Source organism: Wolbachia endosymbiont of Laodelphax striatellus (assembly GCF_007115015.1).
GTDB lineage: Bacteria > Pseudomonadota > Alphaproteobacteria > Rickettsiales > Anaplasmataceae > Wolbachia.
Genome location: NZ_MUIX01000001.1, coordinates 212,247 through 269,917, shown reverse-complemented (window position 1 = coordinate 269,917; position 57,671 = coordinate 212,247). Strand labels below are relative to the sequence as shown.

The following is a 57,671-nucleotide window of genomic DNA, read 5'->3' as shown; positions in this document are numbered from 1 at the left end:
CATTCATCTACGCAAATATTCACAAAGTTTGATAACGATTCAAAAAAGAGAAACATAGAAGGGCTAGAAAAGACTTACTTGGGAGTCTTGCTGTCAATTGAATTAAATAGCAAAACCTCTCAAGTTGCAAAGGACATTAAAGAAAAAATAGAAAGTTTGTTGAGTAGCAATAAAGATGAAATAAATGATAAAGTAACAATAGGTGAAAGAGAAATTGGTGTAACTTTAACGAAGAAGGAAGAAGGTACATACAGTGTCAAATTTGATGAAAGTGATCCTTCTTCGGTAGATATTAAAGATACGAAAGATTACACTGCCGAGGATCTACTTACTTTGTGCACACAGCATGAGTTGACAATCAGCAGAGATAAGAAAGGTAATCACCATTATAGTGTAACAATCAAAGGTAAAGAAAAAAGTGCAACAGTAGGTGGGCCTGGTAAAATTGTAATATTTCCACAACATTTATCTTACATCAAAGAAACAATAGAACACTTAAAAGAAGGTAAGAGTCCAACTAAAGAGTTTGCACTTGCAACAGGAACGGGAAAAACATTCATAGAATTACTTGTTGAATATTTGCCTGCTAGGCTAATCGGTGTACCTTATATATCCCTAGCACCTAATGAAGATCTTGTAACACAGAAACGTGATGATTGGAAAAAAGTATTATCTGACTCCGATATTGAAGATATTGAGTTGAAAGAGATAAGCGGTGATAAAGGGTGCTCTATATTGAGCAGCGAAAGCTTGATGAAAAATTGGAATCAATTTTTAAAGGCAATAGGTCTTGAACAGCTTCCTGATATTATAACAGCTCTCAACATTGGAGACAAAGAATTTAAAATAAAGAATGGGAAAATAAATATAGATGGCAAAGATTTTTTAATTCTTACAGATAGAATTCAATTTGGAGATAAGGAATATAAAATTCAAGATGGTAAAGTTACAATTAATAATCAAGAGTTTGAACTAAATATTGAAAAATCTATATCTCTGTCCTTTGATGAGGAGCACCGAGTGGTAGAACAGGAGTTGTATAAACATCGTATGGTGCTCTTATCTGCACTTGTACCTACGCTGTTTTTAAGTGCAACGCCTTCAATAAGCACTCATAGATATATTAAAGAAAATGATGGTTTACTTAAAACTCTTTCTTTGACAGATAAAATGAAGTCAGGTGTGTATGGAGCTTTGAATCTACAAGTTCATACAAAGGTAAAAAGTAAGGATCTAGCAAAAGAATACTCTAATGGCGTTGAAGAATATGTAGATTTTAAGCCAGAAGAAAACGATAAATATAACAATGCAAATTTAACAGACGATGAGTTAAAAAAAGAAGTAGAGAATTATCTGTATAGAAATGCTCAAAGCGTCATTGGTGAACCAGCATTGATTTTAGCTGAGTCAAATAAGCAGATAGATAATCTGAAAGAAATATTGAAATATGGTAGAAACGAAACCTTACCAAAGTTTAGTGGATCGAAGATTCTTGATTTCTTAGAGCGAATATTTGAACCTAAACCGGGCTATAAGTTAGTAACCCAGTCAAAAAAGTTTGCTCTTATAACGGAACAAGTTGCTAAGCGGTTCAATATTATAAAAGAAAAAGCATCTAAAATCGTAAAAGAATGTTATGACTTCAGTGGCATTGCTGATTATTCTGCATTCCGTGTAATGCATGGAATAATTGAGAATACACTTTCAGGCTTAACAGGTCTAAATAGACACGAGCTTGATGAAAAAAGGTGTGCAGATTTGAAAGGTTTAGCAGCAAAAGTTAAAGCAGCATTAGACAACAATTATGATTTAGAAACATATGTTGAAGATCAAGGAGTTAAAAGTCACAAATTAAAGAAAGAGCTTGTTCAGCATATGCAATCTGTTATTGATGTTCTAAAAGAAAATAAAGACCCTGATTTACTCATAAGATTAATAAGAAATTGGAACCAAGATAAGAAACTTCACCTCTTGATGTCATCTAAAGGATTAGAACAAATTCCTGAAAAGCTAGTAGATTTACTCAGTAACGGCAACGATGCTGTAGTAAGAGACTATCTTGAATATCATGGAGTAGAAGAAAGTAAAATAGATGATTTATGTGGAATGGGAAAAAAAGTAGCTGATGAAAGAACAGGGTTTATCAATTCTTTAAGAGGGTTGAGTAATCAAGAACAAAGTGAGCGCAAAGAATCTACATCCCTAGGAGAAAATGAGAAAAAGCTACTTGAAGATCTTGGGGCAGTGCTTGGAATGAAATTAGAAAATGGTAGTAAGCTGAATTATTTAGACTATCCTCATCCTTCGTATTCTTATAATGAAAAATCATATCCATTAAGAGCACTAAAAGATTTTTGTTACAAAAATAAGCACAAAGTAAAATTAGAAAATTTAAATCGCTCAGCCAATTTATCTTCAGAAGATCTTAAGAGTAAGCTTTCAGATTATATAAGTGGCCAACCATTGGAGGAATTAGAGCTTGTAAAAAAGAAATTGTCCTCGAGTAATAATCAAGGCATATATGAAGATCTAATTAACCTAGATACACATTATGCTAAGAAACTCAAAGAGGCAGTTAGTAAAAATAATAGCTCGGACATCAAGTATTATCAAGAAAAAACTTTAGGAGAGTTAAATCAGGGACAGTTAGCTAAGTTAGCAGTCGAACATTTATCAGAAGCTGAGCTAAAAGATTGGTATGAAGTTCTATTGGAAGAAGAAAATGATTATCATGCTTTGTGCCGTATGGGATTAGTTGGTAATGATGTAAATCCTAGCAAGGTACAGGGATACAATGACATTAATTTGCAACATGTTGGAATGCTAATAGATCCAACATCTACTGATCTCAACAAGCCTGCACAACTTATTCAAGCTCCAGGTAGACTTAGATGCCTAAATTCTAATAGGCACTCTACATTCTTTTGCTATTCGAGTGGTGAATTGAGCTTTGACATAAACCTACTCAAAGAAGGAGATTATATTGATGCCTACAATAAATCAGTAGTAAGATTATCAAATCAACAAGCTTATGGAAATAAACTTGCAACGGAGATAATAGATTATATTAATCAGGAAATAAAGAGCCTGAAAAGAATTGACGATTTGGCTGACCAAAGTATTGAAGTTGCCTTAAATTCGTTTATAGAAGTTTACAATACCAATGAGCATGATTTCAATGAAAGTAAGAAGGAATTTATTGGTGTATTAAAACATGCACGAAGAAAGCTTAATAATTATGAAAAAGAGTTAAGGGATAATGAAGGAGATGCCACTCAAAATTTTGCTGAACATGCACTACTGTGCTTTCCGTACAAAAGAAGTGATACTTTGGGCGTGAGAATACTTAAAATACTATATAAAGCTCTTATAACAGTTCATTATCTTCTTATCCGTTTCGGGTATTACTTGGAAACAAGGAGTACTTATAGTAGTTTTTTCAAGAAAGTTAGTAAGTTAAAAAGTGATCCTCATGTGGATACTTATGCTCATATTATAGCAGAATATAGCGTTAAAAATGTTGAAGAGATTACTTTGTTAAGTGAGAAATTTAATGAAGTTTATCAACAGATAGAAGAACCAGAGGATAAAACTGACACTAAGAGCTTCAATAATTACTTAGAGCATATGAGTGCATGTTTGAAACATCCAGTACATCTTAAATGGTTTGATAAAATAACATTACCATTGATGAAAGGTGATTATTTGCTCAAGTTACTTGATCAGATTTATCCAGAACAAAACAATCAAGATAAAGTGGAGAATTTGAGAAAATTCAGGAAAAATTTAGAAGACAAATCTTTTCAATTCACAAAAGATGATTTAAAAGATATAGAGAAGGTGCAATCTTATTTGCAGGATATAATTGCAAGAATTAATATCTATAATAATTATTATTATAGAATAGGAGAGTGTGATATTTCTATTATTCCTACTGAGTTATTGAAGTGTAGGGTTAATAGTAGCTTTAACGTTAAAGAGAGCGAGAAATTACAAGGTCATAGAAACCTATACTTAAGTTGGCAAAAAGCTAGGGCTAAAAGTGTGTGTAAAAATGACTTAAATGAGCTAAAGGTTTTGTCACAAAGAGAAAATATAAAATTGGCAAAAGAAACTGCAGATTATGTTATTTCTCCACTTCTTGGTGACTCTTCTCGTGCAGCAAAAAATAAGCAAAGCTCAGAGGAAGATAAAGCATTTATCAATGGTGTTGTTGCTAAAGCAGATAAAGTTAAAAATGATCTTGAGAAAAACGTCAAGCCTTTTACTACTGAAGAGATTGTTTTGCCAAGCACTGAGTTTATTAATCCTATAGCAAAATTGAAAGACACTTCGAGAGGTTTATAGGAGATAAGAAAAAGGGAGGAAAGCTACAAAGGAGTAGTTAAAAAATAAATATTTTAGAGAGCACAAAATATAAAAGTTACTGATCACAAAGAATGCAGATACTGTCCTGTCTTTAACTCTATTGAGAGTGGAAGCGAAATCTGCAGAAGGTTGGCCTTGTTGGCATTAGCATGTGCTCAGCTTCACCACTCTCTGCAAGACATTTTAGCTATAATGCCTTACCATTTGAAGATAGGAGGGTGTGCCAAGAGCAGTTGTGTTAAAAGTCAATAAAAAAATGAAAAATATCGAAAAACTTTCAATTTAGTAGATTTATAAAAAATTAATATATTATAACTCTTAATTTAAATATTTTTAATCTAGTGTAGCTGTGGATAAGTACTTCCAGTGGTTCTGTCGCATCTATAAATTGTAGTACAAGAAGATTGTAAAAACTGGAATTATGAGAGTTATAGAGCCATTAACATAGCAAAATTTTCAAAAGTAGAACCATTATCATTAGCTTTAATAATTTGTCTTTTTTGAATCATACGAATATTTTCTATGCCTGTGATGGTAATCTTTGCAGAATGGAAGCTTTTAAACCCAAGCATTGGTTTTATTAATTTTTTGATAAATCTATCAACAATATTATTTAGATATCTTACTTGAAAAACCGTGATTCTATAAGGTTCAGGAATTTCCGTATTCAAGTCATCAAGAGCAGCAATATTACTGCCGCTTTTATCAATTACTACTTTCTCAGGAAGATTATTCCTTCTAAAGGCTTTACGAAAGAATGCAAGTGCTGCAGACTTGTCTCTACGAGTACACAGCAGAAAGTCTACAGTATTGCCGAGACTATCTAGTGCTCTGTATAGATAAACCCATTTACCGTTTAATTTTATGTAGGTCTCGTCCATTCTCCAGCTACTGCCAACCTGCTTCTTCCTTTTCCTCACCTCTTCATCTATCAGTGGCACAAATCTGATAATCCACCTTTGTAGCGTAGCATGATCAATTTTCGCTCCTCTTATACTCATCATTTCTTCCAAATCTCGATAGCTCAAAGAAAATCGACACTTCATGTATACTGATAACATTATTATCTCTGCTGAAAAGCTAAATCCTTTGAAATAGGGCAATAATTTTGGACTAATACGCAACATCTTTGCTTTTTTAAAGATGATTATATTACTTCTTTTCTATTTTCCTACAAATGAAACTGACTTCGCTTTATAGATGCGACAGAACCATCAGTCTTCTTATAAAAATTGGTACACCTATAATATCTAGATTTGAGCTAGAAACAGCAAGATGTAAAGGAGTCTTTCCTTCATTATCTTGTGCATTAACATTTGCTCCCTTCTCTATAAGAAGTTTTGCTAACTCTATATAGCCACTTCCAGATACTAAACATAGTAAGTTACTTCCATCAAACGAATTAGCGTTTATATCGAACCCATTGTCTTTCCATTCATTATACATATCAACATTATGTTGCTGCAGCTCACTTTTTATTTTTTCGATTATGTTAGATGAGTCTACCTTGTCATCATCATTAATCCTTTGTAGTATTCCTTGTAACACTTCACTCATAGTACTCTCCTTTTTAGATTAGATATTAATTTTTTAAGATTAAAAACTAGTTTTAGCACAAAAATAAGATATTAAAAGTAAGAATATTAAGTATACTAACCAATATGCTATAGACACTAATCTGGAAGGTTTTGTTGTATAGATAGAGTATTTTAACGCAGTAATAAAGATAGAAAAGCTTTTCCAATGATCAAGTTTGAACTATTACATAATGTAGATAATCCAAACTTAGCTATACTGGTATTAGTAAAATCATTCAAAAAATAGTATTTAATTAACAACCCTTTTGAACTATTTACCTCTAATTTATTTTTAGACAAATATTTGCTTTAATCTATAAAAATGGGTAGGCTCATTCTAATACTATTTTCAAGTAAAGAAAGCTTCAGAAAAAGTTTATGACATAACATAATTTTGGCATTTTTACTCTGGAATTTCCATAGTCACACCCCAGCAGAGTGTTGCTGAGGTGTGACTATGAATTATTAACTAACAGCCTGATTTAGTGTCCTATCTGAAGCAGCAGATGGATCATCAATTTTTGTAGTTGGGCTATTTTCACAAATTTTGTCAATACCAATAGCCATTAATGTAAATGCTGCTGAAGCTACTAAAACTAATGCAACTATAGGTAAATCGAACATAAATGCTGTAACAGCACCAGCTGCAAATAGTGTAACAATGCTAAGAGCTATCTTTCCTTTGTGTTTACTCCAGAAGGTTGCATCGCTCTTTTCTGAAGTGTCTATACTGACAGAAGATTTAACCTCTTCTGTTGTTTTTGAAAGAGTGGTTAGATGATTTATTATCTTCTCCATGTCTTCTTTATTAGTATATTTCTCATGATGTTTAGCCCAATCTAATAGAGACATTCCACACGCTTGTATGTTAAAGTTAGCTCCTGCATCTTTCAGAGCGTTGAATACCTTTAAATTGCCACGCTCAACAGCTTTTATTATTGTAAGATTTACAATTTCTTTTTTTTCGTCAACAAGAGGTTTTAATTTTTGTAATAGTAAATCCAATATCTGGTTTGCCTTTTCATCATCCTGTGACCTTTCAATAAGAATAGCGAAAGGATTATCTTTTCCAGCTATTACATTAACACTAGCCCCTGTATCTAGTAAAAACTTTACCACTTCTACATCGGAGTTTTGACAAGCACGTATTAATAATGCATTTTGTCTTTCATCAATATTAAACACGTGATCTAAACTAAAATCACTTTTTTTCCATGCTTCAAATTCAGGTGTGTTTTTTATATCTTGCCCAAGTTTTTGTTCGATACTTTTATTTATCTGCTCCGCACCTTTGATGCCTTGAGTCGATATTTCCTTTAATTTCTTGTATATTTCTGAAAACTGTGAATAGTTCATATCTTACTCCTATAAAAATTAAATTATTACATATATTTATAAATAAGTCAATTTTTATAAAAGACAAATACAATGTTAAATAGCTTTTTCTATTCCGATGCCAATACCATCATTATACAGAGAGCAACTTTACTTTGCTATTCTACTTGCTTTAGTATGTTCGTTATTGTTCTATCTAATGAGAATTGGTAGTTAACTTATATAATATTTATGGCAAATATCTCAATAAGGTACCAGATAGCACAAAAAGTAAGGAGCTGGAGGTTAAAGCGAGGTTATACTCAAAAAGATTTAGCGGGAAAAATTGGTGTAACATATCAAATAGTACTACAATATGAAAAAGGAACACGCAGAATTTCAATTAAGAAGTTATATGAATTAGCAGAAGCATTATCAACAACTGCTAGAGATCTAGCTTGCGGACAAGAAGTATCAAATGAGGAAAGGTATGAGGAAGAAGAGATATTAAATCTAGTAAGAGAATATAAAAAGATTAACGATCAGGAGTTACGTAGAATGTTTTGTTTACTAACCAAAATTGCCCGAGTTGGTGAAGAAAATAGTAAAAAAACAGAAAGAATAAAAATTGCAAAAGGTCTGGTTAAAGCAGGAATTTCTATCGATATTGTCTCGAAAACAATAGGTCTCTCTGCTAATGAGTGTGTTGAAGAAAAAACGGGTTCTATCTACTACCAAATAGGAAAAAAGATAAAAGAATGGACGGGAATATACTCAGAAGGATTTAGCAGAGAAAATGGTTACAACACGTGATGAAATAAGCAATTATGAACAAGGAAGGGTTGCTGTTCCACTTGATAAATTATATGGAATGGCAGAAGCATTATCGATTAATATTACAGATCTGCTAATAGAAGAAGATGAGATAGTAGAAAATGAATTACCGAATTTAATTGAAGAATACAAAAAGATTGAAAGCCAAGAACTACGTAATGCACTAATAAAATCTCTGCTTGAAGGCATACAAATTTGCGAAGAGAAAGTGAAAAGAGCAGAAAAGATGAAAACAGCAAAAGACTTAGTAAAAGCAGGAATTTCTATTGATATTATTTTGCAAGCGGTAGGCATCTCTTTAGACGAAATTCAACAATAAAAAAATCATCATATATGAATATATTCACCTTTTGATGAAAAAATAAGCAAAAAAGATTTAAAAATTGATTTGACTTCACTCAAAAGCTATGGCCTTATGCCAATGCTGATAAAAAAACAGCAGTAAATATTTAAAAAAAGTTTGTTGTTAGTGAAGATATGAATAAAAGTAAAGAAGAAATCGAATTCAGAATATTAGAAAGCAAAGGCAAGGCATTACTTGATCGTGAAATAATGGAAACGTTTCTAAGTGCAGTACATGAAAGGCCGCAGGCTCAAGAAATTGCTAAAAATCTGGTGAATACTTATACGGGAGTAGGAAGGATTTTAGGCCGAGAAATGGATGACCTGAAAGTTATAGAAGGAGTGACTGATTCTGCAGTAGCAATGATTATGTGTGTTAAGGAAACACTAGAAAGGGTGCTCAGAGAAAAGCTCAAGAGTGAGCCAGTAATGGACTTACAAGGTCTAGTAGAGTACTTGAACGTAAGCATAGGTCACTCAGAAAGGGAATGTGTAAAAATACTGTACTTGAATAACAGGCGCCAATTAATCGGAGAAGAACTCTATATTGGTGAAATGGAAAAAGCACCGGTGTACATAAAGGAAATTATAAGAAAAGCATTAATAAAGAATGCAACATTCATAATAATGTCACATAACCACCCTGGGGGAAGTTTAGAACCATCAGAAGAAGATCAAGAAGTAACGAAGAGCTTAGCAGCAGCATGTAGTACTGTAAGCGTAAAATTGTTTGACCATATTATCATCACAAGTGGAGGCTATTTCAGCTTTCGAGAGAACGGATTGTTATAGTAGAAAGTATTTGCAAATCTACTCATTATAATTTATACTGAGTAATATAATGTATAAATAAGATTTATATACTTAAAAAGTATTTTTAATATGGGGGTTATATGACTAGTAAAGACAAGTTATTGAAGAAAATATTTGGTGCTCTTGAAGGCGTTGATATAAAGCAGTCTAAGTTTGTGAGCAAAATTGATAATCAGAAGGAGATAAAACCGGAAGATACAATGCCTTTCCCTAGCAGAAACGTTCACGAAAACAAAATCAACTATGGAAAAGGACTTGACTACATATATGGCACAAAACCTTTGAGTAATCAAGCAGATTATCCAGAAGGGTTGAATCCATTTGCTTCAGCTTTGCAAAAAATAAAGCCAAGTGCAGAAAAGTTGAGCTGGCTTAAAAGTGCTGTGGTAAGAGCAAAAAGTCCAAATGAACTGCACAAGGCTGTAGACGAAGCGCTAGCTGCTGGAGCAAGGCTAAATGCATGTAATGATGGGGAATGGAGTTTTGCAGAATATGTAGTATTAGGTACACATTTTCACAGATTAGAAAAAAGTGATCGAAAAAAGCTAATACGTAAATTAATGCTAAGCGGTGCAGAGTTTCATGATACTTTACTGCAGAATAAACTGATAGGTGAAATCTATAATGAGCTACAGCCAGAAGCTCAGCCACAGATAGATGAGAGACTAGAAGAACTAGAGAAAGCTGGCGAAAGTGCTGTTCAGGAAGGAGAATTAATAGATATCGAGATAGATAATAAAATGCTTTTTATGGAATTCTCTGAAGATAGCAAGGTAGAGGTAGCCAAAATACTGAGAGAGTTAGGGAGTAATATTTTAAAAATGGGTAATAATGCAGTTGAGGTTAAAAGCGAGAAAGGAGATATAAGAAACTATACTGATATGTCAAATGGCAGCTCTGTCATGTTAGAGTTTCCTACGAGCATTGGTAAGCTAAATATTGTATTGTACCAAGAGGCAGATCAGGTGCAAGTGAGAGTAGAAAACAAGGAAATGTGGGCTGAGTTACAAAAAAGGGGCGAAGAAATAGGAAAAAATTGCCTCTTTGGGGGAGTAAAACTTAAAGAAACAGTAGAGAGAGGTAGTTTCACTAGATGTGGCATATGGAGTGAAAAGCAGAAGGAAGTAAGTGAAAAATTGTTTTCATGGGCAGACAAAGTACGTGAAAATAGTAAAGAAACTTGTAGGGCACTTTAATTCATCAATTTAAAGGTTCCAGAGTCTAGTGTGCCGTAGAGACACAAGGAATGTTCAAGTAAGAGCAAACTAAGTGCAAAAGCTACGCAATAGATGGGGGTGGGCCCCTCGGAGCCGGCTTACAAGAGCAGGCTTCAAACAACCATAAGCTGCTTTGGTAAAAAGCTAAGGTAGTGAGCGTTATGGAAAAGGCGCAAATATGCGTCATGTGTAAAATAGAGAGATGAATGAAAATGAACCACTGATAAAGTGTCGAAAGGAATTGGATGATGTCAAAACCAGGGGTTAGACTTAACCTGGGATAAATCTATCGGGAGCTTGTTTACTGGATAGATGGCGTCCGGCATAGAGGTGGCATGAATCTATTTTGGGCTATTGCGTGGAACTGCGGGAACCTGTCGTTTCGATGATAAGGGAGAAATCCAAGGAGCTGATCTCTGAGGATGAGAGTACCGATGCGGAAAACAGGGGCGGATCAGCTCGTAGTAGTGAAGAAGTTTCTGTAATGGAAATGGAGCGAAGGAGCTGAGTTATTTAGTTTTAGTTATTTATCAACCGAAAGGGAGGAGTTAATGAATAAAACAAAGTCTTGTGATATACCAAAGAAACTTATTTGGAGAGCTTATAAACAAGTATCGAAAAATAGAGGTGCTGCTGGTGTAGATGGGGTTTCGATAACAAAGTTTGAGGAAAATCTAAAAGATAATCTATACAAACTATGGAATCGTATGTCATCCGGAAGTTATTTTCCAGAGCCTGTAAAAGCTGTAGCAATACCGAAAGATATGGGAGGAGGACAAAGAATTTTATGTGTTCCTTCAGTATCAGATAGGATAGCGCAAACAGCAGCAACAATGTATCTCGAACCGTTAGTGGAGCCAAAATTCCATGAGGATTCATATGGTTATAGATCGAATAAATCAGCATTGGATGCGGTAGATACAGCGCGTAAGAGATGCTGGAAGTACGATTGGGTGGTAGACCTTGATATATCAGGGTTCTTCGACAATCTGGATCACGAATTAGTTTTGCAAGCTATCAAGAAACACACAGACTGCAAATGGGTCATACTATATGTTGAAAGGTGGATGAAATCCCCTATACAACTTGCAGATGGCAGTAAAGTAGTTAGGGATAAAGGAGTTCCGCAAGGAGGTTCAGTTAGCCCAATCATCTCTAATATATTCATGCATCATGTGTTTGATATATGGATGAAAAAGAACTATCCGACGGTACCATTTGAGAGATATGTGGACGATGCGATAGTGCACTGCAGAACAGAGAAACAGACAGGATTTGTGAAAGTAATGATCGAAGAGAGATTGGCTGAGTATAGGTTGAAATTACATCCTAAAAAGACACAGATAGTGTACTGTAAGGATGACAATAGGAGAGATGAATTTCCTAAACAAAGTTTTGATTTTCTGGGTTACACATTCAGACCCAGGTTAGCAAGAAATAAAATAGGGAAGCATTTTGTTTCATTTCTCCCAGCAATTAGCAACAAGGCCAAGAAAAAGATTACTACAACCATAAGATCATGGAAAATGCTACGAAATACGCATATAACATTAGAGGAGATATCAGGAAAAGTAAATCCAATAGTCAGAGGCTGGTATCAGTACTATGGCAAATTTTACAGAACTGAGGTCTACAAATCTCTAAAGAATGTAGAGCGGCATCTAGAAAAGTGGGTCAAAAGGAAATATAAGAGACTCAGGAGTCACGGAAGACTAGCAAGACAATTTCTAGGAAAGGTGAGAGATAGGTCTCCAAATATTTTCTATCATTGGACACTAGGTTTAGGGTCAAAAAGGCTAAATAATGGGAGCTGTATAAGCTGAGAGGTTTATGTACAGTTCTGCGAGAGACTGGTAGGGGAAGTTCCACTGGTCTACTCTCCGCTATTATATCTGGAGCCTTTGAGCTATAGTAGAAAATATTATATGTATGGTTCTTTGTATGAAAAAAAGTCTAGACTGTGAGGTAGGGCAAAAAGTAAAAAATTGGAGGTTAGAGCGAGGGTACACTCAGAAAGATTTAGCAGAGAAACTTGGTGTAAAGTACTGGGTAATACTGCAATATGAAAAAGGGAACCGTAGAATTTCAATCGAAAGGCTGTACGCTATAGCAGATGCATTGTCAGTAAGTATTACCGATCTCATTCCTGCATCAAAGGAGAAAATCGGCTTTAAAAATGAGGAAGGAGAAATATTAAATCTAGTAAGAGAATATAAAAAGATCAATGATCAGGAGTTACGTAGGATGTTTTGTTTACTAACCAAATTTGTCAAAGTTAGTGAGAAAAGTAGTAAAAAATCGGAAAAAATAAAAATTGCAAAGGGTTTGGTTAAAGCAGGAGTTTCTGTTGATATTGTTGCAAAAACAATTGGCCTTTCTGCTAATGAATGTGTTGAAGAAAAAGTTGGTTCTATCTACTACAAAATAGGAAAGAAGATAAAAGAATGGAGGCTAATGAGAGAGTATACCCAAAAAGATTTAGGAGAGAAAATGAGTACAACCCGTGACGAAGTAAGCAACTATGAACAAGGAAGGACCGCTGTTCCACTTGATAAATTATATGAAATGGCAGAAGCGTTATCGATTAATATTACAGATCTACTAATAGAGAAAGATGAAGGTAGTAAAGTGGAAAATGAGCTACAGGATTTGATTAAAGAATACAAAGAAATTGAAAGCCAAGAACTACGTAATGCATTAATAAAATCTTTGTTTGAGGGGATACGGATTTGTGAGGAGAAAGTGAGAGAGGCAGAAAGGATCAAAGTTGCAAAGAATTTAGTAAAAGGGGGAATTTCTATTGATATTATTTTGCAAATAGTTGGTTTATCTGCTGATCAAATTGGATGAAAATTTATTTCTAAATAAGGTATATATGTTTGTTTCTGTAAGAGATGTTAGTCCTATAAGTTACAAAATAGGGCAAAAAATGGAAAATAGCAGGTTAATGCGAGGGCATACTCAAATAGAATTAGCAAGTAAAATAGTGACCTTACCCAGAAAAAGTAGACAGAAAGTTAAGACGTTTTTGCTATGAGAATGATGAATCAAAAAGCTCAGGAATGCAATAGTTAATAGTAGAATGTCTACGCTGTTTATTATAAAAAATTTCTATATATTCAAATATTGCGGTTTTAGCTTGTTGTACAGAGTGTTGTGAAGTATCAATGAGTAACTCTCTCTTAAGTGAACTAAAAAAGCTCTCTGAAACAGCATTATCATAACAACAACCTTTGTGACTCATACTAGAAGTAATATTTTTTGTACTTAGTAAAAATTGATAATTTTTAGAGGTGTATTGCGATCCTTGATCGCTATGAAATAGTAGATTTTTAGGAGATTTGCGCCTACCAATAGCCATGAATAACGCATCTATAACTAATTGCCTATTTACTGCATTACTCATTGACCACCCAATCACCATGCGTGAATATAAATCTATTATTGCTGCCAAATATAACCATCCTTCATTAGTTTTTATGTACGTAATATCAGTTACCCATATCTTGTTAGGTTGATCAGCGATGAAATTCTGATTTAATATGTTAGGAGTTATAACTCTATTGTCTATTTGTGGTTTTTTACTTTTAAACTTTCGTCTAAGCTTAGCTTGAATGCCATTTTTCTGCATAATATTTTGCACTGTTTTGATGTTATAATTTTTACCTAAAGCCTTTAATTCAGCGTGAATTTTAGGAGCTCCGTATCTGCATTGTGATGATCGATATACCTTCTGAATATCTTGTATGAGCTCTTCTCTTATTGATTTTTTGTTGTTTTTTTCCTTAGTAATCCATTTATAATAACCACAAGCAGATACGTTCAAAAATCTGCATAATTCCCGTATTTTATAGCAGTTTTCATGTTCTTTTATAAAAGAATATTTTACTCTTTTTGGTTTGCAAAATATCCCAGGGCTTTTTTTAAAATGTCTCTTTCCCTCGTTACTCTTGCCAGCTCTTTCTTTAAATCAAACTTTTCTTTGTCACAATGAGCTACTTTCCCCTTTCCTGGAAACGCATCTACTCCAGACATTCTATCATTGTATGTTTTTACCCATCTGCCTACCGCTAATACCCAAATCTCTTGCTATTTTTGCTGATGATTGACCTGTTTCTTTTACTAGTCTTATAGCTTCAATTTTGAATTCTGCTGTATATTCTTTTCTTTTTGTCATACCACACCTCTTTGAAAAAACGTTTTATTTTACTTCAAAAACGTCTTAACTTTCTGTCTACTTTTTCTGGGTAAGGTCAGTCTATCGTCCTAAAGTCAAAAATCTCAGAGTAATAGTAACATAAAATTTAAATGACTTTTGATCAAACCAAACGAGGATATCCATTGCCACATCCAGAAAATATTGCAGTGGAAGATGTAGTACGTATTCGAAAAGCTATAGAAAAAATAGATGAAGATATTACCGAAAGAGAAGATAAACATAATCAACTTAAAAGTAATTTTGAAAGATTTAGCTTTGAATCTTTTTTAAATTTGTGGGGTAATGAATGACAATTGCCAAAGAAGTAGTTTATGCATTGCATCAGAGACTGAAAGATCTATCTGTAAATGCTACCCCTGATCAACTCGCCTATCTCGCAAAATCTCTAGAGTCTATTGCTGGGCAAAGTACAGTACTTGATATTGTACAGATGACTGATGCAAAATTAAAAGAGCTTCTTGACAGTAGCACAAGTCATTTAAATAAATTAGATAGTAGTAAAAACAATGCATTAGCGGCAATCTCTGAATTAGAAGGAAAGTCGTTAAAGAAAATAGATGAAAAAGGAATTACAAACTTATCACTACTTGATAGCAGAAAAGATTCACATGTTGCCACCATCAATAATGCCGGAGACTTAAATAGCATAAGAAACACATTAAATAGCCTTAAAGCCATAAGCGATATACCAACTGGTTCATCAATTATGAAAGAAATAAAAACTAGAGAAGACCAATTAAAAACCCTTACAACTAAATTTAACTCGATTAATGATGTACCAAATGGGTCATCAATTATAAAAGAGATAAGAAAGCGCAATATGGTTGAACCTGAATCATTACCTTTTCTGTTTGGCATTCTTAATCGATATAATGACTATGGTTGGTCTGATGATAATGGCTATTTCAAAACAGAATTAGGGCAGTGGTATAAAGATACAGCAAAAACCGACTATATGCTGCAGCTCCTTGCAGGTAGTAATACTTATGATTGTACGTATTCTAGTTTTTATCATCCACCACAGTTGTACTTCTTACAAGGAAGTAACGGTAAATTTCTGTACAGAAAAGCATTTTTACGTCGTAGTCACAGCTCAGATCAATACAGTTACCCATATGCACTACTTGGAGTAATATTTGTGAAAAACACTACAAACAGCGATAAAACACGAACGCTTCATTTTAGTGGTTCATCACGTTGGAGTTCAGGATATGAAGGAGCAGGGTTATTCGTAGGAACACCTAGTCACGTTAATACTAATAAATCGGCAATCTCAGGAATAACTTGGACAAATATTTACAACTACTCAACTAATTCTGCAGTATTTAGTAGTTCAAATAATATTACTGTGCCAGCAAATAAGACAGTAGCAATTTTATTTTACGCATCGCCATATTTTTACACATCTGATTATCACCATTACAGTTGGTTTATGAGGTGGAGTATTTATAACTTTCGGAGCAATTTTTTAACTACAGGGCTTGAGATAGATGTGGAAAGAACTCTAAAAGCTTGGCAATGTCCTGGATTATCTAACACGCATGAGATTTGGAGGTAACAAACAATGTCTATCTACATTAGATTTGAAAATGATAAACAAGTAGAAACAACAATACTTGGAAGCAAGCCAAAAGGTAAAAATTGGTATGAAGCGCCAAAAGATTTTGATTGGCAAAAAAGCTATTGTTTAACAGAAGGAGGCAAAATTGCTCAGCGGAATCAAGAAGATATTGAATTGGAGTTATTGCAAAATGCGAAATTTTCTGCACTTTCTAATCTTCGTGCTTATTATGATAACTATACTAACCAATACACAGGACATTCTCACCAGAAGTCTAAGTCGTATGCGATACAAGCGAAAGCCGCAAAAAGCATTCTAGCAGCACCAGAATCTATGAATGAAAAGGATAAAGAAATTATAGAGCCTTTAGCAAAAGTCCGTGGTATTACGGTTATTGAAATGGCAAGGATAATCGAGGAAAAAGTGAAAAAAGCAGTAAAAGCGATAGTGAAATGCGAGGAGTTGGAAGACATGGCGAAGAGGAAAATTGAAGAAGCTAAAAGTGAAGAAGAACTGCAAACTTTGCTAGATGATTGTAAACAAAAAATGCAAAACCTAGAAACTTAAATTCTTTTCAAAAATCAGCGTGCAAGGAAAAAAATGCCAGAAGAATTTTTACACGGAGTAAATGTTATTGAGGTAACCTCAGGAGCAAAGACAGTACGTACAGCTAAATCATCAGTGATAGGTGTAATTGGTACTGCTCCTGAAGCAGATGGGCAAAAATTTCCACTGAATAAGCCAGTGTTAATTGCAGGAAGCTTAAAAGAGGCTGCGAAGCTTGGTAAAACAGGTACCCTTCCACAAGCAGTAAGCTCTATCTTTACACAAATTGGTGCAACAGTAGTGGTTATTCGAGTTAAAGAAAGTGAAAACAGCGATCCAAAACAAAAAGAAGAAGAGACGCTGAAGAGTATAATTGGCGGTGTTGATAAAGAGACTGGAGAGTATCAAGGGATAGAGGCATTCCTCAGCAGTGAAAGTATAATTCATGTTGCTCCAAGAATATTAATTGCACCTCAGTTTACTCATCAGTTACCTGAAATAGATGGAGTAAATCCAGTAGTGAGTGCTTTAATTTCCATAGCAGAAAAATTAAGAGCAATTATTGTTGCAGACGGACCAAATACTAATGATGAAGAAGCAATAAAATGGAGAAAAAGTGTAGGCAGCTCAAGAGTGTACGTAGTTGATCCTTGGGTTAAGGTATTTATTGAAGGAAAAGAAGAAATTTTGCCAGTAAGCCCATTTGTAGCTGGTTTAATAGCTAAGATAGACAGCGAGCAAGGCTTCTGGCACTCACCTTCAAATAAAGAAATAAACGGTATTGTTGGAACAAGCAGGCCTATTGATTTTACGCTCGGTAATACAAATTGCAGAGCAAACCACTTAAATGAAAATGAAGTAACAACGATAATTCATCAAAATGGCTATAGGCTTTGGGGAAATAGAACATGTTCAGATGATTCAAAATGGGCTTTTCTATCAGTGAGAAGAACTGCAGATTTAATCAACGATAGTCTGCTGCGAGCTCATCTATGGGCAGTTGATCGCAATATTACCAAAACTTATATAGATGATGTGATTGAGGGGGTGAATTCTTATTTGGCCAATTTAAAAGCACAAGGAGCTATTATTAGCGGAAAATGTTATGCAACACCAGAACTCAATACACCAACAAACATTGCAAGTGGAAAAGTATACTTTGACTTTGAGTTTACACCACCATATCCGGCAGAACAGGTTACTTTCAGGTCACACCTTGTGAGTGGCGTAATATTGTAAAAAGGAGAGAAAGAGAGATGTTACCAAAGATCCTAAAGAATTTTAACGTATTCGTTGATGGTCGAGGTTATGCTGGTCGTATCGATGAAATTAGCCTACCAAAACTTGCGATAAAAACTGAAGAATATCGCGCAGGTGGAATGGATATACCAGTCAGCATTGACATGGGCATGGAGAAATTAGAAGCAGAGCTCACTTTTTCTGAATATGACTCTGAGCTCTTTAGGCTTTTCGGTTTGATAGATGGGAATTCAGTAGCTTTGACACTCAGAGGTGGAATGCAAGGGAGTGGTAGTAACGATATTGAAGCTGTAGTAATCAATCTCAGGGGAATATTCAAAGAATTTGATTTTGGTAGCTGGAAACCTGCTGAAAAAGCCACTCTCAAATGCACTGTAGCTGCCCATTATTATAAACTTACGATAGGTGGTAATGAACTGATAGAGATCGACGCTGAAAATATGATTAGAAAGATAAATGGCGTTGATCAAATGGCCTTTCTGCAAACGATTCTAGGGATCTAATATGGTTGACAAAATTACATAAAAATGTTAAAATATAAGAAGTTGTAGGTATATAGTTAATATGGATTCTAAAGCTCATACAAATTCCATAGAGCAGCTAACTGGTTTACTTGTTAGTGTAGCACAATCTCAAGACAAGTCCGTTTTAAAGTTATTAACTGAATTAATGGAAGAAGAAATTGAAGATATGGAATTATCTAAGATTGCTGACGAACGCTATAAAGAAAAGAGGGTTAAACATCAAGATGCCTTCTGGGATTAAGCCTTACAATATAGACTATTCAGAATCTGTTATAAAGAAAGACATTCCGGCTCTTCCAGCAAAAGTAAAGTTAATGATTAAGAAGGCAATAATGGAGCGTCTAACAGCTGATCCAATTGGACTTGGAAAGCCATTAAAGCACAACTTAAGCGGGCAACGTAGTCTACGTGTAAGTACCTACCGTATACTTTATTACATAGATGCGCCAGAGCATACAGTAGTTATTACTTCAATTGAACATAGGAAAGATTCTTATCAAAGCTAACCCTATTTATAGCACCATGGTTATAACAAAGAAATTAGTTATGTAAAAGCCGATATAGACTTTTATTTAATTAATTTTTAAGGAGGAACATGCAAGCTATAACACTTAATAACCCAATAACAGTTGATGGAATTTCTGTTTCAGAACTTACCATTAGACGTCCAAAAGTTAGAGACTATTTGGCAATAGAACGCATTAATGGTAGTGACCTAAATAAGGAAGTAACTTTGACTGCAAATTTGACATCAGTTGCAAAAGAAGCGATTGAAGAGTTAGATATTGCTGATTACGTAAAAGTACAAGAGGTATTAAAGGATTTTTTTTCACCGATTATCCAAAAAACTTGAGGTCAGAAGTATTAATGTTCAGCTCTGTTGTAGGGGGCGGGGTTGAGCAAATACTTGAAATGGAAATTAATGAATTTATCCTATGGAATGAAGCAGCGAGGAAGGTACAATGTCAACGTTATCTATAAAAATTGGAGCAGTCCTAGATGGCAGTTTCAGTACTGTAATAAAGGGAAGCAGTAGTCAACTTACCCGTCTTGGTGAGAATATAAGAAAGCTTGATTCATCTTTAAAATCAGTATCAAAGTTTAAGCAGTTAGGTCATGATGTTTTGACTAGCAAGAGGTCATGGAAAGGCTTTGAAGATCAAGTAAAATCTTTAGCTAAACAAATGAAGGCAATAGAGAAACCGAGCAAAACTTTAAAAGCTGAGTTTGATAAAGCTAAATTTTCTGCAACAAAAGCAAAAGAGGCATACTTAAGGAAGAGAGATGCTTTGCATTCATTCAATGAGGAAGTAAGAAAAAGTGGAAGAAATATTAAGTCATTAGTAAGTGACCAATATAAACTTGGTTCATCTGTTGAAGCGCTAAAAGGTAAGTATGGTAAACTTGGGTCTACAATACGTAGTCACCAAAGTTTTTTAGCAAGCAAAGCACATTTTAAGTCACAAATTATAGAAACTGTTGGACTAGGTCTTTCGCTTGCAGCTCCAATTAAAGTTGCGATTGACTTTGAAAGTGCTATGGCTGATGTTACAAAAGTAGTTGATTTTGACGAAAAGGTAAAGGAAGCTGATAAATTTGCCAAAAAGTTAAAAGAGATGTCACGTACTATACCATTATCAGCTGCAGAATTAGCACAAATAGCTGCAAGCGGTGGTCAACTTGGTATCAAGAAAGAAGATCTTTTTAAGTTTACAGAAACAGTAGCAAAAATGTCTACAGCATTTGATATGTCTGCAGAGCAAGCAGGCGATTCCATAGCTAAACTTTCTAACGTTTATGGAATTGATGTTAGTGAAATGGAGCATGTTGGTAATGTAATCAACCACTTATCAGATAACACTGCTGCTAAAGCAAAAGATATGGTTGAAGCTCTAGCAATAGTTGGTGGTACTGCAAAGCAGTTTGGATTAAAGTTTGAACAAACCAGCAGCTTAGTAAATGCTTTTATTAGTTTAGGTAAACAACCAGCAAAAGCTGCAACTGCTATAAATGCACTGCTTAGCAAACTTCAAACTGCTGAAGGTCAAGGAAAAGAATTCAAAGCAGCACTAGAAGAAATGGGCATAACCGCGGAAGAAATGGTACAAAGGATCAGTGAAAGCGGAGAAGAAACACTACTTCACTTTTTTCAAACTCTAAAGAAAATGGATAATCAGGAACGTTCTACAATCCTTATGAAACTTTTCGGTCAGGAATATCAAGATGATATTGCATTATTAGCTGGAAGTTTTAATAAGTATGAGGATGCAATAAAGTTATTGGCTAATACAGAAAAGTACGGAAGCTCTCTGCAAAAAGAATTCAAAAATCGTGCAGACACTACAGCCAATAAATTAAGACTCCTTCGAAATGCAATAGCTGAAGTTGGTATGAACCTGGGCTCGGTGATGCTGCCTACTTTAAAATTTATAGCTGAATTTTTACAAGAAAAAACTAGGAGCATAGCCTTATTTGCAGAAAAATATCCAACCTTAACTACAGCAATCATAGGAACTATAGCAGCTTTAATAAGTTTGAAAATCTTAGTAGTGGGCTTAGGTTATGGGTTTACTTTTTTAGCAAGTACAGTTCTCGGTTTAAGAGCAAAAATAATTGCAACATTTTCATTTTTATCAGCTACAGTTTTTCCTGCAGTAATAACAGGACTAAGAGCAGTAACACTTGCTGTAATGAGTAACCCGATTGGATTTTTAATAGCAAGTCTTGTTGCTGGTGCAGCTCTTGTTGTGACTAACTGGCAAAAGGTGAAAGACTTTTTCTCTAGCTTTTGGGAATATATAGAATCGATAATAAAACCCATAGGAGAAGCTTTTTCATGGATAGGAAATACTGTTGGTAGCATATTTGGAAAGGTTGCCGCACTGAAAGAATTTGAAAAAAGAAGAAGTATCGTTACTGAAATAAAAGCAGTACATACCCCCCTGAAAAGCAACACTCTCAGCAATGGAAATTCTTTGTTCAGCAACAGTATAATTAAAGAAATTTCCAAGAAAAATCAGAATAGCTTCAGAGTCAAAAGCCTTATTGAGGAGAAAAAGTTTACAGAGAGCGGTAATGATAAGATATTTGCAGATTTTGCAAAGAGTAAGTTTGAAAATAAAGAACAAAATAAAACTCAGAACATCACTAATAATTACACTATCAGCATTAAAGCAGAACCTAACCAAGATGTTCGTAGTCTTGCAGATGAAGTAATAAAAAGGATAAGAGACAAGTCACGTGATGTTTTATTTGATACGGTAGAGACATTTTATTGATGCTATCTTGAAAAAGCATCTAATGTTTTAAGCTTAAGCATTAGGTGGAGAAGGGAAGAATTCTGGATGTTATCTTGTATCTTGAAAAAAGCATCTAATGTTTTAAGCTTAAGCATTAGGTGGAGAAGGGAAGAACTCTGGGTGTTATCTTAGATATAAAATCTGTCCAAGAGAAAAGAGTTCCCTTGACCTTACCCAGAAAAAGTAGACAGAAAGTTAAGACGTTTTTGAAGTAAAATAAAACGTTTTTTCAAAGAGGTGTGGTATGACAAAAAGAAAAGAATATACAGCAGAATTCAAAATTGAAGCTATAAGACTAGTAAAAGAAACAGGTCAATCATCAGCAAAAATAGCAAGAGATTTGGGTATTAGCGGTAAGCAGATGGGTAAAAACATACAATGATAGAATGTCTGGAGTAGATGCGTTTCCAGGAAAGGGGAAAGTAGCTCATTGTGACAAAGAAAAGTTTGATTTAAAGAAAGAGCTGGCAAGAGTAACGAGGGAAAGAGACATTTTAAAAAAAGCCCTGGGATATTTTGCAAACCAAAAAGAGTAAAATATTCTTTTATAAAAGAACATGAAAACTGCTATAAAATACGGGAATTATGCAGATTTTTGAACGTATCTGCTTGTGGTTATTATAAATGGATTACTAAGGAAAAAAACAACAAAAAATCAATAAGAGAAGAGCTCATACAAGATATTCAGAAGGTATATCGATCATCACAATGCAGATACGGAGCTCCTAAAATTCACGCTGAATTAAAGGCTTTAGGTAAAAATTATAACATCAAAACAGTGCAAAATATTATGCAGAAAAATGGCATTCAAGCTAAGCTTAGACGAAAGTTTAAAAGTAAAAAACCACAAATAGACAATAGAGTTATAACTCCTAACATATTAAATCAGAATTTCATCGCTGATCAACCTAACAAGATATGGGTAACTGATATTACGTACATAAAAACTAATGAAGGATGGTTATATTTGGCAGCAATAATAGATTTATATTCACGCATGGTGATTGGGTGGTCAATGAGTAATGCAGTAAATAGGCAATTAGTTATAGATGCGTTATTCATGGCTATTGGTAGGCGCAAATCTCCTAAAAATCTACTATTTCATAGCGATCAAGGATCGCAATACACCTCTAAAAATTATCAATTTTTACTAAGTACAAAAAATATTACTTCTAGTATGAGTCACAAAGGTTGTTGTTATGATAATGCTGTTTCAGAGAGCTTTTTTAGTTCACTTAAGAGAGAGTTACTCATTGATACTTCACAACACTCTGTACAACAAGCTAAAACCGCAATATTTGAATATATAGAAATTTTTTATAATAAACAGCGTAGACATTCTACTATTAACTATTGCATTCCTGAGCTTTTTGATTCATCATTCTCATAGCAAAAACGTCTTAACTTTCTGTCTACTTTTTCTGGGTAAGGTCATAAACATGCAATAACGTTGGAGCATTTGCGTATGGGAGCGCTGAAAGGAATAATTTTAGATGCTGATGGGTCAGAATTACTAAATCTGTACAACGAATTTGAAATCACGCCAAAAGTAGTAAATTTTGCACTAGGAACAGCGACAACAGATGTCAAGCGTAAGTGTTTGGAAGTACTCCGGCACATAGAAGATAATCTAAGTGGTGAATATATGACAGGAGTTCATGCCTTGGTAAGCCCTGAGTTTTTTGATACACTAACTTCTCATGCTAAAGTAAAAGAAGCATATGAGAGATGGCAAGAAGGAGCAGCACTTCGAAATGATATGAGATCAGGATTTACGTTCTGTGGCATAACGTTTGAGGAATATAGAGGACAAGCAACTGACCCTGAAGGAACTGTGAGAAGATTTATTGAGAAAGATACAGGGCACTGTTTTCCACTAGGAACAGCAAGCACATTTACAACATATTTTGCACCAGCAGATTTTAATGAGACAGTAAATACTCTTGGACAGCCACTCTATGCAAAACAAGAGCCAAGAAGATTTGATAGAGGAACTGATTTGCATAGGCAGTCGAATCCATTGCCAATGTGCCATCGTCCGGCCGTTTTGGTAAAAATTAGTTCTAGTTGATGAATATAGGAAAATTATTGGAAGATTGTTTTGAGCATTTAGGAGTGGAAGCCACATATTGTAATAAAAATAAGGAGGGCATTCGTAAAATAAAAGTGCTAATTAAATGTCCTGAGACTACGTACTCTTTAGGTGCAGGTGGAGCATTAACTCAGCAAATTGCTGTAGAAATACGTGATCAGGACGTTACTTCCTTTAGCATAGGTGATTATATCAAGATTGAAAAAAGGTTCTACAAGATTTTTGAACAACCATTGAAAGATTCTTCAGGTAAAATATTAAAAATTAAGGCAATAGAAAGTGTTTGATATTAAAACTGGTAACAATATTAATGAAATAATCTCCAATATTGACAGAAAAGAGCAGAAAATAAAACTGGCAGCTATAAAAGCGCTGAACAAAACAGCAATATGGCTAAAATCAAAAGTAGCTAAGGAAATCAGTGAGGAAAAGAGAATAAAACTAAGTTTGATAAGAAAGAGATTAAGAATTTTTAAGGCGAAAACTAGCAGATTAGACGTGTTAATTAGAGCAAATCTCTATGACATTAGAGCATCGACAATTGGCAAAATACAAAAAACAAGAAGAGGATCGAAAGTAGGAAAGCATGAGTTTATAGGAGGATTTGCAGCAGTTATGCCAAAAGGAAATAGCGGTATTTTTAAACGTGAAGGAAGAGCAGCATTACCAATAAAGGAAGTTAAGTTGCCACTCGAACCTGAGGCTTCAAGGATAATAGGAAATCTTGTTAATTATGAGGTTGAGGAAGTATTTACAAAATTTTTTGAACGTGAATTAAGTTATATTACAGAAAGTGTATGAATTTCAAAGATTTGCATAACGCAATCTGCACTACGCTGAAGAGAGAAATACCAGCAATTCAAACTTGTGAAATTTATCCATCGATAAGAAAAGAATTATTAGCGCCAGCGTTATTTGTAGAGCTTGTGAGTTTAGAATCGGGAAAAGATCCAGGAACAGAAGAATTAGCACTGAAAGCAAGATTTGAAGCACGAATTGTGATTGATAGCACAATAGAAAATGCAGCTATTATTGTCAGAACATTAGCTGCTGAGGTTGCGAAAGTAGTAAATAAAAATACTTGGAACGTGAAAAATGTTTCACCAGGAGAATTTATATCAGGAGGAGGAGATGATTTTAGGCCAGAATTAGATGCATATCTCGTGTGGATGGTTGAATGGGTGCATACAATACACGTAGGGCGATCTATTTGGAAAGAAGGAAAATTTATGCCACACAAAATAGAAATCGGTGAAATAAATGTTAGAAAATAATTTTGCAATTTCGGAACTACAGAGGAAAATGGCCAACATTGTTCGTATAGGAGTTGTAAAAGAAATAGATTATGAAAAAGCAAAAGTAAGAGTTAAAATAGGAGAATTTTTAACAGATTATTTACCATGGATAACGAGCAAAGCAGGAAAAGATAGAGATTGGTCTCCACCAGATATCGGTGAACAGGTTATGATATTTTCTCCTCTTGGCGAATTATCGTTAGGAGTGGTGTTAGGAGGGATATACCAGGAAAAATACCCTGCATCAGAGAATAAAAAAGAGGTGAGTAGCTTAACATTTCAAGATGGAACAAAGTTGTCATACGATAAAGATAAACATCATTTAGAGATTGAAGTAGTAGATAAAATAACACTGAAAGCTGGAGAATCGAGTATAGAAATGACAAAAAGTGGAATAAAATTGAAGGCAGATAAAATAAACCTTAATTGATGAATAAATCGGTTGTGCGAGTAGGAGATCATTGTGCAGAAGCAACACCACATTTTTGCATTAGCGGCAGTAATAATGTTTTTGTGAATGGTAAACCAGTTTGCCGAAAAGGAGATAATTTTACAGAAAGTAGAGTATTAACTGAAGGGTCAAAAACAGTGTTTACAAATGGGTATGGTATAGGAAGAGTTGGAGATTCAATATCTTGTGGTTCTAAAGTAATGAGTGGTAGTAATAATGTTTTTTCAGGATAAAAATAAACCATCTGTTATACTTACAAAAAGTAAGGTTATGAACATGGATATAACTACTAGCCTATTAGGAGACGTTAGTAATTTAATAGATAGAGCAAAGAATCATCTTTCTGTTCAATTCAACTCTACTCTAGTATTGCTAAACTGGCAAATTGGCTCCAGAATTGACCAAGATATTCTAAAGCACAAACGCGCAGATTATGGGAAGCAAATCATCTCCCAACTTGCAAAAGAACTTCAGATTAAATATGGACGTGGGTTTGATAGAGCGTCATTATTTCGTATGGTGCAATTTTCTAAATTCTTTCCTGATCAAGAGATTGTCGCGACACTGTCACAACAATTGAGTTGGTCACATTTTGTAGAAATTATTGCAATTTCTGATGAGCTGAAGCGTAATTATTATATAGAAATGTGTCGTATTGAAAGGTGGAGTGTTAGGGCACTACGTAGTAAAATCGATACTATGTTGTATGAACGTACAGCACTAGCAAAAAAACCTGAAGATTTCATAAGAAGGAGTATAAAAAATTTACGTGAAGAAAATATGTTAGCACCAGAATTCATTTTTCATGACCCATACTTCCTTAGCTTCATGGAATTGCCATCAAGTTATAGTGAGACTGATCTAGAAAATACAATCTTGGATGAATTGACAAAATTTTTACAAGAGTTTGGGAGTGATTTTTGTTTTGTAACACGTCAAAAAAGGATGAGTACTAAAACAACTGACAGGTATTTGGACCTGCTATTTTTTCACAGAGGATTAAAACGCCTTATAGCAATAGAGCTAAAAATAGGCCGTTTTGAACCAGCTTATAAAGGACAGATGGAATGGTATTTAAATTGGTTAGATAAAAATGAACGAAAAGCAGGTGAAGAAAAACCGTTAGGGATTATTTTATGTGCTGATAAGGATCAAGAGGATATAGAATATCTTGAACTCGAAGGCTCTAATATTCATGTTGCACAGTATTTAACACAGCTTCCTTCTAAAGAAATTCTTGAAAAGAAGTTGAGAAAGGCTATTTCTATAGCACGTGAAAAACATGCAAGTATTAAGTCAGAGCCATGAAAAATATATGAGAGGAATGGATGCTAAAACAGGAAAGACGTTAGAAGGAATAGAGCACTTAAAGCAGTCGATAATTGATATACTGACCACTCCTATTAACAGTAGAATAATTGTAAGTTAAAAATATGATATAAAGGAGATAAGAGGGAAGATAACTCCACTCACTATAGGAATGGAGTTATCACGGGCGTGTGCGACCGCTAGAATAATGGCTATACAACCGTGCTCATCAAGGTACACTAGCCCTATCTCTCGATACGTTTGAATAGTTGTGTGGGACATACATATGCACCCGTTTACAATCTTAAATTAACTAAAACTAATCGAGGTTATTATGATTACATCTTATCAAAATTTTATTGGCATTGATATCGGAAAATTTAAAAATGTTGCTGCAGTTCACAACCAAAAGAACACTATCAAGTTTGATAATAATGCTGCTGGTTGGCAACAATTGTTTCAAAATTTTTCAAATATTCTACCTAATTCTTTTGTAACTTTGGAAAATACAGGAAAATATGAGCTTGGCTTAGCACACTTTCTGGTTGATAAGAATGTTGCTGTACATCGAGCTAATACTCGCAAAGTAAAAAGCTTTACCTTATCTCATGGAATTTTAGCAAAGTCTGATCAATCAGATGCAAGAGCCCTTGCTCAATATGGATTTGAGCGTTATAGTACTCTATCTCTATTTGTGCCTATGTCAAAAGAACAAACAGCCTTAGCTGCACTTTGTCAACGTCGTGATGACCTTACACAAATAAGAGCTCAAGAGAAATGTAGACTGAAAGCACCTGAAAACGACTATATAAAAGAAAGTTGCCAAAAAACTATTGACTTTTTTAACAGTCAAATAGATGAGCTTAATGATGCCATACAAAAAATTATCGATGAGAATCCAGAGTTAAAAAAGCGCCAAAAAATCATAAGAACAGTACCAGGAATAGGTAAAAAGTTATCACAAGATTTTGTATGCTTGATGCCAGAACTTGGCTACTTAAGCAGGCAAGAAGTTGCTAGTCTTGCTGGAGTTGCCCCGCATCCAAAAGAAAGTGGTAAAGCTATTGGTTATCGCAGAATAAGTGGTGGCAGAAGGAACGTTCGTGAAAAGCTTTTTACATCTGCGATGGCTGCTTCAAGGACTAAATCTGCACTTGGTGCTTTTTATTCTGCTCTCATTGGTAGAGGTAAAAAGAAGATGGTAGTCATAACAGCTCTAATGCGCAAAATTATAGTGATTGCTAATGCAAGGCTTAAAGAAGCAATTAACGCAAATTTTTAAAATCTGCATAAGAAAATAGGTTAATGAATATGCGCGCCACACAAATTTAAAGCACATATTCATTAATCATAAGATCTAAGCAGTGGTAGTTGTTTGATATAAATTTCTTTCTGTAATGAACTAGGGTTTTTATTGCCAAAAATACGTTTTTCAATTGAATAAGAATACAAAACTATAAATAAGAGTTGTAATAAGACTAAATTCAAAAAATTTTAAAAAACATAGTTGATGAGGAGAGATTATGGTTCAAGACTATTTGAATTAGTAGATAAGCCAATAGATAGGGATTTAACTTTGGAAATCTATTCAGCAGTAGCAGAAGCTTTAGGGAAATGGGAAAAGAGGTTTAAACTGGAAAAAGTAAAAATGAAAGAAGTAAAGGAGGGAAAGGTAATACTTGACCTAGAAGGATTATACTTGCCAAACGGGAAAGACATTCATCTTGAAGGAATTGTAGTGTAAAGATGCAGCAGCTAAATATTGTAGAAAAGCCAAATTTCGAGGAAATATTTTCGAGAATGAAGGAAGAGTTAGTCTGTAGAGATGAAACCTTTTCAGCATTAGTAGAATCCGATCCAGCAATGAAGGTTCTGGAAGTAGCAGCGTGGAGAGAGCTTTTGCTCAGACAAAGGATAAACGAAGCTGTAAAGGGTAATTTACTGAAATTTGCAAGGGGAGAAGATCTTGATAATTTGGCTGAGTTTTATGGAGTAGAGAGGCAGAAAGAAGAAGATGACGAACGATTTAGAAAAAGAATTAAAGCCAAGATAATAGGTTGGAGCACATGTGGGAGCAAGGAGTATTATAGGTATCATGCACTGTCAGCAGATAGTAGAGTAAAAGATGCATTAGTAGAATCACCTATACCAGGGAAAGTACAAATTTCAATCTTATCAACAAAGTTATCCACAGCGTCAGAAGAACTACTTGAAATTGTAAGAAAGCAGGTTACTAGAGATGATATAAGGATTTTAACCGATACAGTAACAGTAATTGGCTGCAATATTATGGAAATAGATATTCACAGCAGAATGAGCATAAGTCCTGTAATATCGAAGGAGGAAATCAAGAAGCAGTTTATTGAGAAATTTGAATTAGCAAAAAGATTAGGGTGGAGTGTAACAAGATCTTGGATAATAGCGAATCTATTTGTAGATGGTGTAGAAAACGTAGAATTAATCGAGCCAAGAGAGGATATTGTGGTGCTAGGTAACGAGTGTGCAAATTTGCGAAATTTAAAGATTGAGTTGAATTAATGTTACTGCCACCAAATGCAACAAAACAGGAAAAAGCGCTAGTAGATGCGATAGATTATAAAGTAGATCCAAGCTGTATAAGAGGGTTTAAATTTAGATTAGAAGAAAGAATATTACCTTGGCTAATTGAGGAATATGAATTGGGGGAAATTCTACGTTGGATAAGGGATAAAAGAAAAGCCGTAGTAGAAGGAGTAAAATTTCAAAGACTGCGAGGAACACCTAAATCACTTAAAATAGCACTCAAGTGGGCAAATATAGAAGACATTACAATCATCGAAGAACCACCCGGTAAACACTTTTTTGAGCTGCAGATAGGTATAAAAGATGTTCCAAATGACTTTTTTGTAGATGCAGTAGTAGAGCTAGCAAAGCTATCATTGCCCGTAAGATCTCGACTAATGAGGATTTTCAATGATCACTATAACGTTGATAGGTTTATTTTAGATGAAAGTTTATTCGGCAGCTTATTGTCAGACTATTCAGGTAGAAAAGTTGAAAAAGATGGACCAGTACTGTCATTTGGTAGAAAGAACACATTTGAGCTAAAAAGCTTAAATCCAAATTTTAAGTTTAGCACTTTTCGGATTCATTATGAGCAAGCATTTAGTAATGACATATATCGATTAGATGTAGCAGTACTTGGAGAAACAGAGCCTCACATAAAGGATTACCAAGGCATTTATGAAAGAAGTCATCAGTGGTATAACTTAAAAGCCCTGTATCCTCTAACTCAAAGCTTATTACCATCGATTAAATTTGCTAAAGCGCAGATAGTATTATCGGACAGTTGGAACTTAGGAGAAACAAATGCGTGCTTTCCAGTTAGTAGCGTAGAAGAAAGAGGAAATAAATTTGTATTAGGAAGCGATAAACTTTCAGGGCAACATTGGAATCTAAAACACAAGCCAATTTTAGAAAGATTCAGCATTATCCATCGTTACAAAGTAGAAAATTATACAGATCAGAAGGTCAGAAAATATGTTTTAGCAGAACACAACGTTTACTATAAAAATGATTTGGATTCAGAGCAAAAAGACTCAACACACGAATTAGAAAATTACATTTTAGTATTTTACCCAGGAGTACTGAAGTGGCATGAACATCGACATTTGCACAGAAGTTGGAAAAGTAGTCAAGTTATATCTATAATAAGTTAAGTACTCATATTTAGATCCTCATATATTATATTAATAATAGGTAAAAGTGTATGAAATAAAAAGAAAAGGACTTGCTTTCTCATGCTAAAAAGGACATGACTTGAATAGCAGCAGGTAAACATAAGAAATTTATCTGACGCTAGAAAAGCTAATTTTGTGAGGTATGAAATGAGTTTTAGCAAGTTTTTTAAAGAAGTATCAAGTAACGGTATTAATAAAAGAAATGAAGAAGGAGAGACGATATTGCATCAAGCAGTAGAAATCTCCAATTACAAAACAGTGAGGTTCTTAATAAAGAAAGGAGCAGAGGTTAATGCAAGAGATAAAAATGGTTATACACCTCTACACTGTGCAGTATTCGCAAAGAGTTTAGAAAATGTAAAAGTGCTGCTAAGGGAAGGAGCGGAAGTAAATGCCACTCAATATGTCAGTGGATGTACGCCACTGCACTCTGCGTGCAAAATAGGAGGAGCAGGAGTTGAAATAATAAAAGAGCTAGTAAAGGCCGGAGCTGAAGTTAATCAACTGAATAAATATGGTGCAACACCAATGTATTACATATGGGAAAGTGAAAAGTATTCTCTGTGTGATAGCAAAGAAAGTGAAAAGGCAAGTAAATTTTTAAGAGAAAAAGGTGGAGTAACAAAAAGTAGAGAACTGACGTGCTATGGAATAGAGGGGCTAGTGGGAGAAATAGCAGACATGTTGAATGGAAGCTACATGCCGGAGCTAAAAATAATAGAGATAGGAGAAATAAGGAAGAGAGACAAATCGCTAATAAAGAAAGAATGTCAAAATTTAGCAAGCAAGATAATCAGCCAAGTGAATGAGATGATAGATGAGGCAGAAAATGTAGTAGGAAGAAAGGCTTAAAAAAGGGACTTAATTTTAAAGAAAGGTGGGGGTAAGTTATGTTAAAGCTCGGTAAAAAAGAGGAGTTACTATTAGAGAACTCATATAAAAATATTTATGCAAGAGACAGAACAGTTCTGCATTATGCAGTAGACGCAAAAACAGTGAGGTTATTAGTTGAAAAAGGAGCGAATGTGAATGCAGCAGATGTAAGAGGACATACAGCACTGCACCTAGCGATAACGGAGAAACGTCTAGAAATCGTGAGAGAATTGATAAAATCAGGAGCAGATATAAATGCTGAAGAGTATGGCAATAAATGCACTCCATTGCACCTTGCATGTATGGTGGGGAAAATGGAAATAGTAAAAGAGTTAGTGGAAGCAGGAGCAGAAATAGAGCAAGAAGATAAGTTCGTAATGACAGCAATGGATTATGCGAAAAATAGCAAAGAAATAGCCGAGGTATTAAAGAAAGAAACAGACAGAGTTGAAAAGCTATTTATGAAGGGCTAAAAATATGGAGAAAGAAATAGAAAAGAAGGTAATGAATTTAGAGAGAAAACCTTTAGATGAGCTGAGAAAAATGTGGAAGAAGGTATATGGGGAAGAAGCGCCTAGATATTCAAAGAAATATCTGATACCGAGATTAGCTTATAGAATGCAGGAAAAAGCATATGGAGAAATGTCAAGAAAGGGGACAAAAAGACTAGAGTATCTGGCAGATCGGCTAGAGAAGGGAAAAAGAATAAGTAGCGATAAATTACCAGTAGAGGGGACAGAATTAATATTAGAGAGAGGGGAAGAAACGCATGCAGTAATGGTAACAGATAAGGGTTTAATCTACAGAGAAGAATTTTTCACATCATTATCAGCAGTAGCAGGAAAAATAATGGGAATGAGCTACAACGGACCTTTATTATTCGGTATGCGTGATAAAAATGGGAGTTGAAAATGCTGAAAGAAGTAAGATGCGCGATATATACAAGAAAATCAAATGAAGATGGTCTAGAACAAAAGTTTAACAGTTTAGATGCACAACGGGTAGCATGTGAAAAGTACATAAAAAGCAGAGAGGGCTGGGTATCATTGGCAAAAAGGTACGATGATGGAGGTTTCTCAGGGAAAAATTTAGAAAGACCAGCAATAAAGGAATTGTTTGAAGATGTAAAAAAAGGAGAAGTAGATTGTGTGGTAGTATATACATTAGACAGGCTATCAAGGGAAACAAAAGACAGCATTGAAGTAACGTCATTTTTTAGAAGGCACCGAGTAAATTTTGTAGCAGTAACGCAGATATTTGACAATAATACGCCAATGGGAAAGTTCGTACAAACAGTGTTATCAGGAGCAGCACAACTAGAAAGAGAAATGATTATAGAAAGGGTAAAAAATAAAATAGCAACATCAAAAGAGCAAGGATTATGGATGGGTGGAACTTTACCGCTTGGATATGATGTAAAGGATAAAGAATTAATAATAAATGAGAAAGAAGCAAAAGTGGTAAGTTATATATTTGAGAGATATTTGAAGCTGAAGTCAATGGCAGAATTGGCAAGGGAGTTAAATAGAGAAGGTTATAGAACAAAATCGGATATCTTTAAAAAAGCGACGGTAAGGAGAATAATAATAAATCCAATATATATGGGAAAAATAAGGCATTATGAGAAAGAGTATGAAGGAAAGCATGAAGCAATAATAGAAGAAGAAAAATGGCAAAAAGCACAGGAATTGATAAGGAATCAGCCATATAGAAAAGCAAGATATGAAGAGGCGCTACTAAAGGGAATAATAAAGTGCAAGAGCTGTGGTGTAAATATGACACTAACGTATGCAAAAAAAGAAAATAAAAGGTACCGATATTACGTGTGCAATAACCATTTAAGGGGAAAAGGTTGTGAATCAATAAACAGAACTATAGTAGCTGGAGAAATAGAAAAAGAAGTGATGAAGAAAGCTGAACAGCTATATGAAAAATGGGGAGAAGAATGGAAAAATTTAAGTTTTGGAAAGCAGAAAGAAGTAGTGAAAAAGTTAATAAAGGGAGTAATGGTGAGAGAGGATGGAATAGAGGTGCATTCTGAATCAGAGGAAAAATTTATACCAATAAAAAAGAAAGGAAATAAATGCACAGTAGTAGAGCCAGAGGCAAAAACAAATAATGCGTTACTCAAAGCAGTGGTAAGAGCCCACCTATGGAAACGACAACTTGAAGAGGGAAAATATAGAAGTGTGAAGGAACTGAGTGCCAAAATTAATATAGGTACAAGACGAATACAGCAAATTTTAAGGCTGAATTATTTAGCGCCGAAGATTAAAGAAGACATAGTAAATGGGAGACAGCAAAGGAGTTTGAGGAGCTGATTTAAGGGAAATACCGATGCTGTGGAGTGAGCAGATGAAGAGATTTTACGGGTTTAAGCAAGCTGTCTGTCAATAAAAAATGAGATAATTTCTTTAGAATAATCTTAAATTATTAAATTTCTCTATAATTCTTTTATGGAAAGATTGGTAAATCCAATACCCCCTTGTTTACTCACTAAATTAGATAAATTGTTAGCCTTTCATAGGTAACAAAGCTAACCTTCCCGCCATTTCTCTGCGTTGAGAATATAGCTTACAATACATTTTTGAGTTTTCTACTACACCTTTACAAGTAGCTATTTAGTAAAGTATGCTAGGTTAACGGAATTGTGAACTGCTGTCTATTTTCATATCACTATTATCAAAATGTAAAGTGTATTAAATAAGACTTGATGTGAGAAATCAGTTGTCATAATATACATGAATCACAAAGCAAAGAAAGGAAGAATTTCTCCTTCCTACTCGCTTTAACTTGATACTTAGTCTATTATTTACTAGCTAGACTAGGAACTTATCGACGATGTTATATATTTATCTCTAATGCTTTTTTAAAATTATTCGTACTCGCATTTTCTAGATGTGTGGCTACTGCCTCAAGTAGTTCTGTCGGTAGTTTTGTTATAGTATCAGGCTTTTCTTCATCCTTCCTTAAAAAAAGTTTTTGACGCTTCTGAGATAAGTGTTCAATTTCATCAGATAAAATTAGTCCTTCTGTTCCTTTAGCATATTGATCTTTTAAGTCATTAGCATGTATAGGAAATTCATTTCTATAGTTATCATTTTCTAATGCTCTTTGCAAAATTCCCTTTCGTGCATAACATACTAATTCACTATCCTTGCATATTAAAATATCATAAAGCGTAATACCTCTATCAATCTTTTTTTCTTTCATTCTTTCTATTTCTAGACGTTTATCCCAATATTCTGACATCTCCTTTATAAAATTAGAACCGTATTGTACTAGATATTCTGGCTTTTGTGCCTTAGAACCTTTTAACTTAACTTCATGTGCTATTAAAAATTTTACCCCATCATAACACATATCATATTCTCCATACCCAACAGCGTAACGTAAGGGAGTTCTGCCATTATTGTCTTTTGCATTAATATCAGCTCCATTTTCTAATAGAGCTTTAATTATCTCTACACGATGATTGAAAGTAGCCCAGTGTAAGGGAGTTCTGCCATTATTGTCTTTTGCATTAATATCAGCTCCATTTTCTAATAGAGCTTTAACTGTTTTTAAACTACTAGCTAAAGTAGCATGGTGTAAGGGAGTTTTGCCATTATTGTTTTTTTGATCAAGATTAACGTTTTTATTGTCTACAAGATATTTAACTATCTTTAAGTGGTCATTTGCAACAGCGAGATTTAAGAGAGTACTGTAATAATGTTGGTCACTATTTATGTCAAATAATACACTAAATGGATGATTTACATCAAAGTCATTCCTTTCCCATACTTGATATGTATCTTTATCTTTTTTCTTTAGTTTCTCTTTTATTGCTTCAAGTATATCACCCTTATTTGAGTTTGCTGCATCTAGTATTTCTTTCCATTGCTCCAATTTTAACATTATAAATACCTCCTATCTTTTCTTTACTTAAAGTAGTTATGTAATTAAATTATTCAATATTTTAACAAAAAAGTCAAGATTTATTTGCATCTTATATAAGATTATTAATAACTTCTTGAGCTTCAAAAACATACTAAAAATTAGCGTCATAAAAATCTTGAATATTTACTTTTCAAAAAACATAAAAAAGATCGTATATTTGCGAGAACTTGTTGAGTAAAAGTGGGGTTATAAAAATAAAAGCTTGAAACTTTTGCAACACAGCTCAACAAATTGGTTCATATGTAAATTTACCGAAAGTAAGCCAATATAGCTAATTTTAGCGTATAATGAAATCACCATATAAAAAAGTTTGCACGAATCCAATGGTAGACCAACACATCCCAAGAAAAATACTTCTCACCGTCCTTAGTTTTGAGTGCTAGAAATGGTTAGATCATTTAATTTGTTGATAATATATGTTGTTAAATTAATAATAATTCATCCAAGGATGGAAAGAAAATCTGAGGCAAATTTATAGTAAAAATAGATCTTTTTTTCTGTTAATGCAGAAATTCCTTTAATTTCCTATATGAAGTTTTCGTAACCCCAATCTTTGAAATAGGTGATTGTCTTGCTCAGGTACTGGATTTTGAGCTGTAAGTAGCTTTTCACCGTAAAAAATCGAATTAGCACCTGCAAGGAAACACAGTGCTTGCAATTCATCTGACATTTTTTCTCTTCCAGCTGATAAACGTACATAGGATTTTGGCATCATAATTCTGGCTATTGCAATGGTACGAACAAAATCAAGCAAATCAACATCAGCTACATTCTCAAGAGGAGTACCAGGAATTTTTATCAGCATATTAATTGGTACTGATTCTGGAGGCTCATCCAAGTTAGCAAGAAGAACCAACATTTTTATTCGATCTTCATTAGTTTCACCCATTCCAAGGATACCACCACAACAGACCTTAATTCCAGATGCGCGTACATATTCCAATGTCTTTAAGCGGTCTTGAAAAGTACGTGTAGTTATAATCTTATTATAATATTCTTCAGATGTATCGATATTATGGTTGTAAAAATCTAAGCCGGCTTCCTTTAGCATATTAGCTTGATGATCTTTTAGTAATCCAAGGGTAACACATGTTTCAAGGCCCAATTTTTTTACCTCTTTGACCATTTCGCAAACAATTTTTAAATCTTGATCACGTGGACCACGCCAAGCTGCACCCATACAGAAACGAGTACTTCCAGCTTCTTTTGCACATTTTGCTGCTTCAATCACCTTAGCAATTTCTAACAAAGGCTCTTTTTGCAACCCAGTATTATAATGCGCTGATTGGGGACAGTAGGAACAATTTTCTGGGCAGCTACCTGTCTTAATACTTAAAAGTGTACTAATTTGTATTTCACTAGGATTGAACTGCTTTCTATGTTCTGTTTGTGCTATATAAATTAATTCAGGAAATGGAAGATTAAAAATTTGATCTGCCTTGGCAAAAGTCCATTCTTCTGTCATGATTTAAGCTCCTTCTCAAATAAGTAGACTGTGTACAAACTATATGATGAGTATTGTAATATATTACAAAATAAAGGGAAGTATCGAGAGTTACCAAAAAACCCAAGCAAAAGTTTTATCGATTTCTCCATTAACGATTATCTTGGCTTAAGTCAATCAGAAGTATTATTTGAGTCAGCAAAATCTGCAGGAAAAGAATTTGGAGTAGGATCTACTGGTTCTCGGTTGCTCTCAGGTAATAAAAAAATATTTGAAGACCTTGAGAAGAGAATTGCCCAAGACAAAGGAACTGAGTCAGCTCTTATCTTCAATTCAGGTTTTCAGGCCAATATAACAGTTCTTGCAAGCCTACTCGATCAATCAGTGCTTGGTGACAAACCTATTGTTTTTTTTGATAAGTTAAATCATGCAAGCTTATATCAAGCTGTATTTTTGAGCAACGCTGAACTTGTACGATATCAACACAATGATGCAGATCACTTAAGCAGTTTACTTACAAAATTCAAAAATGACTTAAGACCAAAGTTCATTGTTACTGAAACAATCTTTGGTATGGATGGAGACATTGCACCAATAGAAAAAATTTTTGCTCTGAGCAAAGAACATGAAGCTTTTCTATATTTAGATGAAGCTCATGCAACAGGTATTGTTGGTCACAATGGGTATGGCTTATCTACCAGCATTAATCTTCAGGAAATTCCACATTTAATCTTAGGCACTTTTAGTAAAGCCCTAGGGTGCTTTGGTGCGTATGTTGCTTGTTCCAATATTGTAAAGAATTACCTAATCAACAAATGTCCAGGGTTTATCTATTCAACCTCTCTTTCTCCAATGGTGATTGGCGCAGCAGCCAAGGCTTGGGATTTAGTACAACATTTTGCTGATCAACGTCAGGCTTTATCTTTTAAAGCTGCAAATTTAAGAAGCAATTTGCAAAATCTTGGATTTAATACAGGTAATTCAGTCACACACATTATACCAATAATTCTGGGTGATGAGAATACTGTAATGAGTGCAAAAGAAAAGCTTTTGAAACAAGGGTTGATTGTTTCTGCTATACGCCCACCTACTGTTCCTCCTCGAACATCAAGATTACGTATTGCACTCAATGTGAATCATACTGAAAGCAACCTAGACTATTTAGTGCATGTTCTTCAGCAAATATGAACTATCACTTTGTATTTTGTCACGGTTGGGATAAGTTCTTTCAACCTCTTATAAATAAATATTTTTCTAAAATTCCTTACTATTGTTTAGATCTTGGTTATTTTGGAGAAGAAAACCTCAACTTACCAGAAGATAGTACATTTATTGGTATTGGACATTCCCTTGGACTGATAAAATTAGCTTCTTTAAACGTAAAGTTTAACGCACTTATCGGTATACAAGCTTTTATCAATTTTTTGGGATTTGATTTATGGTTACACAAAAAACGCAAGTTAGAGTTAAAAGCAATGATACAGCACTTTCAAATGGATCCAGTAGATACCCTAATGTCCTTCTATAAAAGATGTGGTGTAAACTACAACTCTTTTAATCGGTTGAATAAAGCAAAACTAATGCAAGATTTAGAGCTACTTACCACAGTACATCAGCTACCACACATACCACTATTAATATTAGGTGCAACAAATGATATAATTGTACCCCAGGAACTTATCTATGATAACTTCAATAAAGATGTTAAAGTTGTTATGCATAGCAGAGGTTACCATAGTCTAGGGTTATATTTTGTGCAAGAGCAAATTATAAGTTTTTGTGATGGAATTAGAAAAGAGATACATACAGAACAATTTTAGCAGAGCAAGCTCGTCTTATGATAATGTAGCTTTTGTTCAAAAAGAATGTGCTGCAAAACTAGTCAATTTGTTACAAAGTTATTTCCCTGAATTTCATCCACAATCTATCTTAGATTTGGGTACAGGTACAGGCTATATTCCAGAAATTTTGTTTAGTTTTTTTTCACAAAGCAAATTTACTTTAAATGATATTTCGTCTAATATGCTGGCAAAAGCAAAAGAAAAATTAGTAGGGTATAAGGAAGTTGAATTCATCTTAGGCGATATGGAAACACTAGACTTTGGTCTTCATGACCTTGTCATTTCAAATCTATCACTTCAATGGGTGAGCAACTTAAAAAAGATGATAAGGAAGTCATACAATAATTCAGATGTATTTGTTTTTTCATGCTTACTGGATGGTACATTTAATGAATGGTCTAGAATCTTTATAAAATCCTTATTACCTGTACCAACTCATAAGTATCCATCTAAACAAGAATTAGAAAGTTATTTGCTTTCTCTAAAGCCGAAAAAATATTTTTTCGACTCGCAAGAATTTACATTGTGTTTTCCAAGTGCAAGTGAATTTATCAGATATCTTAAAAATTTGGGAGCAAATTTAAGTAGTCAAACAATTTCTCTGTCTGATCTAAGGAAAGTAGTTCAAACCTATACAAACAAGATTAATGTTACCTATAAAGTATTTTTTGGAGTTTTAAGTAGATGCAGATCTTTGTAACAGGAACAGATACTGATGTTGGCAAGACTATTATAAGCAGTTGGCTCTGCCTACACACTGGGTATTCGTATTTCAAACCCATCCAAACTGGAAGTATTCTAGGTACAGACAGTCATCAAGTAAGTAATTTGACTAACACAAATGTTTATAAAGAAAGTTTTGTTTATAAAGAACCTCTATCTCCTCACTTGGTGTCATCGCTGAAAAATGAAAGCATTGACATTAATGAGATTAATTTACCCAAGGCACATAATTTAATTATAGAAGGTGCCGGAGGAGTTTTAGTTCCAATCAATAAAACCACACTAATGATCGATTTAATCAAAAAACTCGCCATTCCAACAATTTTAGTTGCAAGGTCTACACTTGGCACAATTAATCACACATTGCTTAGTTTAGAAGCATTACGTGCCAGAAATATTCCTATTGTAGGAGTGATTTTAAATGGACTACCTAGTCAAGATAATCTGGAAGCAATAGAATTTTATGGTAGGGTACAGGTTTTAGCATCAGTACCGAAACTGCAAAAAGTTGATAGAGAATGTCTAATGCAAATACCACTCTCAAATCGATTAAAAGCTATCTTGGAACAATGAATTTAAGCGAACGTGACAGACAAATCATATGGCATCCTTTTACGCAAGAGAAAGTAGCCAAACTTCCAATTGCAATTAAGAAAGCTCATGGGTCATATCTTTATGATGAGAATAATAAACCATACCTAGATTTGATTTCCAGTTGGTGGGTAAATCTGCACGGTCACGCTCATCCCAAGATCGCTCAGGCTATATATGAGCAAAGCATGACTTTGGAACATGTAATTTTTGCAGGATTTACCCATGAACCTGCAGTAACGCTTTGCGAAAAGTTGCAAACTTTATTACCAGATAAATTATCCAGATTTTTCTTCTCAGACAATGGTTCTACTGCTGTTGAGGTGGCACTAAAAATGGCCTATCAGTATTGGTGGAATCAGGGCAATCGTGAAAGAACCACTTTCCTGAGTTTTGAAGGAGGGTATCATGGAGATACATTTGGTGCGATGAGTGTAGGTGCTAAGTCTGGTTTTCACGATACATTTTCAAATCTATTGTTTTCTGTTTTAACAATACCTTTCCCAGAAACCTGGGATGAAGATGAAGAAATAAAAAACAAAGAGAGACATTCTCTGGAAGTGTTGGAAGGTCACTTGTCTGCTAGTTCTCATAAAATTGCCGCATTAATTCTAGAGCCTTTAGTGCAAGGAGCAGGTGGCATGAGGATGTGCCGTCCAGAGTTTGTTAGAAAAGTTGTCAATTTAGTACGCCAGCATGGAATTTTGATAATTTGTGATGAAGTTATGACCGGCTTTGGACGCACTGGCACTTGTTTTGCTTTCGAACAAACTCAAATTATACCTGATTTTTTATGTATCTCCAAAGGATTAACAGGAGGTTTTCTCCCACTTGCTCTCACCGTTACTACCGAAGAAGTCTACTCAGCATTTTTAAATGAACATTTTACTAAAGCGTTCGCTCATGGTCACTCCTACACTGCCAATCCTTTAGGTTGTGCGGCCGCAATTGCTTCTTTAGAATTATTAATTAAGCCTGATACCATCGAGTCAATTAAGAGGATTCATAGTATACATAAAAAGGAATTAGTTGAAGCTTGTGAGAGTGTCAAGCATACACGTGTTACTGGTACAATAGCAGCTTTTGATGTTCATGATGCACAAACACTAAAGATAAAATTTTTAGAGCAAGGACTTTTAATTAGACCTCTTGGCAATTCAGTTTATTTATTACCACCCTATTCAATAAGTACTCCAGAGCTTGAAGAAGCTTATAACAAGATCAGAAATATTATTAGGATTTTTTCATAGTGACTTTACCAGACCATATATTTCGAAAGTAAAAGCTCCTTACGCTAACTAGATTTATTAATAAATAAAACTATGTTGCTTGCTTTTTTAGTAAAATATACTACTTAACTGATCATTATGTATAATCGCTCTATATTTTAAATAGAACAAAATTCCTCTTGTTATAATCTTTCTCTTTAGTAAAGAATATTCCAAACTTTCCCTTTACTTTTCTGGATAAGATCATCCAAGTAAATGGCCGTCACTATCACTTTGCCCAATTGATTGATCGGGTACGATCAAAGAATGATCACTAGGTTGTGCATCGGTCTTTTTTTCGCTTGATGAATCCAGTGGAAGTAAAGAGATACTAGCATTTGGTTGTGATGTAGATTCATCGATTTTTTCTTCATTAGATCCAAACAACCATGAGAAAAACCCACTAAAAAATGATACAATTAGTGAAAAAGGCTTAGTAATAATACTAAAAAAATTATCAAAAAAAGTGCTTGTTTGTTCTTCTGCTTGTATAGTGCTACTATGGTCTACAGTTTTGATCTCACCATTATTATCTTTCTCTGCATTGGTGATATTGTCTTTGTTATTATTAGTATTTTTTCTACTTTCTATCAGGGCTTTTATTTCCTTATGAGTGGTTAAATCTAGAGGATTATTTCCTCTTTTATCGACCAGATCAACATTTGCTCCTTTCTCTAATAGAGCATCTACTACCCCTGGTTTGCCACTTATGACAGCTAAATGTAAAGGAGTCTGTTTTTCTCCATTTTCTTCATTAACGTTTGCTTTTGCTTTTAATAGAGCATCTACTATATCTTTATTTCCAATTTTTGCAGCGAAATGTAAAGCAGTGTAACCATTGTTGTCTTTTTCATTAATATCAATTCCTTCTATCTTCAATAGAGCATCTACTATATCTTTATTTCCAATTTTTGCAGCGAAATGTAAAGCAGTGTAACCATTGTTGTCTTTTTCATTAATATTAATCCCTTGTACCTTTATGAGTTGTTTAACTATCTTTATGTAGCCTTTTTCAGCAGCTAAACGTAAAACAATATTACTATCACTATTTTCAACGCTAACATTTTTGTTCAATAAAGCTGTTACTAAAGTTTCAGCTATATCTGAATGCTCATTTTCAACAGCCAAACGTAAGGAAGTATATTTATTATTATCTTGTACATTAATATCAATTCCTTCTATCTTCAATAGAGCATCTACTATATCTTTATTGCCCTTCTCAACAGCCAAACATAAAAGAGTCTCTTTGTCTTTATTCTCTGCATTAACATTTGCTTCTTTAGCTAGTAGAGCATCTACTATACCTTTATTGCCCTTCTCAACAGCCAAATATAAAGGCGTATGTCCTCTATTATCTTGTATGTCAACATTAATTCCTTCTATCTTCAATAGAGCATCTACTATATCTTTATTGTTCTTATTAACAACCCAATGTAAAAGCGTATCTCCATTGTTATCTTTTGTGTTAACATTCATTGCTTTTGCGTTCAATAGAGCATCTACTATATCTTTATTGCCCTTCTCAACAGCCAAACATAAAAGAGTCTCTTTGTCTTTATTCTCTGCATTAACATTTGCTTCTTTAGCTAGTAGAGCATCTACTATACCTTTATTGCCCTTCTCAACAGCCAAATATAAAGGCGTATGTCCTCTATTATCTTTTATGTCAACATTAATTCCTTCTATCTTCAATAGAGCATCTACTATCTCTTTTTTGCCACTTATGACAGCGAAATGTAAAGCAGTGTAACCATTGTTGTCTTTTTCATTAATATTAATTCCTTGTATCTTTATGAGTTGTTCAACTATATTTACGTAACCTTTTTCAGCAGCTAAACGTAAAACAATATTACTATCGCTATTTTCAACGCTAACATTTTTGTTCAATAAAGCTGCTACTAAAGCTTCAGCTATATCTGAATGCTCATTTTCAACAGCCAAACGTAAGGAAGTATATTTATTATTATCTTGTATATTAATATTAATTCCTTCTATCTTCAATAGAGCATCTACTATCTCTTTTTTGCCACTTATGACAGCGAAATGTAAAGCAGTGTAACCATTGTTGTCTTTTTCATTAATATTAATTCCTTGTATCTTTATGAGTTGTTCAACTATATTTACGTAACCTTTTTCAGCAGCTAAACGTAAAACAATATTACTATCGCTATTTTCAACGCTAACATTTTTGTTCAATAAAGCTGTTACTAAAGTTTCAGCTATATCTAAATGCTTATTTTCAACAGCCAAACGTAAAGGAGTCTGTTTATATACATTTTCTGCATTAACATTTGCATTTGCGTTTAATAGAGCGTCCACTATCTCTTTATGGCCATTGTGAGCAGCAAAATGTAAAGGAGTCATTTTATGTGTATTTTCTGCATTAACATTTGCATTTGCGTTTAATAGAGCGTCCACTATCTCTTTATGGCCATTGTAAACAGCCCAACTTAAAGGAGTCTCTTTATATTCATTTTCTGCATTAACATTTGCATTTGCGTTTAATAGAGCGTCCACTATCTCTTTATGGCCACTGTTAGCAGCCAAATGTAAAGGAATCTGTTTATCTTCATTTTCTGCATTAACATTTGCATTTGCGTTTAATAGAGCGTCCACTATCTCTTTATGGCCATTGTGAGCAGCATAATGTAAAGGAGTCTGTTTATATACATTTTCTGCATTAACATTTGCATTTGCGTTTAATAGAGCGTCCACTATCTCTTTATGGCCATTTTTGGCAGCAAAATGTAAAGGCGTATCTTTATATTCATTTTCTGCCTTAACATTTGCATTTGCGTTTAATAGAGCGTCCACTATCTCTTTATGGCCATTGTGAGCAGCAAAATGTAAAGGAATCTGTTTATATTCATCTTCTGCATTAACATTTGCATTTGCGTTTAATAGAGCGTCCACTATCTCTTTATGGCCCTTCTCAACAGCCAAATATAAAGGAGTCTCTTTATCTTTATTTTCTGCATTAACATTTGCTTTTGCGTTTAATAGAGCATCTACTATCTCTTTATTGCCATTGTGAGCAGCAAAATGTAAAGGAGTCTCTTTATATTCATTTTCTGCCTTAACATTTGCATTTGCGTTTAATAGAGCATCTACTATATCTTTATTGTCATTCTTAACAGCCAAATGTAAAGGAGTCTCTTTATCTTTATTTTCTGCATTAACATTTGCATTTGCGTTTAATAGAGCGTCCACTATCTCTTTATGGCCCTTATAAGCAGCCCTATGTAAAGGAGTCTGTTTATCTTTATTTTCTGCATTAACATTTGCATTTGCGTTTAATAGAGCGTCCACTATCTCTTTATGGCCATTGTGAGCAGCAAAATGTAAAGGAGTCTGTTTATATTCATTTTCTGCATTAACATTTGCATTTGCGTTTAATAGAGCGTCCACTATCTCTTTATGGCCATTGTGAGCAGCAAAATGTAAAGGAGTCTGTTTATATTTATTTTCTGCATTAACATTTGCATTTGCGTTTAATAGAGCGTCCACTATCTCTTTATGGCCATTGTAAACAGCCCCACTTAAAGGAGTCTCTTTATATTCATTTTCTGCATTAACATTTGCTTTTGCGTTTAATAGAGCGTCCACTATCTCTTTATGGCCATTGTGAGCAGCATAATGTAAAGGAGTCATTTTATGTGTATTTTTTGCATTAACATTTGCATTTGCGTTTAATAGAGCGTCTACTATCTCTTTATGGCCACTGTTAGCAGCAAAATGTAAAGGAGTATGTTTATAGCTATTTTCTGCATTAACATTTGCATTTGCGTTTAATAGAGCGTCCACTATCTCTTTATGGCCATTGTGAGCAGCAAAATGTAAAGGAGTCATTTTATCTTCATTTTCTGCATTAACATTTGCATTTGCGTTTAATAGAGCGTCCACTATCTCTTTATGGCCATTTTTGGCAGCCAAATATAAAGGAGTCTCTTTATATTCATTTTCTGCATTAACATTTGCTTTTTCGATGAGACGTGTTACTTCTTTAATATTACCATCCCGAGCTGCGATAAGTAACAAAGTGTCAATATTGCTATCTTCTGTCATAAAATCACTACCTAATTTTCCCAAAGAACCTACGATATGACAATTTGATGAATAATGTATTGCTACCAGAGTCGAATATATTTTTATAAGTTTTTTATTTGTAATTTTGTCCAACCAAATCGGCAATAAAAACTCGTTTATTATCGAAATGTTTGTATAAAGTTCGTATACCAGCTGATTGAAAGATTAGAAAATCCTTATTATTATCACTGACCTTACCCAGAAAAAGTAGACAGAAAGTTAAGACGTTTTTGCTATGAGAATGATGAATCAAAAAGCTCAGGAATGCAATAGTTAATAGTAGAATGTCTACGCTGTTTATTATAAAAAATTTCTATATATTCAAATATTGCGGTTTTAGCTTGTTGTGCAGAGTGTTGTGAAGTATCAATGAGTAACTCTCTCTTAAGTGAACTAAAAAAGCTCTCTGAAACAGCATTATCATAACAACAACCTTTGTGACTCATACTAGAAGTAATATTTTTTGTACTTAGTAAAAATTGATAATTTTTAGAGGTGTATTGCGATCCTTGATCGCTATGAAATAGTAGATTTTTAGGAGATTTGCGCCTACCAATAGCCATGAATAACGCATCTATAACTAATTGCCTATTTACTGCATTACTCATTGACCACCCAATCACCATGCGTGAATATAAATCTATTATTGCTGCCAAATATAACCATCCTTCATTAGTTTTTATGTACGTAATATCAGTTACCCATATCTTGTTAGGTTGATCAGCGATGAAATTCTGATTTAATATGTTAGGAGTTATAACTCTATTGTCTATTTGTGGTTTTTTACTTTTAAACTTTCGTCTAAGCTTAGCTTGAATGCCATTTTTCTGCATAATATTTTGCACTGTTTTGATGTTATAATTTTTACCTAAAGCCTTTAATTCAGCGTGAATTTTAGGAGCTCCGTATCTGCATTGTGATGATCGATATACCTTCTGAATATCTTGTATGAGCTCTTCTCTTATTGATTTTTTGTTGTTTTTTTCCTTAGTAATCCATTTATAATAACCACAAGCAGATACGTTCAAAAATCTGCATAATTCCCGTATTTTATAGCAGTTTTCATGTTCTTTTATAAAAGAATATTTTACTCTTTTTGGTTTGCAAAATATCCCAGGGCTTTTTTTAAAATGTCTCTTTCCCTCGTTACTCTTGCCAGCTCTTTCTTTAAATCAAACTTTTCTTTGTCACAATGAGCTACTTTCCCCTTTCCTGGAAACGCATCTACTCCAGACATTCTATCATTGTATGTTTTTACCCATCTGCTTACCGCTAATACCCAAATCTCTTGCTATTTTTGCTGATGATTGACCTGTTTCTTTTACTAGTCTTATAGCTTCAATTTTGAATTCTGCTGTATATTCTTTTCTTTTTGTCATACCACACCTCTTTGAAAAAACGTTTTATTTTACTTCAAAAACGTCTTAACTTTCTGTCTACTTTTTCTGGGTAAGGTCAGTTGAAGATCAAGGAGTTAAAAGTCGCAAATTAAAGAAAGAGCTTGTTCAGCATATGCAATCTGTTATCTCTGTTCTAAAAGAAAGTAAAGACTCTGATTTATTTATAAGATTAATAAGGAATTGGAACCAAGATAAAGAACTTCATCTCTTGATGTCATCTGAAGGATTAGAACAAGTGCCTGAAAAGCTGGTAGCTTTGCTAAGTAGCGGCAATTACTCTGTAGTAAGAGACTATCTTGAATATTATGGAGTAGAAGAAAGTAAAATAGATGACTTATGTGAACTGGGAAAAGAAGCATCTGCTGAAAGAAGAAAGTTTATAAATTCTTTGAGAGGGTTGAGTAATAAAGAACAAGATAAGCTCAAAGAATCTACATCCCTAGGAGAAAATGAGAAAAAACTGCTTGAAGGTCTTGGGAAAGCACTTGGAATGACATTAAAAGATGGTAGTGAGCTAACTTATTCAGACTATTCTAGACCTTCGTATTCTTATAATGAAAAATCATATCCATTAAGAGCACTAAAAGATTTTTGTTACAAAAATAAGCACAAAGTAAAATTAGAAAATTTAAATCGCTCAGCCAATTTATCTTCAGAAGATCTTAAGAGTAAGCTTTCAGATTATATAAGTGGCCAACCATTGGAGGAATTAGAGCTTGTAAAAAAGAAATTGTCCTCGAGTAATAATCAAGGCATATATGAAGATCTAATTAACCTAGATACACATTATGCTAAGAAACTCAAAGAGGCAGTTAGTAAAAATAATAGCTCGGACATCAAGTATTATCAAGAAAAAACTTTAGGAGAGTTAAATCAGGGACAGTTAGCTAAGTTAGCAGTCGAACATTTATCAGAAGCTGAGCTAAAAGATTGGTATGAAGTTCTATTGGAAGAAGAAAATGATTATCATGCTTTGTGCCGTATGGGATTAGTTGGTAATGATGTAAATCCTAGCAAGGTACAGGGATACAATGACATTAATTTGCAACATGTTGGAATGCTAATAGATCCAACATCTACTGATCTCAACAAGCCTGCACAACTTATTCAAGCTCCAGGTAGACTTAGATGCCTAAATTCTAATAGGCACTCTACATTCTTTTGCTATTCGAGTGGTGAATTGAGCTTTGACATAAACCTACTCAAAGAAGGAGATTATATTGATGCCTACAATAAATCAGTAGTAAGATTATCAAATCAACAAGCTTATGGAAATAAACTTGCAACGGAGATAATAGATTATATTAATCAGGAAATAAAGAGCCTGAAAAGAATTGACGATTTGGCTGACCAAAGTATTGAAGTTGCCTTAAATTCGTTTATAGAAGTTTACAATACCAATGAGCATGATTTCAATGAAAGTAAGAAGGAATTTATTGGTGTATTAAAACATGCACGAAGAAAGCTTAATAATTATGAAAAAGAGTTAAGGGATAATGAAGGAGATGCCACTCAAAATTTTGCTGAACATGCACTACTGTGCTTTCCGTACAAAAGAAGTGATACTTTGGGCGTGAGAATACTTAAAATACTATATAAAGCTCTTATAACAGTTCATTATCTTCTTATCCGTTTCGGGTATTACTTGGAAACAAGGAGTACTTATAGTAGTTTTTTCAAGAAAGTTAGTAAGTTAAAAAGTGATCCTCATGTGGATACTTATGCTCATATTATAGCAGAATATAGCGTTAAAAATGTTGAAGAGATTACTTTGTTAAGTGAGAAATTTAATGAAGTTTATCAACAGATAGAAGAACCAGAGGATAAAACTGACACTAAGAGCTTCAATAATTACTTAGAGCATATGAGTGCATGTTTGAAACATCCAGTACATCTTAAATGGTTTGATAAAATAACATTACCATTGATGAAAGGTGATTATTTGCTCAAGTTACTTGATCAGATTTATCCAGAACAAAACAATCAAGATAAAGTGGAGAATTTGAGAAAATTCAGGAAAAATTTAGAAGACAAATCTTTTCAATTCACAAAAGATGATTTAAAAGATATAGAGAAGGTGCAATCTTATTTGCAGGATATAATTGCAAGAATTAATATCTATAATAATTATTATTATAGAATAGGAGAGTGTGATATTTCTATTATTCCTACTGAGTTATTGAAGTGTAGGGTTAATAGTAGCTTTAACGTTAAAGAGAGCGAGAAATTACAAGGTCATAGAAACCTATACTTAAGTTGGCAAAAAGCTAGGGCTAAAAGTGTGTGTAAAAATGACTTAAATGAGCTAAAGGTTTTGTCACAAAGAGAAAATATAAAATTGGCAAAAGAAACTGCAGATTATGTTATTTCTCCACTTCTTGGTGACTCTTCTCGTGCAGCAAAAAATAAGCAAAGCTCAGAGGAAGATAAAGCATTTATCAATGGTGTTGTTGCTAAAGCAGATAAAGTTAAAAATGATCTTGAGAAAAACGTCAAGCCTTTTACTACTGAAGACATTATTTCACCAAGTACTGAGTTTATTAATCCTATAGCAAAATTGAAAGACACTTTAATAAATTTATAAGAGGTCAGAAAAGGGAGGAAAGCTAAAAAGGAGCGATTGCTCTATTATGCAACGAATATTTTAGAGAGCACAGATGATGAAAGTTAGTAATCACAAAAATGTAAGGTGTGCCAAGAAGTATAGCCTTTCTTAATAATAGTTCGAACGTGATAAGATATGTATTTATGTCGATAGTAGGCCAGTAGCGTATTACGATACGTTCGGATTATTGTGAAAAGAGCTATACGTACGGAACAGATTAATGATGGGCAAATAAATTCAAGACCTCAAAGTGATTTTACTCAGGATAGAAGTTTAAGGTTAAATTAACTTCTTAATTTTTGAATCTCATCCAAAGAAAGGCCAGTGATTTCAGAGATAACATCTATAGAGACACCGGCCTTGAGTGAGTTTTTGGCAACTTCAATTTTACCTTTTTGATGTCCGATTTGGATGCCTTCTTGTCTACCTTCTAGTTTAGCATCATCGAGTTTTTGTTCTAAGATAGCGGCTTCTTTTTGTAAATCCATTACCCTTTCTTCATAAGCTACAAGATCCTTCTCATTCCAATGAAACTTATCTAGCTCATCATATGCTAACTTTATTATTGGTGATTTTTCTGCTATCTTCCTTAAATCTTCATCAGTTGTTTCTTCTGCATACTTAAAGAAAAAGCACCACCTCTCAACAGTAGTTTCCAACTGCTCTACTTTACTTTTTGTAAATTTAGGTAGTTCAATAAAGACAAATTGAAAATCTTTTAAATAATGTCCGTTAGTCTTTATATCGCGTATATTATGAGTGGAAATATAATAAACATCTGAAGGAAAAAGAGTACTATTAGAAATAGCAATAAAGAAAACAGTCTTAAAATCGATGTAATTGCCAGACTGTCTTGAGTAGGCTTTAGCAGCATAAAGTTGAGCACGTTTTTCAAAGCCTTTATCACGAGCGAGCTGCATTTCCGCAATATACCTATTTCCGAGAGAATCCTTACAGAGGACATCAACGATGCTTTGTTTATCAGAAGCAATCTCAGGATTCATAATGGTGCTGAGAAACTCAACATCTTGAATAGCGTTGATTCCAGTAAAGCCTAAGATATCGTTTAGAAAGTGAATAAGGATATTCTTATTTTTTTCAGTACCGAAGATTTTCTTAAATGTTAAATCAAGCTTAGGATCTAAAAATTTTGAAAGAGCCATGAGAAAGTAAGATAAAAAGCATTAATAATTATACACAATTGTGAAGAAATATTCAACTAAAATTGAAACATAGAAGTTTTTGTATATCTTTATTTGGTAGTATTAACCTGTATAATATTTATGGCAAATATCTCGATAAGGTACCAGATAGCACAAAAAGTAAGGAGCTGGAGGTTAAAGCGAGGTTATACTCAAAAAAATTTAGCGGGAAAAATCGGCGTAACGTATCAAATAGTACTACAATATGAAAAAGGAACACGTAAAATTTCGATTGAAAAGTTGTATGCTATAGCAGAGATATTGTCGATTGGTATTGTAGACCTAATTCCTGTATCAAATGAAAAAATCTGCCTTAAAAATGAAGAACTAAATCTAATAAGAGAATATAAAAAGATTAACGATCAGGAGTTACGTAGAATGTTTTGTTTACTAACCAAAATTGCCCGAGTTGGTGAAGAAAATAGTAAAAAAACAGAAAGAATAAAAATTGCAAAAGGTCTGGTTAAAGCAGGAATTTCTATCGATATTGTCTCGAAAACAATAGGTCTCTCTGCTAATGAGTGTGTTGAAGAAAAAACGGGTTCTATCTACTACCAAATAGGAAAAAAGATAAAAGAATGGACGGGAATATACTCAGAAGGATTTAGCAGAGAAAATGGTTACAACACGTGATGAAATAAGCAATTATGAACAAGGAAGGGTTGCTGTTCCACTTGATAAATTATATGGAATGGCAGAAGCATTATCGATTAATATTACAGATCTGCTAATAGAAGAAGATGAGATAGTAGAAAATGAATTACCGAATTTAATTGAAGAATACAAAAAGATTGAAAGCCAAGAACTACGTAATGCACTAATAAAATCTCTGCTTGAAGGCATACAAATTTGCGAAGAGAAAGTGAAAAGAGCAGAAAAGATGAAAACAGCAAAAGACTTAGTAAAAGCAGGAATTTCTATTGATATTATTTTGCAAGCGGTAGGCATCTCTTTAGACGAAATTCAACAATAAAAAAATCATCATATATGAATATATTCACCTTTTGATGAAAAAATAAGCAAAAAAGATTTAAAAATTGATTTGACTTCACTCAAAAGCTATGGCCTTATGCCAATGCTGATAAAAAAACAGCAGTAAATATTTAAAAAAAGTTTGTTGTTAGTGAAGATATGAATAAAAGTAAAGAAGAAATCGAATTCAGAATATTAGAAAGCAAAGGCAAGGCATTACTTGATCGTGAAATAATGGAAACGTTTCTAAGTGCAGTACATGAAAGGCCGCAGGCTCAAGAAATTGCTAAAAATCTGGTGAATACTTATACGGGAGTAGGAAGGATTTTAGGCCGAGAAATGGATGACCTGAAAGTTATAGAAGGAGTGACTGATTCTGCAGTAGCAATGATTATGTGTGTTAAGGAAACACTAGAAAGGGTGCTCAGAGAAAAGCTCAAGAGTGAGCCAGTAATGGACTTACAAGGTCTAGTAGAGTACTTGAACGTAAGCATAGGTCACTCAGAAAGGGAATGTGTAAAAATACTGTACTTGAATAACAGGCGCCAATTAATCGGAGAAGAACTCTATATTGGTGAAATGGAAAAAGCACCGGTGTACATAAAGGAAATTATAAGAAAAGCATTAATAAAGAATGCAACATTCATAATAATGTCACATAACCACCCTGGGGGAAGTTTAGAACCATCTGACCTTACCCAGAAAAAGTAGACAGAAAGTTAAGACGTTTTTGCTATGAGAATGATGAATCAAAAAGCTCAGGAATGCAATAGTTAATAGTAGAATGTCTACGCTGTTTATTATAAAAAATTTCTATATATTCAAATATTGCGGTTTTAGCTTGTTGTGCAGAGTGTTGTGAAGTATCAATGAGTAACTCTCTCTTAAGTGAACTAAAAAAGCTCTCTGAAACAGCATTATCATAACAACAACCTTTGTGACTCATACTAGAAGTAATATTTTTTGTACTTAGTAAAAATTGATAATTTTTAGAGGTGTATTGCGATCCTTGATCGCTATGAAATAGTAGATTTTTAGGAGATTTGCGCCTACCAATAGCCATGAATAACGCATCTATAACTAATTGCCTATTTACTGCATTACTCATTGACCACCCAATCACCATGCGTGAATATAAATCTATTATTGCTGCCAAATATAACCATCCTTCATTAGTTTTTATGTACGTAATATCAGTTACCCATATCTTGTTAGGTTGATCAGCGATGAAATTCTGATTTAATATGTTAGGAGTTATAACTCTATTGTCTATTTGTGGTTTTTTACTTTTAAACTTTCGTCTAAGCTTAGCTTGAATGCCATTTTTCTGCATAATATTTTGCACTGTTTTGATGTTATAATTTTTACCTAAAGCCTTTAATTCAGCGTGAATTTTAGGAGCTCCGTATCTGCATTGTGATGATCGATATACCTTCTGAATATCTTGTATGAGCTCTTCTCTTATTGATTTTTTGTTGTTTTTTTCCTTAGTAATCCATTTATAATAACCACAAGCAGATACGTTCAAAAATCTGCATAATTCCCGTATTTTATAGCAGTTTTCATGTTCTTTTATAAAAGAATATTTTACTCTTTTTGGTTTGCAAAATATCCCAGGGCTTTTTTTAAAATGTCTCTTTCCCTCGTTACTCTTGCCAGCTCTTTCTTTAAATCAAACTTTTCTTTGTCACAATGAGCTACTTTCCCCTTTCCTGGAAACGCATCTACTCCAGACATTCTATCATTGTATGTTTTTACCCATCTGCTTACCGCTAATACCCAAATCTCTTGCTATTTTTGCTGATGATTGACCTGTTTCTTTTACTAGTCTTATAGCTTCAATTTTGAATTCTGTTGTATATTCTTTTCTTTTTGTCATACCACACCTCTTTGAAAAAACGTTTTATTTTACTTCAAAAACGTCTTAACTTTCTGTCTACTTTTTCTGGGTAAGGTCACACTTGAAAACAAGCCAACTGGAAATGATTGGTATGAAGCGCCAAAAGATTTTGATTGGCAAAAAAGCTATTGTTTAACAGAAGGAGGCAAAATTGCTCAGCGGAATCAAGAAGATATTGAATTGGAGTTATTGCAAAATGCGAAATTTTCTGCACTTTCTAATCTTCGTGCTTATTATGATAACTATACTCACCAATACGCAGGGCATTCTCACCAAAAAGCTAAATCTTATGAGATTCAAGCGAAAGCCGCAGAGAACATTTTAGCAGCACCAGAATCTATGAATGAAAAGGATGCGGAAATTATAGAGCCATTAGCAAAAGTACGTGGTATTACAGTTATTGAAATGGCAAGAATAATTGAAGAAAAAGTAGAAAAAGCAGTAAAAGAAATAATTAAATGTGAAGAGCTTGAAGATTTAGCCAAGAGAAAGATTGAAGAAGCTAAAAGTGAAGTAGAGCTACAGGCTTTGCTCAATGATTTTAAACAAAGAATGCAAGAAAGTTAAAAAAAAATGCCAGAAGAATTTTTACACGGAGTAAATGTTATTGAGGTAACCTCAGGAGCAAAGACAGTACGTACAGCTAAATCATCAGTGATAGGTGTAATTGGTACTGCTCCTGAAGCAGATGGGCAAAAATTTCCACTGAATAAGCCAGTGTTAATTGCAGGAAGCTTAAGGGAAGCAGCAAGACTTGGAAAAAGAGGAAGTTTACCTTCTGCAGTAAATGGAGTATTTTCCCAAATTGGTGCAACAGTAGTAGTTATTCGAGTTGAGGAAAGTGAAAACAGCGATCCAAAATTAAAAGAAGAAGAGACGCTGAAGAATATAATTGGCGGTGTTGATAAAGAAACTGGAGAGTATCAAGGGATAGAGGCATTCCTCAGCAGTGAAAGTATAATTCATGTTGCCCCAAGAATATTAATTGCGCCTCAATTTACTCATCAATTGCCTGAATCTGAAAATCCTAAAAACCCAGTAGTAGCAGCTTTGATAGGAGTAGCAGAAAAGCTAAGAAGCATAATAGTAGCAGATGGTCCAAATACCAATGATGAAGAAGTAATAAAATGGAGAAAAAGTGTAGGCAGCTCAAGAGTTTACGTTGTTGATCCATGGGTTAAGGTCTTTGAAGGAGAAGAAAAACCGGCAAGTCCATTTGTAGCTGGTTTAATAGCAAAAGTAGATAGCGAACAAGGATTTTGGCATTCACCTTCAAACAAAGAGATAAATGGTATTGTTGGAACAAGCAGGCCTATTGATTTTACGCTCGGTAATACAAATTGCAGAGCAAACCACTTAAATGAAAATGAAGTAACAACGATAATTCATCAAAATGGCTATAGGCTTTGGGGAAATAGAACATGTTCAAACGATTCGAAATGGGCTTTTTTGTCAGTGAGAAGAACGGCTGATTTAATCAATGATAGTTTACTTCGAGCTCATCTCTGGGCAGTTGATCGAAATATTACCAAAACTTATATAGATGATGTGATTGAGGGGGTGAATTCCTATCTGGCAAGTTTAAAAGCACAAGGGGCGATTATTAGCGGAAAATGTTATGCAACTCCAGAACTCAACACACCGGCAAACATTGCAAGCGGGAAAGTATATTTTGACTTTGAGTTTACACCACCATATCCGGCTGAGCAAATAACATTCAAATCTCATCTCATAAATAATAGTGTAATAAGTTAGGAGAAAGCAAAGTGTTACCGAAAATACTGAGAAATTTTAACGTATTCGTTGATGGTCGTGGTTATGCAGGAAAAATAGATGAAATAACCTTGCCGAAGCTCACCATTAAAACAGATGAATACAGAGCTGGTGGTATGGATATTCCAATAAATATTGATATGGGCATGGAAAAGCTTGAAGCAGATTTCACTTTTTCTGAATACGATACAGAGCTCTTTCGGCTATTTGGGTTGATAAATGGAAATTCGGTATCTTTGACGCTAAGAGGAGGATTACAAGGCAGCGGAAACAATGATATTGAAGGAGTAATTATCAACCTTAGGGGCATATTCAAGGAATTTGATTTTGGTAGCTGGAAACCTGCTGAAAAAGCCACTCTTAAATGCACTGTAGCTGCCCATTACTACAAACTTACTATAGGTGGCAATGAATTGATAGAAATCGATGCTGAAAATATGATTAGAAAGATAAATGGTGTTGATCAAATGGCCTTGCTGCAAACGATTCTAGGGATTTAATGGAATAGATGGATGCTTTTTCATACAACCACTTTTTTATTGAAAAATTACTAATAATACTGTATAATTATTAACGGTTTTTAGGAATTTTTGCTATGGCTTTATCTAAATTTCTTGACCCTAAAAATGATATAGCATTTCGCCGTATCTTTGGTACTGAAAAGAATAAAGACATTCTCATTCACTTCCTCAATGATATCTTGAGCTTTACTGGCAAAAATGCAATACAGGATATAGAGTTTTTAAGTACTATTCAAGACCCTGATATCGCATCTAAAAAGCAAAGTATTGTTGATGTGCTATGTAGAGATTCTACAGGAGTACAATGGATAATTGAGATGGTGCGACCTGAAAGTCTTCGGTCATATTGTTTAAAAGGAGAGGAATTCATTCAGAAAGAAACTGAAAGGATTCTAAAACTTATTAAACCAGATGTTTTGCCGTCTGAGTCTACGCATCAGTGCGAATCGGGCAACCGGTTGGTGCCAAGCGATGCGGACAATGAACCTCCTCTTGAAAAAGAAGATGCTCAATCGTGAGAGGAGCATAAACTACAAGTATCATGTGGTTGGAGAGCTAGGCTAGTGGTATGGTGAACGTAAGTGAAGCTTCATAAGTATCGTAATGATTAAGGAGCTAAAGATGCTGATAAGCTCTGACCAAAAGGTAATGTGGATAAGTTACATTTTTCATTTCTAGATGTACGCAAATAATAATTCCACCGGTATAGAGAAGCCACCTAACCCACTGTTGTATGACTGGAGAAACAGGGTAAGCCTGTATTTTCGCCTACATGGCAAGCAAACCGCAAGGAATGCTGATGGAAGTGCAGGTAAAGGAGAATGGAGAAAGCGAATGCCATTTTGTAACGAAATGGATAGAATTTGTAACATTAATTCGCGTGAAAACGAGCAGACTTCCATTTGGTCCCTCGTGACAAGAAACTTTGTTAACCACTTAAGGTAGGAAAGCAGATGATTACAAGTAAACCTGTAAGTGCATCTACCGAAAGCTTTGAAGCATGGAAGCAATTGCCATGGAAGAAATGCCAGAAAGTTATTGTGAGGCTACAAAGACGTATTGTTAAGGCTGTCCAAGAAGGAAGATGGGGTAAGGTAAAAGCTTTACAACATCTTCTCACACGCTCTTTTAGCGGAAAAGCTTTGGCTGTTAAGAGAGTAACTGAAAACCAAGGAAAAACCACAGCAGGTGTAGATCGTCAACTATGGTCAACTTGCAATGCTAAATTTCAAGGAATAAAGCTGTTAAAACAAAGAGGATATAAACCTTCTCCGCTCAAACGAATTTATATCAGTAAATCTAATGGCAAAAGAAGGCCTCTCGGTATACCCACGATAAAAGATAGAGCGATGCAAGCATTATATCTGTTTGCTCTGGAACCGATAGCTGAAACGATCAGTGATCGTCACTCCTATGGCTTTAGACCTAAAAGATCCTGCGCGGATGCTATTGCTGCTTGTCACTTATTACTGGCAAGACGCAATCGACCACAATGGATACTAGAAGGTGATATCAAAGGGTGCTTTGACAACATTAACCATGAATGGCTTATGAAGCATATTCCTATGGAAAAGAAAATTCTTCATAGTTGGTTAAAGGCTGGTTTCCTAGAATCGAAAACTCTGTATCCCACAACTGCTGGCACTCCGCAAGGAAGTATAATTTCTCCAATACTAGCTAACTTTACCTTAGATGGTCTTGAACAGTTATTAGAAAGTCGCTTTGGTAAATTAGGTAGCAAAAGAAGAGGAAAAATCAGAAGTGGAGTGAATGTAATCAGGTACGCAGACGACT

General features: G+C 34.2%; 45 protein-coding genes and 12 pseudogenes (1 of these 57 only partly in view). 47 read left to right on the top strand and 10 right to left on the bottom strand.

The window, feature by feature from the left end; all coding sequences use genetic code 11:
• Positions 1-4,347, top strand: partial view of a DEAD/DEAH box helicase family protein gene (locus tag BVG17_RS09410; protein WP_241654115.1) — the 3' portion only. 6 nt of this gene lie to the left of the window's left edge; 4,347 of the gene's 4,353 nt are visible here — the last part of the coding sequence; its start codon lies beyond the left edge, outside the window; it ends in the stop codon at positions 4,345-4,347.
• Positions 4,348-4,796: 449 nt separating this feature from the next.
• Here BVG17_RS09410 and BVG17_RS01245 read toward each other — a convergent pair whose 3' ends face one another.
• The 3 genes from BVG17_RS01245 to BVG17_RS01235 form a co-directional block, all read right to left on the bottom strand.
• Positions 4,797-5,495, bottom strand: a complete 699-nt coding sequence (locus BVG17_RS01245) for an IS6 family transposase (protein ID WP_063631097.1) — start codon at positions 5,493-5,495, stop codon at positions 4,797-4,799.
• Positions 5,496-5,562: 67 nt separating this feature from the next.
• Complete coding sequence (locus BVG17_RS01240) at positions 5,563-5,925, bottom strand: ankyrin repeat domain-containing protein (RefSeq protein ID WP_063631098.1); 363 nt, start codon at positions 5,923-5,925, stop codon at positions 5,563-5,565.
• Positions 5,926-6,410: 485 nt separating this feature from the next.
• Positions 6,411-7,301, bottom strand: coding sequence for an ankyrin repeat domain-containing protein (locus BVG17_RS01235; RefSeq protein WP_063631099.1), 891 nt, complete (start codon positions 7,299-7,301; stop codon positions 6,411-6,413).
• A gap of 210 nt (positions 7,302-7,511) precedes the next feature.
• Between BVG17_RS01235 and wmk (BVG17_RS01230) the strand changes: the two are divergent.
• The 7 genes and pseudogenes from wmk (BVG17_RS01230) to BVG17_RS01205 all read left to right on the top strand — a co-directional run bounded on the left by wmk (BVG17_RS01230) (position 7,512) and on the right by BVG17_RS01205 (position 13,502).
• Positions 7,512-8,412: pseudogene (wmk, locus tag BVG17_RS01230) on the top strand (WO male-killing family protein Wmk).
• A gap of 158 nt (positions 8,413-8,570) precedes the next feature.
• Entirely contained in the window at positions 8,571-9,227 is a 657-nt protein-coding gene (locus BVG17_RS01225) for a JAB domain-containing protein (RefSeq protein WP_143688814.1), read from the top strand.
• 101 nt (positions 9,228-9,328) lie between these two features.
• Positions 9,329-10,444, top strand: a complete 1,116-nt coding sequence (locus BVG17_RS01220; protein WP_143688813.1) for a hypothetical protein — start codon at positions 9,329-9,331, stop codon at positions 10,442-10,444.
• A 406-nt stretch (positions 10,445-10,850) separates the two neighbouring features.
• Positions 10,851-10,973 (top strand): hypothetical protein, encoded by a 123-nt coding sequence (locus BVG17_RS09930; RefSeq protein ID WP_255446080.1) that lies wholly within the window; start codon positions 10,851-10,853, stop codon positions 10,971-10,973.
• A 43-nt stretch (positions 10,974-11,016) separates the two neighbouring features.
• On the top strand, positions 11,017-12,288 hold the full coding sequence (gene ltrA, locus BVG17_RS01215) for a group II intron reverse transcriptase/maturase (RefSeq protein ID WP_143688811.1): 1,272 nt from the start codon (positions 11,017-11,019) through the stop codon (positions 12,286-12,288).
• A 106-nt stretch (positions 12,289-12,394) separates the two neighbouring features.
• Complete coding sequence (gene wmk, locus BVG17_RS01210; RefSeq protein ID WP_143688810.1) at positions 12,395-13,315, top strand: WO male-killing family protein Wmk; 921 nt, start codon at positions 12,395-12,397, stop codon at positions 13,313-13,315.
• Positions 13,316-13,340: 25 nt separating this feature from the next.
• Entirely contained in the window at positions 13,341-13,502 is a 162-nt protein-coding gene (locus BVG17_RS01205) for a hypothetical protein (protein WP_241654114.1), read from the top strand.
• Here BVG17_RS01205 and BVG17_RS09155 read toward each other — a convergent pair.
• Positions 13,497-14,642: pseudogene (locus BVG17_RS09155) on the bottom strand (IS3 family transposase). The gene BVG17_RS01205 and the pseudogene BVG17_RS09155 overlap by 6 nt on opposite strands.
• 131 nt (positions 14,643-14,773) lie before the next feature.
• On the opposite strand from BVG17_RS09155, the gene BVG17_RS01190 reads away from it, so the two are divergent.
• The 26 genes and pseudogenes from BVG17_RS01190 (at position 14,774) to BVG17_RS01060 (ending at position 34,009) form a co-directional block, all read left to right on the top strand.
• Positions 14,774-14,974, top strand: coding sequence for a hypothetical protein (locus BVG17_RS01190; protein ID WP_143688807.1), 201 nt, complete (start codon positions 14,774-14,776; stop codon positions 14,972-14,974).
• Positions 14,971-16,242, top strand: a complete 1,272-nt coding sequence (locus BVG17_RS01185; RefSeq protein WP_143688805.1) for a hypothetical protein — start codon at positions 14,971-14,973, stop codon at positions 16,240-16,242. The genes BVG17_RS01190 and BVG17_RS01185 overlap by 4 nt, the downstream gene beginning before the upstream one ends.
• Positions 16,243-16,248: 6 nt before the next feature.
• On the top strand, positions 16,249-16,812 hold the full coding sequence (locus tag BVG17_RS01180; RefSeq protein ID WP_143688803.1) for a hypothetical protein: 564 nt from the start codon (positions 16,249-16,251) through the stop codon (positions 16,810-16,812).
• Positions 16,813-16,845: 33 nt separating this feature from the next.
• Entirely contained in the window at positions 16,846-18,030 is a 1,185-nt protein-coding gene (locus BVG17_RS01175) for a phage tail sheath subtilisin-like domain-containing protein (RefSeq protein WP_143688801.1), read from the top strand.
• A 17-nt stretch (positions 18,031-18,047) separates the two neighbouring features.
• Positions 18,048-18,554, top strand: a complete 507-nt coding sequence (locus BVG17_RS01170) for a phage major tail tube protein (protein ID WP_143688799.1) — start codon at positions 18,048-18,050, stop codon at positions 18,552-18,554.
• 61 nt (positions 18,555-18,615) lie between these two features.
• Positions 18,616-18,816, top strand: a complete 201-nt coding sequence (locus tag BVG17_RS01165; protein WP_007303020.1) for a hypothetical protein — start codon at positions 18,616-18,618, stop codon at positions 18,814-18,816.
• Positions 18,817-18,907: 91 nt separating this feature from the next.
• The gene (locus BVG17_RS09395; RefSeq protein ID WP_241654113.1) at positions 18,908-19,081 is read left to right on the top strand and encodes a type II toxin-antitoxin system RelE family toxin; all 174 of its coding nucleotides are present in this window, start codon (positions 18,908-18,910) and stop codon (positions 19,079-19,081) included.
• 89 nt (positions 19,082-19,170) lie between these two features.
• A complete protein-coding gene (locus tag BVG17_RS01155) occupies positions 19,171-19,428 on the top strand; it encodes a phage tail assembly protein (RefSeq protein WP_143688797.1) in 258 nt (85 codons plus the stop codon).
• A gap of 109 nt (positions 19,429-19,537) precedes the next feature.
• Positions 19,538-21,853, top strand: coding sequence for a phage tail tape measure protein (locus BVG17_RS01150; RefSeq protein ID WP_143688796.1), 2,316 nt, complete (start codon positions 19,538-19,540; stop codon positions 21,851-21,853).
• Between the two features lie 265 nt (positions 21,854-22,118).
• A pseudogene (locus BVG17_RS01140) lies at positions 22,119-23,264 on the top strand (IS3 family transposase).
• 42 nt (positions 23,265-23,306) lie between these two features.
• Positions 23,307-23,945: pseudogene (locus tag BVG17_RS01135) on the top strand (major capsid protein); the annotation flags it as partial.
• Complete coding sequence (locus BVG17_RS01130; protein ID WP_143688795.1) at positions 23,945-24,253, top strand: head-tail joining protein; 309 nt, start codon at positions 23,945-23,947, stop codon at positions 24,251-24,253. The pseudogene BVG17_RS01135 and the gene BVG17_RS01130, both read left to right, overlap by 1 nt.
• Positions 24,246-24,767 carry a phage tail protein gene (locus tag BVG17_RS01125; RefSeq protein WP_143688794.1) on the top strand — a complete coding sequence of 174 codons (522 nt, stop codon included), beginning with the start codon at positions 24,246-24,248 and terminating at the stop codon, positions 24,765-24,767. Before BVG17_RS01130 ends, BVG17_RS01125 begins: the two co-directional genes overlap by 8 nt.
• A complete protein-coding gene (locus BVG17_RS01120) occupies positions 24,764-25,240 on the top strand; it encodes a hypothetical protein (RefSeq protein ID WP_143688793.1) in 477 nt (158 codons plus the stop codon). The genes BVG17_RS01125 and BVG17_RS01120 overlap by 4 nt, the downstream gene beginning before the upstream one ends.
• Entirely contained in the window at positions 25,227-25,691 is a 465-nt protein-coding gene (locus tag BVG17_RS01115) for a phage baseplate assembly protein V (protein ID WP_143688792.1), read from the top strand. Before BVG17_RS01120 ends, BVG17_RS01115 begins: the two co-directional genes overlap by 14 nt.
• Positions 25,691-25,945 (top strand): PAAR domain-containing protein, encoded by a 255-nt coding sequence (locus tag BVG17_RS01110; RefSeq protein WP_063630987.1) that lies wholly within the window; start codon positions 25,691-25,693, stop codon positions 25,943-25,945. The genes BVG17_RS01115 and BVG17_RS01110 overlap by 1 nt, the downstream gene beginning before the upstream one ends.
• A complete protein-coding gene (locus BVG17_RS01105; protein WP_143688791.1) occupies positions 25,929-27,020 on the top strand; it encodes a PDDEXK nuclease domain-containing protein in 1,092 nt (363 codons plus the stop codon). Before BVG17_RS01110 ends, BVG17_RS01105 begins: the two co-directional genes overlap by 17 nt.
• Before the next feature lie 7 nt (positions 27,021-27,027).
• Positions 27,028-27,132, top strand: a pseudogene (locus BVG17_RS01100) (GPW/gp25 family protein); the annotation flags it as partial.
• A 222-nt stretch (positions 27,133-27,354) separates the two neighbouring features.
• Positions 27,355-28,302, top strand: a complete 948-nt coding sequence (locus BVG17_RS01095; protein ID WP_063630491.1) for an IS110 family RNA-guided transposase — start codon at positions 27,355-27,357, stop codon at positions 28,300-28,302.
• A gap of 225 nt (positions 28,303-28,527) precedes the next feature.
• Positions 28,528-28,764: pseudogene (locus BVG17_RS01090) on the top strand (GPW/gp25 family protein); the annotation flags it as partial.
• Between the two features lie 2 nt (positions 28,765-28,766).
• Positions 28,767-29,558: a baseplate assembly protein gene (locus tag BVG17_RS01085; RefSeq protein ID WP_143688789.1), complete on the top strand. Its 792-nt coding sequence runs from the start codon at positions 28,767-28,769 to the stop codon at positions 29,556-29,558.
• Complete coding sequence (locus BVG17_RS01080; RefSeq protein ID WP_143688788.1) at positions 29,558-30,718, top strand: phage tail protein; 1,161 nt, start codon at positions 29,558-29,560, stop codon at positions 30,716-30,718. The genes BVG17_RS01085 and BVG17_RS01080 overlap by 1 nt, the downstream gene beginning before the upstream one ends.
• A gap of 168 nt (positions 30,719-30,886) precedes the next feature.
• Positions 30,887-31,591 (top strand): ankyrin repeat domain-containing protein, encoded by a 705-nt coding sequence (locus BVG17_RS01075; RefSeq protein ID WP_177429427.1) that lies wholly within the window; start codon positions 30,887-30,889, stop codon positions 31,589-31,591.
• Between the two features lie 38 nt (positions 31,592-31,629).
• A complete protein-coding gene (locus BVG17_RS01070; protein ID WP_143688786.1) occupies positions 31,630-32,085 on the top strand; it encodes an ankyrin repeat domain-containing protein in 456 nt (151 codons plus the stop codon).
• A 4-nt stretch (positions 32,086-32,089) separates the two neighbouring features.
• Positions 32,090-32,521: a DUF2924 domain-containing protein gene (locus BVG17_RS01065; protein WP_143688785.1), complete on the top strand. Its 432-nt coding sequence runs from the start codon at positions 32,090-32,092 to the stop codon at positions 32,519-32,521.
• Positions 32,522-32,523: 2 nt separating this feature from the next.
• Positions 32,524-34,009 (top strand): annotated as a pseudogene (locus tag BVG17_RS01060) (recombinase family protein).
• Between the two features lie 447 nt (positions 34,010-34,456).
• Here the strand turns inward: BVG17_RS01060 and BVG17_RS01055 are convergent.
• Entirely contained in the window at positions 34,457-35,509 is a 1,053-nt protein-coding gene (locus BVG17_RS01055) for an ankyrin repeat domain-containing protein (protein WP_143688784.1), read from the bottom strand.
• Positions 35,510-36,068: 559 nt separating this feature from the next.
• Complete coding sequence (gene bioB, locus BVG17_RS01050) at positions 36,069-37,019, bottom strand: biotin synthase BioB (protein ID WP_206663914.1); 951 nt, start codon at positions 37,017-37,019, stop codon at positions 36,069-36,071.
• A 27-nt stretch (positions 37,020-37,046) separates the two neighbouring features.
• Here bioB and BVG17_RS01045 point away from each other — a divergent pair, with 27 nt between their 5' ends.
• Genes BVG17_RS01045 through bioA form a run of 5 tightly spaced genes read left to right on the top strand, consistent with a single transcriptional unit; the run spans position 37,047 to position 41,400 of the window.
• Entirely contained in the window at positions 37,047-38,183 is a 1,137-nt protein-coding gene (locus tag BVG17_RS01045) for an aminotransferase class I/II-fold pyridoxal phosphate-dependent enzyme (RefSeq protein ID WP_143688782.1), read from the top strand.
• A complete protein-coding gene (locus BVG17_RS01040; protein ID WP_143688781.1) occupies positions 38,180-38,815 on the top strand; it encodes an alpha/beta fold hydrolase in 636 nt (211 codons plus the stop codon). Before BVG17_RS01045 ends, BVG17_RS01040 begins: the two co-directional genes overlap by 4 nt.
• Positions 38,778-39,536, top strand: a complete 759-nt coding sequence (bioC, locus tag BVG17_RS01035; protein ID WP_143688780.1) for a malonyl-ACP O-methyltransferase BioC — start codon at positions 38,778-38,780, stop codon at positions 39,534-39,536. The genes BVG17_RS01040 and bioC overlap by 38 nt, the downstream gene beginning before the upstream one ends.
• Positions 39,521-40,132: a dethiobiotin synthase gene (gene bioD, locus BVG17_RS01030; RefSeq protein ID WP_143688779.1), complete on the top strand. Its 612-nt coding sequence runs from the start codon at positions 39,521-39,523 to the stop codon at positions 40,130-40,132. The genes bioC and bioD overlap by 16 nt, the downstream gene beginning before the upstream one ends.
• The gene (gene bioA / locus BVG17_RS01025) at positions 40,078-41,400 is read left to right on the top strand and encodes an adenosylmethionine--8-amino-7-oxononanoate transaminase (RefSeq protein ID WP_241654112.1); all 1,323 of its coding nucleotides are present in this window, start codon (positions 40,078-40,080) and stop codon (positions 41,398-41,400) included. Before bioD ends, bioA begins: the two co-directional genes overlap by 55 nt.
• 222 nt (positions 41,401-41,622) lie before the next feature.
• Here the strand turns inward: bioA and BVG17_RS01020 are convergent, their stop codons facing one another.
• Positions 41,623-45,609: an ankyrin repeat domain-containing protein gene (locus BVG17_RS01020; protein WP_143688778.1), complete on the bottom strand. Its 3,987-nt coding sequence runs from the start codon at positions 45,607-45,609 to the stop codon at positions 41,623-41,625.
• 128 nt (positions 45,610-45,737) lie between these two features.
• Positions 45,738-46,883, bottom strand: a pseudogene (locus tag BVG17_RS09150) (IS3 family transposase).
• Positions 46,884-47,016: 133 nt separating this feature from the next.
• Here BVG17_RS09150 and BVG17_RS01000 point away from each other — a divergent pair.
• Entirely contained in the window at positions 47,017-49,488 is a 2,472-nt protein-coding gene (locus tag BVG17_RS01000; protein ID WP_241654111.1) for a hypothetical protein, read from the top strand.
• A gap of 305 nt (positions 49,489-49,793) precedes the next feature.
• Here BVG17_RS01000 and BVG17_RS00995 read toward each other — a convergent pair whose 3' ends face one another.
• A complete protein-coding gene (locus tag BVG17_RS00995; protein ID WP_063631095.1) occupies positions 49,794-50,672 on the bottom strand; it encodes an Rpn family recombination-promoting nuclease/putative transposase in 879 nt (292 codons plus the stop codon).
• 120 nt (positions 50,673-50,792) lie between these two features.
• Here BVG17_RS00995 and wmk (BVG17_RS00990) point away from each other — a divergent pair.
• Positions 50,793-51,684, top strand: a pseudogene (wmk, locus tag BVG17_RS00990) (WO male-killing family protein Wmk).
• A gap of 158 nt (positions 51,685-51,842) precedes the next feature.
• Positions 51,843-52,385, top strand: a pseudogene (locus tag BVG17_RS00985) (JAB domain-containing protein); the annotation flags it as partial.
• Positions 52,386-52,416: 31 nt separating this feature from the next.
• Here BVG17_RS00985 and BVG17_RS09060 read toward each other — a convergent pair.
• Positions 52,417-53,562: pseudogene (locus tag BVG17_RS09060) on the bottom strand (IS3 family transposase).
• A 66-nt stretch (positions 53,563-53,628) separates the two neighbouring features.
• Here BVG17_RS09060 and BVG17_RS00970 point away from each other — a divergent pair.
• The 5 genes and pseudogenes from BVG17_RS00970 to BVG17_RS00945 all read left to right on the top strand — a co-directional run.
• Positions 53,629-54,150 carry a hypothetical protein gene (locus BVG17_RS00970; protein WP_143688776.1) on the top strand — a complete coding sequence of 174 codons (522 nt, stop codon included), beginning with the start codon at positions 53,629-53,631 and terminating at the stop codon, positions 54,148-54,150.
• Positions 54,151-54,156: 6 nt separating this feature from the next.
• Positions 54,157-55,338, top strand: coding sequence for a phage tail sheath subtilisin-like domain-containing protein (locus tag BVG17_RS00965; RefSeq protein ID WP_143688775.1), 1,182 nt, complete (start codon positions 54,157-54,159; stop codon positions 55,336-55,338).
• Between the two features lie 11 nt (positions 55,339-55,349).
• Positions 55,350-55,856: a phage major tail tube protein gene (locus BVG17_RS00960; protein ID WP_143688774.1), complete on the top strand. Its 507-nt coding sequence runs from the start codon at positions 55,350-55,352 to the stop codon at positions 55,854-55,856.
• A gap of 95 nt (positions 55,857-55,951) precedes the next feature.
• Positions 55,952-56,197, top strand: a pseudogene (locus BVG17_RS10125) (PD-(D/E)XK nuclease family transposase); the annotation flags it as partial.
• 633 nt (positions 56,198-56,830) lie between these two features.
• Positions 56,831-57,671 (top strand): reverse transcriptase domain-containing protein (locus BVG17_RS00945; protein WP_177429426.1); only part of this gene is annotated, 841 nt, incomplete at its 3' end.

What these genes read in the sequence shown, in the direction of transcription:
- BVG17_RS01190 (WP_143688807.1), top strand. Translation starts at nt 14,774, where the DNA reads ATGACTTTTGATCAAACCAAACGAGGATATCCATTGCCACATCCAGAA.
- bioC (WP_143688780.1), top strand. Translation starts at nt 38,778, where the DNA reads ATGGAATTAGAAAAGAGATACATACAGAACAATTTTAGCAGAGCAAGC.
- BVG17_RS01185 (WP_143688805.1), top strand. Translation starts at nt 14,971, where the DNA reads ATGACAATTGCCAAAGAAGTAGTTTATGCATTGCATCAGAGACTGAAA.
- BVG17_RS01065 (WP_143688785.1), top strand. Translation starts at nt 32,090, where the DNA reads ATGGAGAAAGAAATAGAAAAGAAGGTAATGAATTTAGAGAGAAAACCT.
- BVG17_RS01085 (WP_143688789.1), top strand. Translation starts at nt 28,767, where the DNA reads ATGCAGCAGCTAAATATTGTAGAAAAGCCAAATTTCGAGGAAATATTT.
- BVG17_RS01110 (WP_063630987.1), top strand. Translation starts at nt 25,691, where the DNA reads ATGAATAAATCGGTTGTGCGAGTAGGAGATCATTGTGCAGAAGCAACA.
- BVG17_RS01225 (WP_143688814.1), top strand. Translation starts at nt 8,571, where the DNA reads ATGAATAAAAGTAAAGAAGAAATCGAATTCAGAATATTAGAAAGCAAA.
- BVG17_RS01155 (WP_143688797.1), top strand. Translation starts at nt 19,171, where the DNA reads ATGCAAGCTATAACACTTAATAACCCAATAACAGTTGATGGAATTTCT.
- BVG17_RS01150 (WP_143688796.1), top strand. Translation starts at nt 19,538, where the DNA reads ATGTCAACGTTATCTATAAAAATTGGAGCAGTCCTAGATGGCAGTTTC.
- BVG17_RS01165 (WP_007303020.1), top strand. Translation starts at nt 18,616, where the DNA reads ATGGATTCTAAAGCTCATACAAATTCCATAGAGCAGCTAACTGGTTTA.
- BVG17_RS01080 (WP_143688788.1), top strand. Translation starts at nt 29,558, where the DNA reads ATGTTACTGCCACCAAATGCAACAAAACAGGAAAAAGCGCTAGTAGAT.
- BVG17_RS01105 (WP_143688791.1), top strand. Translation starts at nt 25,929, where the DNA reads ATGTTTTTTCAGGATAAAAATAAACCATCTGTTATACTTACAAAAAGT.
- BVG17_RS01220 (WP_143688813.1), top strand. Translation starts at nt 9,329, where the DNA reads ATGACTAGTAAAGACAAGTTATTGAAGAAAATATTTGGTGCTCTTGAA.
- BVG17_RS01095 (WP_063630491.1), top strand. Translation starts at nt 27,355, where the DNA reads ATGATTACATCTTATCAAAATTTTATTGGCATTGATATCGGAAAATTT.
- BVG17_RS01130 (WP_143688795.1), top strand. Translation starts at nt 23,945, where the DNA reads ATGAATATAGGAAAATTATTGGAAGATTGTTTTGAGCATTTAGGAGTG.
- BVG17_RS01240 (WP_063631098.1), bottom strand. Translation starts at nt 5,925, where the DNA reads ATGAGTGAAGTGTTACAAGGAATACTACAAAGGATTAATGATGATGAC.
- wmk (WP_143688810.1), top strand. Translation starts at nt 12,395, where the DNA reads ATGGTTCTTTGTATGAAAAAAAGTCTAGACTGTGAGGTAGGGCAAAAA.
- BVG17_RS01245 (WP_063631097.1), bottom strand. Translation starts at nt 5,495, where the DNA reads ATGTTGCGTATTAGTCCAAAATTATTGCCCTATTTCAAAGGATTTAGC.
- BVG17_RS01055 (WP_143688784.1), bottom strand. Translation starts at nt 35,509, where the DNA reads ATGTTAAAATTGGAGCAATGGAAAGAAATACTAGATGCAGCAAACTCA.
- BVG17_RS01040 (WP_143688781.1), top strand. Translation starts at nt 38,180, where the DNA reads ATGAACTATCACTTTGTATTTTGTCACGGTTGGGATAAGTTCTTTCAA.
- BVG17_RS01170 (WP_143688799.1), top strand. Translation starts at nt 18,048, where the DNA reads ATGTTACCAAAGATCCTAAAGAATTTTAACGTATTCGTTGATGGTCGA.
- BVG17_RS00965 (WP_143688775.1), top strand. Translation starts at nt 54,157, where the DNA reads ATGCCAGAAGAATTTTTACACGGAGTAAATGTTATTGAGGTAACCTCA.
- BVG17_RS01175 (WP_143688801.1), top strand. Translation starts at nt 16,846, where the DNA reads ATGCCAGAAGAATTTTTACACGGAGTAAATGTTATTGAGGTAACCTCA.
- BVG17_RS01000 (WP_241654111.1), top strand. Translation starts at nt 47,017, where the DNA reads ATGCAATCTGTTATCTCTGTTCTAAAAGAAAGTAAAGACTCTGATTTA.
- BVG17_RS09930 (WP_255446080.1), top strand. Translation starts at nt 10,851, where the DNA reads ATGATAAGGGAGAAATCCAAGGAGCTGATCTCTGAGGATGAGAGTACC.
- bioA (WP_241654112.1), top strand. Translation starts at nt 40,078, where the DNA reads ATGTCTAATGCAAATACCACTCTCAAATCGATTAAAAGCTATCTTGGA.
- ltrA (WP_143688811.1), top strand. Translation starts at nt 11,017, where the DNA reads ATGAATAAAACAAAGTCTTGTGATATACCAAAGAAACTTATTTGGAGA.
- BVG17_RS01075 (WP_177429427.1), top strand. Translation starts at nt 30,887, where the DNA reads ATGAGTTTTAGCAAGTTTTTTAAAGAAGTATCAAGTAACGGTATTAAT.
- BVG17_RS01115 (WP_143688792.1), top strand. Translation starts at nt 25,227, where the DNA reads ATGTTAGAAAATAATTTTGCAATTTCGGAACTACAGAGGAAAATGGCC.
- BVG17_RS01070 (WP_143688786.1), top strand. Translation starts at nt 31,630, where the DNA reads ATGTTAAAGCTCGGTAAAAAAGAGGAGTTACTATTAGAGAACTCATAT.
- BVG17_RS09395 (WP_241654113.1), top strand. Translation starts at nt 18,908, where the DNA reads ATGGAGCGTCTAACAGCTGATCCAATTGGACTTGGAAAGCCATTAAAG.
- BVG17_RS00995 (WP_063631095.1), bottom strand. Translation starts at nt 50,672, where the DNA reads ATGGCTCTTTCAAAATTTTTAGATCCTAAGCTTGATTTAACATTTAAG.
- BVG17_RS01205 (WP_241654114.1), top strand. Translation starts at nt 13,341, where the DNA reads ATGTTTGTTTCTGTAAGAGATGTTAGTCCTATAAGTTACAAAATAGGG.
- BVG17_RS01235 (WP_063631099.1), bottom strand. Translation starts at nt 7,301, where the DNA reads ATGAACTATTCACAGTTTTCAGAAATATACAAGAAATTAAAGGAAATA.
- BVG17_RS01120 (WP_143688793.1), top strand. Translation starts at nt 24,764, where the DNA reads ATGAATTTCAAAGATTTGCATAACGCAATCTGCACTACGCTGAAGAGA.
- bioD (WP_143688779.1), top strand. Translation starts at nt 39,521, where the DNA reads ATGCAGATCTTTGTAACAGGAACAGATACTGATGTTGGCAAGACTATT.
- BVG17_RS01180 (WP_143688803.1), top strand. Translation starts at nt 16,249, where the DNA reads ATGTCTATCTACATTAGATTTGAAAATGATAAACAAGTAGAAACAACA.